This window comes from Streptomyces sp. NPDC007907, assembly GCF_042959365.1.
GTDB classification, from domain to species: Bacteria; Actinomycetota; Actinomycetes; order Streptomycetales; family Streptomycetaceae; genus Streptomyces; species Streptomyces indiaensis.
The window spans coordinates 57672-112909 of record NZ_JBIBKR010000001.1; the positions used below are offsets into that span (position 1 = coordinate 57672).

At 70.5% G+C, this 55238-nt stretch carries 59 protein-coding genes and 1 riboswitch (2 of these 60 cut by a window edge); of the genes, 16 read left to right on the plus strand and 43 right to left on the minus strand.

Going from position 1 to position 55238, the window contains the following annotated elements; genetic code table 11:
• The 5 genes in view from ACFZDI_RS00235 to ACFZDI_RS00255 are tightly spaced (at most 57 nt apart) and all read right to left on the minus strand, a layout consistent with a single transcriptional unit that may run on beyond the window.
• Positions 1-672, minus strand: partial view of an ABC transporter permease gene (locus ACFZDI_RS00235; RefSeq protein WP_234850796.1) — the 5' portion only. It extends 129 nt beyond the left edge of the window; the window shows 672 of its 801 coding nt (coding positions 1-672); the start codon lies at positions 670-672; its stop codon lies beyond the left edge, outside the window.
• Complete coding sequence (locus tag ACFZDI_RS00240) at positions 673-1602, minus strand: ABC transporter permease subunit (RefSeq protein WP_391246781.1); 930 nt, start codon at positions 1600-1602, stop codon at positions 673-675.
• Entirely contained in the window at positions 1602-2747 is a 1146-nt protein-coding gene (locus ACFZDI_RS00245; protein WP_234850802.1) for an ABC transporter ATP-binding protein, read from the minus strand. Before ACFZDI_RS00245 ends, ACFZDI_RS00240 begins: the two co-directional genes overlap by 1 nt.
• 5 nt (positions 2748-2752) lie before the next feature.
• Positions 2753-4000 carry a spermidine/putrescine ABC transporter substrate-binding protein gene (locus ACFZDI_RS00250; RefSeq protein WP_234850798.1) on the minus strand — a complete coding sequence of 416 codons (1248 nt, stop codon included), beginning with the start codon at positions 3998-4000 and terminating at the stop codon, positions 2753-2755.
• 57 nt (positions 4001-4057) lie between these two features.
• Positions 4058-5593: an aminobutyraldehyde dehydrogenase gene (locus ACFZDI_RS00255; RefSeq protein WP_391246783.1), complete on the minus strand. Its 1536-nt coding sequence runs from the start codon at positions 5591-5593 to the stop codon at positions 4058-4060.
• A gap of 199 nt (positions 5594-5792) precedes the next feature.
• On the opposite strand from ACFZDI_RS00255, the gene ACFZDI_RS00260 reads away from it, so the two are divergent.
• Positions 5793-6368, plus strand: coding sequence for an NADAR family protein (locus tag ACFZDI_RS00260; RefSeq protein WP_234850800.1), 576 nt, complete (start codon positions 5793-5795; stop codon positions 6366-6368).
• Positions 6369-6413: 45 nt separating this feature from the next.
• On the opposite strand, the gene ACFZDI_RS00265 is transcribed toward ACFZDI_RS00260, so the two are convergent.
• Together ACFZDI_RS00265 and ACFZDI_RS00270 are read right to left on the minus strand one after the other, a co-directional pair.
• The gene (locus tag ACFZDI_RS00265; RefSeq protein ID WP_344368832.1) at positions 6414-6878 is read right to left on the minus strand and encodes a DUF4190 domain-containing protein; all 465 of its coding nucleotides are present in this window, start codon (positions 6876-6878) and stop codon (positions 6414-6416) included.
• Positions 6879-6946: 68 nt separating this feature from the next.
• A complete protein-coding gene (locus ACFZDI_RS00270; protein ID WP_391246786.1) occupies positions 6947-7591 on the minus strand; it encodes a DUF4190 domain-containing protein in 645 nt (214 codons plus the stop codon).
• Positions 7592-7804: 213 nt separating this feature from the next.
• Between ACFZDI_RS00270 and ACFZDI_RS00275 the strand changes: the two genes are divergently transcribed.
• Together ACFZDI_RS00275 and ACFZDI_RS00280 are read left to right on the plus strand one after the other, a co-directional pair.
• Positions 7805-8866, plus strand: coding sequence for an adenosine deaminase (locus tag ACFZDI_RS00275; RefSeq protein WP_391246788.1), 1062 nt, complete (start codon positions 7805-7807; stop codon positions 8864-8866).
• Positions 8863-9588: a glycerophosphodiester phosphodiesterase gene (locus ACFZDI_RS00280; RefSeq protein WP_234849920.1), complete on the plus strand. Its 726-nt coding sequence runs from the start codon at positions 8863-8865 to the stop codon at positions 9586-9588. The genes ACFZDI_RS00275 and ACFZDI_RS00280 overlap by 4 nt, the downstream gene beginning before the upstream one ends.
• 155 nt (positions 9589-9743) lie before the next feature.
• Here ACFZDI_RS00280 and ACFZDI_RS00285 read toward each other — a convergent pair whose 3' ends face one another.
• Positions 9744-10268, minus strand: coding sequence for a hypothetical protein (locus ACFZDI_RS00285; protein ID WP_361121850.1), 525 nt, complete (start codon positions 10266-10268; stop codon positions 9744-9746).
• Between the two features lie 121 nt (positions 10269-10389).
• Positions 10390-11829, minus strand: a complete 1440-nt coding sequence (locus ACFZDI_RS00290) for a gamma-aminobutyraldehyde dehydrogenase (RefSeq protein ID WP_234849918.1) — start codon at positions 11827-11829, stop codon at positions 10390-10392.
• A gap of 163 nt (positions 11830-11992) precedes the next feature.
• Between ACFZDI_RS00290 and ACFZDI_RS00295 the strand changes: the two genes are divergently transcribed.
• The 7 genes from ACFZDI_RS00295 (at position 11993) to ACFZDI_RS00325 (ending at position 19019) form a co-directional block, all read left to right on the plus strand.
• Positions 11993-12532: an Lrp/AsnC family transcriptional regulator gene (locus ACFZDI_RS00295; protein WP_062929334.1), complete on the plus strand. Its 540-nt coding sequence runs from the start codon at positions 11993-11995 to the stop codon at positions 12530-12532.
• Positions 12533-12551: 19 nt separating this feature from the next.
• A complete protein-coding gene (locus ACFZDI_RS00300) occupies positions 12552-13913 on the plus strand; it encodes an aspartate aminotransferase family protein (RefSeq protein WP_308287541.1) in 1362 nt (453 codons plus the stop codon).
• Positions 13914-14117: 204 nt separating this feature from the next.
• On the plus strand, positions 14118-14867 hold the full coding sequence (locus ACFZDI_RS00305) for an ATP-binding cassette domain-containing protein (protein ID WP_391246792.1): 750 nt from the start codon (positions 14118-14120) through the stop codon (positions 14865-14867).
• Entirely contained in the window at positions 14849-16492 is a 1644-nt protein-coding gene (locus ACFZDI_RS00310; protein WP_391246794.1) for a hypothetical protein, read from the plus strand. Before ACFZDI_RS00305 ends, ACFZDI_RS00310 begins: the two co-directional genes overlap by 19 nt.
• 137 nt (positions 16493-16629) lie before the next feature.
• Positions 16630-17037, plus strand: coding sequence for a VOC family protein (locus ACFZDI_RS00315; protein ID WP_391246796.1), 408 nt, complete (start codon positions 16630-16632; stop codon positions 17035-17037).
• A gap of 24 nt (positions 17038-17061) precedes the next feature.
• Positions 17062-18183, plus strand: coding sequence for an LOG family protein (locus ACFZDI_RS00320; RefSeq protein ID WP_391246798.1), 1122 nt, complete (start codon positions 17062-17064; stop codon positions 18181-18183).
• Between the two features lie 146 nt (positions 18184-18329).
• A complete protein-coding gene (locus ACFZDI_RS00325) occupies positions 18330-19019 on the plus strand; it encodes an LAETG motif-containing sortase-dependent surface protein (RefSeq protein WP_391246800.1) in 690 nt (229 codons plus the stop codon).
• 80 nt (positions 19020-19099) lie between these two features.
• Here the strand turns inward: ACFZDI_RS00325 and ACFZDI_RS00330 are convergent, their stop codons facing one another.
• The 5 genes from ACFZDI_RS00330 to rlmN form a co-directional block, all read right to left on the minus strand.
• Positions 19100-19900 (minus strand): maleylpyruvate isomerase family mycothiol-dependent enzyme, encoded by an 801-nt coding sequence (locus tag ACFZDI_RS00330; protein ID WP_391246802.1) that lies wholly within the window; start codon positions 19898-19900, stop codon positions 19100-19102.
• Between the two features lie 24 nt (positions 19901-19924).
• Positions 19925-20944, minus strand: coding sequence for an ATP-binding cassette domain-containing protein (locus ACFZDI_RS00335; protein ID WP_391246804.1), 1020 nt, complete (start codon positions 20942-20944; stop codon positions 19925-19927).
• The gene (locus ACFZDI_RS00340) at positions 20945-22546 is read right to left on the minus strand and encodes an iron ABC transporter permease (protein ID WP_361121880.1); all 1602 of its coding nucleotides are present in this window, start codon (positions 22544-22546) and stop codon (positions 20945-20947) included. It lies immediately after the preceding gene.
• 38 nt (positions 22547-22584) lie between these two features.
• Positions 22585-23649, minus strand: coding sequence for a thiamine ABC transporter substrate-binding protein (locus ACFZDI_RS00345; RefSeq protein ID WP_391247991.1), 1065 nt, complete (start codon positions 23647-23649; stop codon positions 22585-22587).
• 94 nt (positions 23650-23743) lie between these two features.
• A riboswitch (TPP riboswitch) is annotated at positions 23744-23850 on the minus strand.
• A gap of 52 nt (positions 23851-23902) precedes the next feature.
• Positions 23903-25009 (minus strand): 23S rRNA (adenine(2503)-C(2))-methyltransferase RlmN, encoded by a 1107-nt coding sequence (gene rlmN / locus ACFZDI_RS00350; protein WP_391246806.1) that lies wholly within the window; start codon positions 25007-25009, stop codon positions 23903-23905.
• A 265-nt stretch (positions 25010-25274) separates the two neighbouring features.
• Between rlmN and ACFZDI_RS00355 the strand changes: the two genes are divergently transcribed.
• Together ACFZDI_RS00355 and ACFZDI_RS00360 are read left to right on the plus strand one after the other, a co-directional pair.
• Complete coding sequence (locus ACFZDI_RS00355; RefSeq protein ID WP_391246808.1) at positions 25275-25712, plus strand: hypothetical protein; 438 nt, start codon at positions 25275-25277, stop codon at positions 25710-25712.
• Between the two features lie 11 nt (positions 25713-25723).
• A complete protein-coding gene (locus ACFZDI_RS00360) occupies positions 25724-26137 on the plus strand; it encodes a TIR domain-containing protein (protein WP_391246811.1) in 414 nt (137 codons plus the stop codon).
• A gap of 100 nt (positions 26138-26237) precedes the next feature.
• On the opposite strand, the gene ACFZDI_RS00365 is transcribed toward ACFZDI_RS00360, so the two are convergent.
• A complete protein-coding gene (locus tag ACFZDI_RS00365; RefSeq protein ID WP_391246813.1) occupies positions 26238-26771 on the minus strand; it encodes a CbrC family protein in 534 nt (177 codons plus the stop codon).
• A 228-nt stretch (positions 26772-26999) separates the two neighbouring features.
• Between ACFZDI_RS00365 and ACFZDI_RS00370 the strand changes: the two genes are divergently transcribed.
• Both ACFZDI_RS00370 and ACFZDI_RS00375 read left to right on the plus strand, forming a co-directional pair.
• Entirely contained in the window at positions 27000-27188 is a 189-nt protein-coding gene (locus tag ACFZDI_RS00370) for a hypothetical protein (protein WP_391246815.1), read from the plus strand.
• A gap of 72 nt (positions 27189-27260) precedes the next feature.
• Positions 27261-27452 carry a hypothetical protein gene (locus tag ACFZDI_RS00375; RefSeq protein ID WP_391246817.1) on the plus strand — a complete coding sequence of 64 codons (192 nt, stop codon included), beginning with the start codon at positions 27261-27263 and terminating at the stop codon, positions 27450-27452.
• 26 nt (positions 27453-27478) lie between these two features.
• Here the strand turns inward: ACFZDI_RS00375 and ACFZDI_RS00380 are convergent, their stop codons facing one another.
• The 6 genes from ACFZDI_RS00380 to rpsB all read right to left on the minus strand — a co-directional run bounded on the left by ACFZDI_RS00380 (position 27479) and on the right by rpsB (position 32733).
• On the minus strand, positions 27479-27928 hold the full coding sequence (locus ACFZDI_RS00380; protein WP_234847491.1) for an SRPBCC family protein: 450 nt from the start codon (positions 27926-27928) through the stop codon (positions 27479-27481).
• A gap of 118 nt (positions 27929-28046) precedes the next feature.
• Positions 28047-29174 carry a phosphatidate cytidylyltransferase gene (locus ACFZDI_RS00385; protein ID WP_391246819.1) on the minus strand — a complete coding sequence of 376 codons (1128 nt, stop codon included), beginning with the start codon at positions 29172-29174 and terminating at the stop codon, positions 28047-28049.
• Complete coding sequence (gene frr, locus ACFZDI_RS00390; RefSeq protein WP_234847493.1) at positions 29174-29731, minus strand: ribosome recycling factor; 558 nt, start codon at positions 29729-29731, stop codon at positions 29174-29176. Before frr ends, ACFZDI_RS00385 begins: the two co-directional genes overlap by 1 nt.
• A gap of 161 nt (positions 29732-29892) precedes the next feature.
• On the minus strand, positions 29893-30651 hold the full coding sequence (gene pyrH, locus ACFZDI_RS00395) for a UMP kinase (RefSeq protein ID WP_234847494.1): 759 nt from the start codon (positions 30649-30651) through the stop codon (positions 29893-29895).
• A 184-nt stretch (positions 30652-30835) separates the two neighbouring features.
• Positions 30836-31672, minus strand: a complete 837-nt coding sequence (tsf, locus tag ACFZDI_RS00400) for a translation elongation factor Ts (protein WP_053668724.1) — start codon at positions 31670-31672, stop codon at positions 30836-30838.
• A 176-nt stretch (positions 31673-31848) separates the two neighbouring features.
• The gene (gene rpsB / locus ACFZDI_RS00405; protein ID WP_234847495.1) at positions 31849-32733 is read right to left on the minus strand and encodes a 30S ribosomal protein S2; all 885 of its coding nucleotides are present in this window, start codon (positions 32731-32733) and stop codon (positions 31849-31851) included.
• Between the two features lie 274 nt (positions 32734-33007).
• Here rpsB and ACFZDI_RS00410 point away from each other — a divergent pair, with 274 nt between their 5' ends.
• Entirely contained in the window at positions 33008-33577 is a 570-nt protein-coding gene (locus ACFZDI_RS00410) for a peptidoglycan DD-metalloendopeptidase family protein (RefSeq protein WP_391246823.1), read from the plus strand.
• A 208-nt stretch (positions 33578-33785) separates the two neighbouring features.
• Here ACFZDI_RS00410 and ACFZDI_RS00415 read toward each other — a convergent pair whose 3' ends face one another.
• The 18 genes from ACFZDI_RS00415 to proS all read right to left on the minus strand — a co-directional run bounded on the left by ACFZDI_RS00415 (position 33786) and on the right by proS (position 48411).
• Positions 33786-34343: a TetR/AcrR family transcriptional regulator gene (locus tag ACFZDI_RS00415; protein ID WP_234847532.1), complete on the minus strand. Its 558-nt coding sequence runs from the start codon at positions 34341-34343 to the stop codon at positions 33786-33788.
• A gap of 93 nt (positions 34344-34436) precedes the next feature.
• Entirely contained in the window at positions 34437-35279 is an 843-nt protein-coding gene (whiG, locus tag ACFZDI_RS00420) for an RNA polymerase sigma factor WhiG (protein WP_361118800.1), read from the minus strand.
• Positions 35280-35551: 272 nt separating this feature from the next.
• The gene (gene dprA, locus ACFZDI_RS00425; protein ID WP_391246825.1) at positions 35552-36712 is read right to left on the minus strand and encodes a DNA-processing protein DprA; all 1161 of its coding nucleotides are present in this window, start codon (positions 36710-36712) and stop codon (positions 35552-35554) included.
• Positions 36709-38334, minus strand: a complete 1626-nt coding sequence (locus ACFZDI_RS00430) for a YifB family Mg chelatase-like AAA ATPase (protein WP_391246827.1) — start codon at positions 38332-38334, stop codon at positions 36709-36711. The genes dprA and ACFZDI_RS00430 overlap by 4 nt, the downstream gene beginning before the upstream one ends.
• The gene (locus ACFZDI_RS00435; protein ID WP_234847500.1) at positions 38335-38736 is read right to left on the minus strand and encodes a YraN family protein; all 402 of its coding nucleotides are present in this window, start codon (positions 38734-38736) and stop codon (positions 38335-38337) included.
• A gap of 76 nt (positions 38737-38812) precedes the next feature.
• Positions 38813-39121, minus strand: coding sequence for a DUF2469 domain-containing protein (locus ACFZDI_RS00440; protein WP_003993268.1), 309 nt, complete (start codon positions 39119-39121; stop codon positions 38813-38815).
• Positions 39122-39177: 56 nt separating this feature from the next.
• Positions 39178-39702, minus strand: coding sequence for an NUDIX domain-containing protein (locus ACFZDI_RS00445; RefSeq protein ID WP_391246828.1), 525 nt, complete (start codon positions 39700-39702; stop codon positions 39178-39180).
• Positions 39692-40471, minus strand: coding sequence for a signal peptidase I (gene lepB / locus ACFZDI_RS00450; protein ID WP_234847502.1), 780 nt, complete (start codon positions 40469-40471; stop codon positions 39692-39694). Before lepB (ACFZDI_RS00450) ends, ACFZDI_RS00445 begins: the two co-directional genes overlap by 11 nt.
• Positions 40472-40522: 51 nt before the next feature.
• A complete protein-coding gene (gene lepB, locus ACFZDI_RS00455) occupies positions 40523-41485 on the minus strand; it encodes a signal peptidase I (RefSeq protein ID WP_234847503.1) in 963 nt (320 codons plus the stop codon).
• Positions 41373-42467, minus strand: coding sequence for a signal peptidase I (gene lepB, locus ACFZDI_RS00460; protein WP_234847504.1), 1095 nt, complete (start codon positions 42465-42467; stop codon positions 41373-41375). The genes lepB (ACFZDI_RS00455) and lepB (ACFZDI_RS00460) overlap by 113 nt, the downstream gene beginning before the upstream one ends.
• Positions 42460-43182: a signal peptidase I gene (gene lepB / locus ACFZDI_RS00465; RefSeq protein ID WP_391246831.1), complete on the minus strand. Its 723-nt coding sequence runs from the start codon at positions 43180-43182 to the stop codon at positions 42460-42462. Before lepB (ACFZDI_RS00465) ends, lepB (ACFZDI_RS00460) begins: the two co-directional genes overlap by 8 nt.
• Before the next feature lie 45 nt (positions 43183-43227).
• Positions 43228-43578: a 50S ribosomal protein L19 gene (gene rplS / locus ACFZDI_RS00470; RefSeq protein WP_234847506.1), complete on the minus strand. Its 351-nt coding sequence runs from the start codon at positions 43576-43578 to the stop codon at positions 43228-43230.
• A 135-nt stretch (positions 43579-43713) separates the two neighbouring features.
• Positions 43714-44547 carry a tRNA (guanosine(37)-N1)-methyltransferase TrmD gene (trmD, locus tag ACFZDI_RS00475; protein WP_391246833.1) on the minus strand — a complete coding sequence of 278 codons (834 nt, stop codon included), beginning with the start codon at positions 44545-44547 and terminating at the stop codon, positions 43714-43716.
• Positions 44547-45107 carry a ribosome maturation factor RimM gene (gene rimM / locus ACFZDI_RS00480; protein ID WP_234847508.1) on the minus strand — a complete coding sequence of 187 codons (561 nt, stop codon included), beginning with the start codon at positions 45105-45107 and terminating at the stop codon, positions 44547-44549. The genes trmD and rimM overlap by 1 nt, the downstream gene beginning before the upstream one ends.
• 84 nt (positions 45108-45191) lie before the next feature.
• Positions 45192-45431, minus strand: coding sequence for an RNA-binding protein (locus ACFZDI_RS00485; RefSeq protein ID WP_003973401.1), 240 nt, complete (start codon positions 45429-45431; stop codon positions 45192-45194).
• Between the two features lie 2 nt (positions 45432-45433).
• Positions 45434-45850 (minus strand): 30S ribosomal protein S16, encoded by a 417-nt coding sequence (rpsP, locus tag ACFZDI_RS00490; protein ID WP_234847509.1) that lies wholly within the window; start codon positions 45848-45850, stop codon positions 45434-45436.
• 292 nt (positions 45851-46142) lie between these two features.
• Positions 46143-46745 (minus strand): hypothetical protein, encoded by a 603-nt coding sequence (locus ACFZDI_RS00495; RefSeq protein WP_104781425.1) that lies wholly within the window; start codon positions 46743-46745, stop codon positions 46143-46145.
• A 250-nt stretch (positions 46746-46995) separates the two neighbouring features.
• Entirely contained in the window at positions 46996-48411 is a 1416-nt protein-coding gene (gene proS / locus ACFZDI_RS00500; protein ID WP_391246836.1) for a proline--tRNA ligase, read from the minus strand.
• Between the two features lie 199 nt (positions 48412-48610).
• On the opposite strand from proS, the gene ACFZDI_RS00505 reads away from it, so the two are divergent.
• Positions 48611-49465, plus strand: coding sequence for a methyltransferase domain-containing protein (locus tag ACFZDI_RS00505; RefSeq protein WP_234847511.1), 855 nt, complete (start codon positions 48611-48613; stop codon positions 49463-49465).
• Between the two features lie 81 nt (positions 49466-49546).
• Here ACFZDI_RS00505 and ffh read toward each other — a convergent pair whose 3' ends face one another.
• From ffh to ACFZDI_RS00525, 4 genes are all read right to left on the minus strand, one after another.
• Complete coding sequence (gene ffh / locus ACFZDI_RS00510; RefSeq protein ID WP_234847512.1) at positions 49547-51097, minus strand: signal recognition particle protein; 1551 nt, start codon at positions 51095-51097, stop codon at positions 49547-49549.
• A gap of 81 nt (positions 51098-51178) precedes the next feature.
• Positions 51179-53626: a [protein-PII] uridylyltransferase gene (locus tag ACFZDI_RS00515; protein WP_391246839.1), complete on the minus strand. Its 2448-nt coding sequence runs from the start codon at positions 53624-53626 to the stop codon at positions 51179-51181.
• A 23-nt stretch (positions 53627-53649) separates the two neighbouring features.
• On the minus strand, positions 53650-53988 hold the full coding sequence (locus ACFZDI_RS00520; RefSeq protein ID WP_121406203.1) for a P-II family nitrogen regulator: 339 nt from the start codon (positions 53986-53988) through the stop codon (positions 53650-53652).
• Positions 53985-55238: the 3' portion of an ammonium transporter gene (locus tag ACFZDI_RS00525; RefSeq protein WP_391246841.1), read on the minus strand. The gene runs 90 nt beyond the window's last position; 1254 of the gene's 1344 nt are visible here — the last part of the coding sequence; its start codon lies beyond the right edge, outside the window; it ends in the stop codon at positions 53985-53987. Before ACFZDI_RS00525 ends, ACFZDI_RS00520 begins: the two co-directional genes overlap by 4 nt.

Genomic DNA, 55238 nt, shown 5'->3' on the forward strand with positions numbered 1-55238 from the left:
CACGAACATCGGGAAGGTGACGGTCGAGCCGGCGTTGAAATTGGTGATGATGAAGTCGTCGAAGGAGAGCGCGAAGGCGAGCAGTGCGCCCGCCGCGATTCCGGGGGCCGCGATCGGCAGCGTGACCCGGACGAAGGTCTGGAACGGGCCCGCGTACAGGTCCCGCGCCGCCTCCTCCAATTTCGGGTCCATCGACATCACACGCGCCTTGACGGCCGTGACGACGAAACTCAGGCAGAACATGATGTGGGCGATGAGGATCGTCCAGAAGCCCAGCTGGGCGCCCATGTTGAGGAACAGGGTGAGCAGCGAGGCGGCCATGACGACCTCGGGCATCGCCATCGGCAGGAAGATCAGCGAGTTCACGGCGCCGCGGGCGCGGAACCGGTAGCGGACCAGCGCGAAGGCGATCAGGGTGCCGAGGAGGGTGGCGCCGAGGGTCGCCCAGACCGCGATCTGGAGGCTGAGGGACAGCGATCCGCACAGCCCGGAGACCCCGCACGGGTCCTTCCAGGCGTCCAGGGAGAACTGCTGCCATTCGTAGTTGAAGCGCCCCTTCGGTTTGTTGAAGGAGAACACCGTGACGACGACGTTCGGCAGGAGCAGATAGCCGAGGGTCAGCAGTCCCGCGATGACGACGAGATTTCTTTTCAGCCAGTTGACGAAGGGCATTTAGACCAGATCCTCCGTCCCGGACCTGCGGATGTAGACGGTGACCATGAGCAGGATGGCCGCCATGAGGATGAAGGAGAGTGCCGCGGCCGTCGGATAGTCGAGCACTCTGAGGAACTGTGTCTGGATCACGTTTCCGACCATGCGGGTGTCGGTGGAGCCGAGCAGATCGGCGTTCACGTAGTCACCGGCCGCCGGGATGAAGGTCAGCAAAGTTCCGGAGACGACACCCGGCATGGACAGCGGGAAGGTGACCTTGCGGAAGGTCGTCCAGGGCCGGGCGTACAGGTCGCCCGCCGCCTCGTGGAGCCGGCCGTCGATGCGCTCCAGCGAGGTGTAGAGCGGAAGGATCATGAACGGCAGGAAGTTGTACGTCAGGCCGCACACCACCGCGAGCGGGGTGGCCAGGACGCGGTCCCCGGCGGTCATGCCGAGCCAGTTGGTGACGTCCAGGACGTGCAGCGTGTTGAGGGCGCCGACGACCGGTCCGCCGTCCGCGAGGATCGTCTTCCAGGCCAGGGTGCGGATCAGGAAGCTGGTGAAGAACGGCGCGATCACCAGGATCATGATCAGGTTCTTCCAGCGGCCCGCGCGGAAGGCGATCAGATAGGCAAGCGGGTAGCCGAGCAGCAGGCACAGGATGGTCGCCGTGCCCGCGTAGAGCACCGAGCGGACGAACTGCGGCCAGTACGCGGACAGCGCCTCCCAGTACGTGGCGAAGTGCCAGGTGACCTTGTAGCCCTGCTCCAGGGAGCCCGTCTGCACGGACGTGGACGCCTGGTAGATCATCGGCAGCGCGAAGAAGACGACCAGCCACAGGATGCCGGGCAGCAGCAGCCAGTACGGCGTGAAGCGGCCCCGGCGCTTGGGGGGCTTGGATGCGGGCGCTTGCGGCGCGAGAGGCGGTGGTGCCTCGGTGAGTGTCGACATCAGGCCGCCTCTTCCACTCCCGCGTCGGCGTCCTGGGCGGCGTCCAGGCCGAAGGTGTGGGCCGGGTTCCAGTGCAGGACCACCTCGGCGCCGGGGACCAGGCGGGGGTCGCGGTCGATGTTCTGGGCGTAGACCTCGAAGTCGGAGCAGACCGGGCTGTCGACGACGTACTGCGTGGAGACGCCGATGAAGCTGGAGTCGGCGATCCGGCCGGTGATGCGGTTGCGGCCCTCGGCTATCTCACCGGCGTCGTCCGCGTGGGTGAGGGAGATCTTCTCCGGGCGCACACCGACGAGCACCTTTCCGCCGGCCGTCGCGGGCGCCGAACATCGCGCCCCGGGCAGGACGAGCTTGCCGCCGCCCGCCTTCAGCACGATCTCCTCGCCGCTCTTGGAGTCGACCTCGGCCTCGATGAAGTTGGAGGTGCCGAGGAAGTTCGCGACGAACGTGGTGCGCGGGTTCTCGTAGAGATCGGTCGGCGATCCGAGCTGCTCGACCCGGCCCGCGTTCATCACGGCGACCGTGTCGGCCATGGTCATGGCCTCCTCCTGGTCGTGCGTGACGTGGATGAAGGTGATGCCGACCTCGGTCTGGATGCGCTTGAGCTCCAGCTGCATCTGGCGGCGCAGCTTGAGGTCGAGGGCGCCGAGCGGCTCGTCGAGCAGGAGCACCTTGGGGTGGTTGATCAGGGCGCGGGCGACGGCGACGCGCTGCTGCTGGCCGCCGGAGAGCTGGTGCGGCTTCTTGCGCGCCTGCTCGCCGAGCTGGACGAGGTCGAGCATCTCGTCGACCTGCTTCTTCACCGACTTCAGGCCGCGTCGGCGCAGACCGAAGGCGACGTTCTCGAAGATGTCGAGGTGCGGGAAGAGGGCGTAGGACTGGAAGACGGTGTTCACCGGCCGCTTGTACGGCGGGAGGGCGGTCACGTCCTGGTCGCCCAGGTGCACGGTGCCGGCGGAGGGTTCCTCCAGGCCGGCGATCATGCGCAGGGTGGTGGTCTTGCCGCAGCCGGAGGCGCCGAGCAGGGCGAAGAAGGAGCCCTGCGGCACGGTCAGGTCGAGCGGGTGGACGGCGGTGAAGGCGCCGTAGGTCTTGGCTATGCCCGTGAGGCGGACGTCGCCGCCGGGGCCGGTCTGGTTCGTCATGGTGGTCACGCCCCCGTCAGCTTCGCGAACTTCGCTTCGAACTCGGTCTCTTCCTTCGAGCTCAGCGAGCGGAAGGCATGGGACTTGGCGGCCATGGCCTTGTCGGGAATGATCAGCGGGTTGTTCGCCGCGTCCTCGTCGATCTTCGCGAGCTCGGTCTTCACGCCGTCGACCGGGCACACGTAGTTGATGTATGCGGCGAGTTCGGCGGCGGCCTTCGGCTCGTAGTAATAGTCGATGAGCCGTTCGGCGTTGGTCTTGTGCCGGGCCTTGTTGGGGATCAGCAGGTTGTCGGTGGACGTCACGTAGCCGCTGTCCGGGATGAGGAAGTCGATGTCGGGGCTGTCCGCCTTGAGCTGGACGACGTCCCCGGCCCAGGCGACACAGGCCGCGAAGTCGCCGCTGGTCAGGTCCGAGGTGTAGTCGTTGCCGGTGAAGCGGCGGATCTGGCCCTTGTCGACGGCCTTCTGCAGGCGCGCGATGGCCGCGTCGTAGTCGTCGGCGGTGAAGTCGGCCGGGTCCTTGCCCATGTCGAGCAGCGTCATGCCGATGCTGTCACGCATCTCCGAGAGGAACCCGACCCGCCCCTTGAGCTTGGGGTTGTCGAGCAGGTCGGAGACCGACTTCACCTCGACGCCGTCGAGGGCCTTCTTGTTGTACGCGATGACGGTCGAGATGCCCTGCCAGACGTACGAGTAGGCGCGGCCCGGGTCCCAGTCGGGGCTGCGGAACTGGGCGGACAGGTTGGTGTAGGCGTGGGGCAGGTTGCTCGGGTCGAGCTTCTGCACCCAGCCGAGGCGGATGAGGCGGGCGGCCAGCCAGTCGGTGAGGACGATCAGGTCGCGGCCGGTGTCCTGGCCCGCTGCGAGCTGCGGCTTGATCTTGCCGAAGAACTCGTTGTTGTCGTTGATGTCCTCGCTGTACTTGACCTTGATGCCGGTCCGCTGCGCGAACCGGTCCAGGGTCGGGTGGTGCTTCCCGCTGTCGTCGACGTCCATGTACTCGGTCCAGTTGGAGAAGTTCACCGTCTTCTCCTTGACCGAGTGGTCCTCTGCCGAGACGCCGCCCTGCGTCTGTCCGGCGGCGGGGATGCCGCAGGCGCTCAATGTGCCGAGTCCGCCGGCCGCGAGCGCCCCACCCGCCGAGGCGCGCAGGAGGGACCGCCGGGTGAGGGAGGCCCTGCCGTTCTTGAAACTGCGCCTCATGGCGGCCCTTTGGACCGCGGACAGGCGGTCGGGCTCGTACTGCTCCATGCGCGTGGTGCCCTTTCGGAGGGTGGACGGCCGTTGGTCAGGCGGCCTGCGATTCGGCTATCGGTCCCCGAAGACGGTGCGGTGCCAGTCCTTGGCCGCGACCGCCGTGTTGTCGAACATGACGTGCTTGATCTGGGTGTACTCCTCGAAGGAGTACGCGGACATGTCCTTGCCGTAGCCGGAGGACTTGTAGCCGCCGTGCGGCATCTCGCTGATGATCGGGATGTGGTCGTTGATCCACACGCAGCCGGCCTTGATCTCGCGTGTGGCGCGGTTGGCCCGGTACACGTCGCGGCTCCAGGCGGAGGCGGCCAGACCGTACGGGGTGTCGTTGGCGAGCGCGAGACCCTCGTCGTCGGTGTCGAACGGCAGCACGACCAGGACCGGTCCGAAGATCTCCGACTGGACGACCTCGCTGTCCTGGGCCGCGCCGGCGATGAGCGTGGGCCGGTAGTAGGCGCCCTTGGCGAGCTCCCCCTCGGGGGCCTCGCCGCCGGTCACCACGCGCGCGTAGGCCCGCGCCCGGTCCACGAACCCGGCGACCCGGTCGCGCTGCACGTGCGAGATCAGCGGGCCGAGGTCGGTCCCGGCGGCGAAGGGGTCACCGAGCCGGACGCTCTCCATGAGCGCCGCGGTCCGCTCCACGAAGGCCTCGTACAGCGGCCGCTGCACGTACGCGCGGGTGGCGGCCGTGCAGTCCTGCCCGGTGTTGATGAGGGAGCCCGCGACCGCGCCGTGGGCGGCGGCCTCCAGGTCGGCGTCGTCGAAGACCACGAAGGGCGCCTTGCCGCCGAGCTCCAGGTGAAGGCGCTTGACGGTGGCGGTGGCGACCTCGGCGACGCGCTTGCCCACGGCGGTGGAGCCCGTGAAGGAGGTCATGGCCACGTCGGGGTGCCCGACGAGGTGCTCCCCGGCCTCCTTTCCGGTGCCGGTGACGATGTTGATCACACCGTCCGGGATCCCGGCGTCCGTGGCCGCCTGGGCGAAGAGCAGCGAGGTCAGCGGGGTGAGCTCGGCGGGCTTCAGGACGATGGTGTTGCCCGCGGCGATCGCCGGGAGGATCTTCCAGGCGGCCATCTGGAGGGGGTAGTTCCAGGGCGCGATCGAGCCGACGACACCGATGGGCTCGCGCCGGACGTACGAGGTGTGGTCCCCGGAGTACTCACCGGCCGACTGGCCCTGCAGATGCCGTGCCGCACCGGCGAAGAAGGCGGCGTTGTCGATGGTCCCGGGGACGTCGAACTCGCGGGTCAGCTTCAGCGGCTTGCCGCACTGGAGCGACTCGGCCCGGGCGAAGTCCTCGGCCCGGTCGGCGAGGACCGCGGCGAACCGGTGCAGGGCGTCGGACCGCTCGCCCGGGGTGGCTCCCGCCCAGCCGGGGAAGGCCGCGCGGGCCGCGGCGACGGCCCGGTCGACGTCGGCCGGGCCCGCCAGCTCGTAGGTGAGGACCTCCTCGCCCGTGGCAGGGTCGACGACCGCGTGCGTACGTCCGGAGGTGCCCCTGGTCAGACGGCCCGCGATGTACTGCGCGCCCTCAGCGAAGCGCTCCTCGGCCGGGAATCGGTCCGGGGTGGCAGTGCCCGGGATGTGCATGTCGCTCTCCTCCGTGTCCCCTGACGGGGCCGGCGTGGCTCAGGCTCGATTTGAGTGCCGATCCTGACAGAGGTATGGGACTCCAACAAGTGATTCCGTTGTTGATTTTTGGTTACGCGACGGAATCTGTCGACCAGGTGTCGAGTTCGCTGCGAAAAGGCAGGACGCTGTGTCCGTGGTGCGTGCCAGACTCGCGTGCATGGAGAAGATCACGGGGGCGGTCGGTTCGCAGGAGGCCCTGATCAGGGCGGTCCGTGCGGGGGCCAGGGTGAAGTATCTGCACTTCTGGGGGCACCGGCCGCGGCCGGACGGCCGGATCGGGGCGAGCTGTCTGAGCCAGTGGTGGCCGGCGCCGTTCACGGTCGACGGCGTCACCTATGCGACGGCCGAGCACTGGATGATGGCGGGCAAGGCGCGGCTCTTCGAGGACGCGGCGGCGGAGCGGGCCGTGCTGGCCGCGGAGCATCCCGCCGAGGCCAAGAAGGCGGGGCGGCTGGTGCGCGGCTTCGACGAGGCGGTCTGGGCGCGCGAGCGGTTCCGGATCGTCGTGGAGGGCAGCGTCCACAAGTTCGCCGCGCACCCCGAGCTGCAGGGGTACCTGCTGGGCACGGGCGAGCGGGTGCTGGTCGAGGCGAGCCCCGTGGACCGGGTGTGGGGCATCGGGCTGGCCGCGGACGACGAGGCGGCGGGCGATCCGCAGCGGTGGCGGGGGCCCAATCTGCTGGGGTTCGCGCTGATGGAGGCGCGGGAGCGGCTGCGTACGGCGGGAGCATGACGAAGGGGCCGGTCCTGGAGGACCGGCCCCGTCGCGCCGCTGCGTTCAGGAGGCTGCGCCGAGTCCGCCCATGATGCTGGCGAACAGCAGGAAGCCCAGCAGGGGGAGGATCACGGTGGCGATGATGCCGCAGACCAGTCCCGCGGTCGCCGCGCCCTTGTTGGTGGCCTCACCCCGGGTGGCCCTGCCGCGGCCGATGGCGCCGAAGATGATCGCGAGAATGCCCAGGATCACGCCGAAGAACCACATGATGAACGTCACGCTGCACACCACGCCGATGATGCCCAGCACCAGTCCCGTGGTGCCCATGCCGTTGCTCGGCTGCGCGGGCATCCCGTAGCCGGGCGCCTGCGGGTAGCCCACGGGCGGCGCGGCCGGGTAGCCGGGGCCGCCCTGGGGGTAGCCGTAGCCGGGGGCCGCGGGGGGCTGCTGCGGATAGCCGTAGCCGGGGGTGCCCGGGGGCTGGGCCGGCGGGCCGAAGCCACCGGGAGGCGGGTTGCTGTGGGACATGGACGTTCTCCCCTCCGTTGTCAGACCAGGGCATCGTAGTGGCCAAGTCGGCCCACAGAGCCTGTGTTTCAGCGGAGGGAGGGGGCGGTGGCCACCGGGCCGAGGGTGCCGTAGTACGGATCGTCGTCGGAGCTGTCGCTGTTGATCGCGGCCGTGATGCCGACGGCGATCAGGACGATCACCACGATGCCGAGGATGCTCCCGATGATGCCCATGATCAGACCGGCCTGGGCCTGCCCGTGGTTGGTGGCCACTCCGGCCTCGGCCCGCTTGCGGCCCTTGATGCCGAAGACGACGGCGAGGATGCCCGTGACCAGGGAGACCACGCCGTAGAGGCAGAAGAGGGTGCAGGAGACGATGCCGAGCACCATCGCGGCGATGCCCAGGCCGTTCTGTGGGGTCGCGGGCATGCCGGGCCAGCCGTAGCCGGACTGGGTGTATCCGGACTGCGGGTAGCCGGGGTAGCCGTAACCGCCGGTCGCTCCCGGGCCGGAGGGGGCCACGGGCGGGGGCGGGACAGCACCGGCACCGGCACCGGACGGGTCGTACTGCGGCGTGCCCGTCGGCGGCGTGAAGCCCGGCATGGAGGTGACCGTGGCCTGGTCGTGGACGGACGGCGGCTGCGGCGTCTGGTTCTTGTCGAGCGAGGGCTTGCTCTCCGGCGGCGCCCACGGGTCGTGGCTGCCTCCGTCGGGCTGCGTCGCGTCCGTCATCCTGCGGTCCCCCCTGGGTCGATCGTCCCGTCATGCTACGGGGCCGGTCGGTGCGTGCCACAGTGCGGGTGCACCGAAGCCCGGCCGGGCGGTTCCCCGCGCCCCGGAAGGGGCGTTGCCACCACCGCATACGATGAAACCGAGTCATCGATCAGCCGATCACCCGCGCCCGCCCGCCCTGTGCCGGCCGGAGCGCCGTTCCGGGGAGGACCCTTGACCCAGCACCTCGTCGACCCCCACGCCCCGCGCGACCTGAAGGCCTTCATCGCGGAACTGCCCAAGGCCGAACTGCACGTCCACCACGTGGGCTCCGCCTCTCCCCGGATCGTCTCCGAACTGGCCGCGCGGCACCCCGACTCGAAGGTGCCGACCGATCCCGAAGCCCTGGCCGACTACTTCACCTTCACCGACTTCGCGCACTTCATCGACGTGTACCTGTCGGTCGTGGACCTGATCCGCACCCCGGAGGACGTCCGGCTGCTGACGTACGAGGTGGCCCGGGAGCTGGCCCGGCAGCGGGTGCGGTACGCCGAGCTGACCATCACGCCCTTCTCGTCCACCCGGCGCGGCATCGACGAGATGGCCTTCATGGACGCGATCGAGGACGCCCGCAAGGCCGCCGAGTCCGACTTCGGGACCGTGCTGCGCTGGTGCTTCGACATCCCCGGCGAGGCGGGCCTGGAGGCCGCAGAGGAGACGACCCGGCTCGCCACCGACGACCGGCTGCGCCCGGAGGGCCTGGTCTCCTTCGGTCTCGGCGGACCCGAGGTCGGCGTGGAGCGGCCGCAGTTCAAGCCGTACTTCGACCGGGCGATCGCCGCCGGGCTGCACTCCGTACCGCACGCCGGCGAGACGACCGGACCGCAGACGGTGTGGGACGCGCTGACCCATCTGCAGGCCGAGCGCATCGGGCACGGCACCAGCTCCGTGCAGGACCCGAAGCTGCTCGCGCACCTCGCCGAGCACCGGATCCCGCTGGAGGTGTGCCCGACCTCGAACATCGCCACGCGCGCGGTCCGCACCCTCGACGAGCACCCGATCAAGGAGTTCGTGCAGGCCGGGGTCCTGGTGACCGTCAACTCCGACGACCCGCCGATGTTCGGCACCGACCTCGACAACGAGTACGCGGTCGCCGCCCGGCTCCTGGACCTCGACGTGCGGGGCCTGGCCGAGCTGGCGAAGAACGCCGTCGAGGCCTCCTTCCTCGACGCGCCGGGCAAGGCCCGCATCGCCGGCGAGATCGACGCGTACACCGCGCGGTGGCTCGCCCGGTGACGCCCTCCCCGGTCGCCGTCGCCCACCGCGGCGACCCCTACCGCGTCCGCGAGAACACCGTCGCCTCGCTGCGTTCCGCCCTGCGCCGGGGCGCGGACGCGGTGGAGATCGACGTCCGGCTCACCCGGGACGGCGTGCCGGTGCTGCTGCACGACCGGACGCTGAAGCGGCTGTGGGAGCACGAACGACCGCTGTCCGCCCTGTCCTTCGATGAGGTGCGCGGGCTGACCGGCGGCGGGGTGCCGGCCCTGGCCGAGGCACTGGAGACGACCGCGGGCCACCGGGTGATGGTGGACCTGCCCGGATCGCCCGACGTGCGGGCGGTGCGCCGGATCATGGGCGTGGTGCGGGAGGCCGGGGCGGCGGAGCGCGTGTACTACTGCGCGGGCGCCGACGCCATGCTCGCCGTGCGCGCGGCGGACCCGGACGCCGAGATCGCCCTGACGTGGACGACGCTGGCCCCGCCCCGGCCGGTGCTGCTGGAGGCCATCGGCCCGCGCTGGCTCAACTACCGCTTCTCCCTGGTGGACCGCCCCCTCGCCGACCGCGTGCACCGCGACGGCCACCTGCTGTCGGTCTGGACTCCCGACACCCGCCGCTCCATGCGGCGGCTGCTGGAGGCGGGCGTGGACTCGATCACGACGAACCGCGTCGACGTGCTGTGCGCCACCCGTGCGAGCGCCGCGGCACCGTCGCCGGTTCGGCCGGGCTCGCACGCGTGAGGTAGGGCGCCACCGGCGCGCCGTCCGTGCCGGTGGCGTAGCCGCCGGGCACGCCCGGCAGGGCGTCGTCCGCCCGCCGCGAGCCGCCGGGCGCCACGTGGAACAGCCTGCCCTCCGGGAGACGACGTGCGGGTTCTCGGGACCACGGTGTTTCCTCAGACGCCCGGCACGGGCACGGCCACCGGCGCGGTCAGCGCCTCCAGCCGCTTGATCCGCTGCCGTACGACGTACAGCGGGATCACCCCGAACACGCCGAAGGACATGTCGATCACCGACCACCAGAGGGGAATGCCGCGGATCGGCCCGCAGATCAGGGCGAGCGGGACGATGCCCGCGCAGGCGATCATCCCGAACTCGACGACCCAGATGTTGCGGACCGGGTCGCGGTAGGGCCCGTAGAAGGCGACCGCGATCACCAGGTGCGCGAAGGCCAGCCAGTCCGTGCCGTAGAGGAGGAAGGGGTGTTCGGCGTCGGCCTCGTCGAGACCGGCCCGCACCCGCCCGATCCAGTCCGTCAGCCCCGGCAGGTGGTCGCCGACGGACAGCGCCCGCAACAGGTCCTCGGTCCAGCGCAGTTCGTGGACGAGGGGGAAGGCGGTGGCGCCGCTGAGCACCAGACACACCACGAAGAAGACCAGCCACGCACGGATGCCCTTCAGCAGGGCGGCTCTGTCGCTCATGCGACGCACTCTACGCCTGTAATTGAACGCGTTCAAAAATGAGTGACGCTTCGCCTCCCGGCACGCGAACGGCCCCGGACGGAGAGGAACCGTCCGGGGCCGTTCAGCGGTGCGGGAAGGGCTACGCGTCCAGCGACGTCATCACGTGCTTGATCCGCGTGTAGTCCTCGAAGCCGTAGCCCGAGAGGTCCTTGCCGTAGCCGGACTTCTTGAAGCCGCCGTGGGGCATCTCGGCGACCAGCGGGATGTGCGTGTTGATCCACACACAGCCGAAGTCGAGCTTCTTCGACATCCGCATGGCGCGGCCGTGGTCCTTGGTCCACACGGAGGAGGCCAGCGCGTACTCGACGCCGTTGGCCCACTCCACGGCCTGCTCCTCGTCGGAGAAGGACTGGACGGTGATGACCGGGCCGAAGACCTCCTTCTGGACGATCTCGTCGGTCTGCTTCAGGCCCGAGACGACGGTCGGCGCGTAGAAGTAGCCCTTGTCGCCGACCCGCTTGCCGCCGGCCTCCACGCGCGCGTGCGCGGGCAGCCGGTCGATGAAGCCCTCGACCTGCTTGAGCTGGTTGGGGTTGTTGAGCGGGCCGAACAGCACGTCCTCGTCGTCCGGCTGCCCGGTCTTCGTCTCGGACGCGGCCTTCGCCAGCGCGGAGACGAACTCGTCGTGGATGGACTCGTGGACGAGCACGCGCGTGGCGGCGGTGCAGTCCTGACCGGCGTTGAAGTAGCCCGCGACCGAGATGTCCTCGACGGCCTTGGCGATGTCGGTGTCCTCGAAGACGAGGACCGGGGCCTTGCCGCCCAGTTCCAGGTGGACGCGCTTGACGTCCTTGGAGGCGGACTCGGCGACCTGGATGCCGGCCCGGACGGAACCGGTGATGGACGCCATCGCCGGCGTCTCGTGCTCGACCATCATGCGGCCGGTCTCACGGTCGCCGCAGATGACGTTGAAGACGCCCTTGGGGACGATCGAGCCGATGATCTCGGCGATGAGGACCGTCGAGGCCGGAGTGGTGTCGGACGGCTTCAGCACGACGGTGTTGCCCGCCGCGATCGCCGGGGCGAACTTCCACACCGCCATCATCATCGGGTAGTTCCACGGCGCGACCTGCGCGCAGACGCCGACCGGCTCCCGGCGCACGATGGAGGTCAGGCCCTCCATGTACTCACCGGCCGAGCGGCCCTCCAGCATCCGCGCCGCACCCGCGAAGAAGCGGATCTGGTCGACCATCGGCGGGATCTCCTCGGAGCGGGTCAGCCCGACCGGCTTGCCCGTGTTCTCCACCTCGGCCGCGATCAGCTCCTCGGCGCGCTCCTCGAAGGCGTCCGCGATCTTCAGCAGGGCCTTCTGGCGCTCGGCGGGCGTGGTGTCGCGCCAGCCGGGAAAGGCCTCGGCGGCCGCCGCCATCGCGGCGTCCACGTCGGCCTGCCCGGACAGCGGAGCGGTCGCGTACGCCTCGCCCGTCGCGGGATTGACCACCTCGGTGGTCCGTCCGTCGGCGGCGTCCCGGAACTCACCGCCGATGTAGTTGCGCAGACGACGCAGCTCGGTGCTCACTGCCGGCCCTCCAGTTCGGATGTCCATTACTTGAGACACCACCCTAGTCGGCGCACCCACGTTTTCAACACCCCCGCTCCCTTCGATCGTGCGGAATCCGCAGGCTCAGGGCGTTGAAACAACGAATTTCATCGATCGAGGCTTGCGGAAGTGTCGAGACCTCGTGCACAGTGACCTCGTGGCCAGTCGAAGCGCAGACCAGAAGGGCTCGCGGGAGCACCGCGAGCCCTCCCGCGAGTCCAGGAACGGCAGCTCGCCGCAGCTGGACGCCGTGTCCCTCGCCATCATCGAGCAGCTCCAGGAGGACGGCCGGCGGCCGTACGCCGCCATCGGCAAGGCCGTCGGCCTGTCGGAGGCGGCGGTGCGCCAGCGCGTCCAGAAGCTGCTCGACCAGGGCGTGATGCAGATCGTCGCCGTCACGGACCCGCTCACCGTGGGCTTCCGCAGACAGGCGATGGTCGGCGTCAACGTCGAGGGCGACGTGGAGGCGGTCGCGGACGCGCTGTCGGCCATGTCCGAGTGCGAGTACGTGGTGATGACCGCGGGCTCGTTCGACCTGATGGTGGAGATCGTCTGCGAGGACGACGACCACCTTCTGGACGTCATCAACAAACGCATCCGGGCCGTGCCCGGAGTGCGCTCCACCGAGAGCTTCGTCTACCTCAAGCTCAAGAAGCAGACCTACATGTGGGGAACCCGATAACCGTGAGGACCCGATAGCCGTGAGCAAGGACCTCTCCCAGTCCGCGTACGACCACCTGTGGATGCACTTCACGCGCATGTCGTCGTACGAGAAGGCCCCCGTCCCCACGATCGTCCGGGGCGAGGGCACGTACATCTACGACGACCAGGGCAAGCGCTACCTGGACGGCCTCGCCGGCCTCTTCGTGGTGCAGGCCGGACACGGCCGGGTGGAGCTCGCCGAGACCGCCTTCAAGCAGGCGCAGGAACTCGCGTTCTTCCCGGTGTGGTCCTACGCCCACCCCAAGGCCGTCGAGCTGGCCGAGCGCCTCGCCCACCACGCCCCGGGCGACCTCAACAAGGTCTTCTTCACCACCGGCGGCGGCGAGGCGGTGGAGACCGCCTGGAAGCTCGCCAAGCAGTACTTCAAGCTGGTCGGCAAGCCCACCAAGCACAAGGTCATATCCCGCGCGGTCGCCTACCACGGCACCCCGCAGGGCGCCCTGTCCATCACCGGCCTGCCGGGCCTGAAGGCCCCCTTCGAGCCGCTGGTGCCGGGCGCGCACAAGGTGCCCAACACCAACATCTACCGCGCCCCGATCTTCGGCGACGACCCGGAGGCCTTCGGCCGCTGGGCCGCCGACCAGATCGAGCAGCAGATCCTCTTCGAGGGCCCGGACACCGTCGCCGCGGTCTTCCTGGAGCCCGTGCAGAACGCCGGCGGCTGCTTCCCGCCCCCGCCCGGCTACTTCCGGCGCGTGCGCGAGATCTGCGACCAGTACGACGTGCTGCTCGTCTCGGACGAGGTCATCTGCGCCTTCGGCCGCCTGGGCACGTACTTCGCCTGCGACAAGTTCGACTACGTGCCGGACATGATCACCTGCGCCAAGGGCATGACCTCGGGCTACTCCCCGATCGGCGCCTGCATCATCTCCGACCGCCTGGCCGAGCCCTTCTACAAGGGCGACAACACCTTCCTGCACGGCTACACCTTCGGCGGTCACCCGGTCTCCGCGGCCGTGGGCCTGGCCAACCTCGACCTGTTCGAGCGCGAGAACCTCAACCAGCACGTCCTGGACAACGAGGGCAACTTCCGCTCCACCCTGGAGAAGCTGCACGACCTGCCGATCGTCGGAGACGTGCGCGGCAACGGCTTCTTCTACGGCATCGAGCTCGTCAAGGACAAGGCCACCAAGGAGTCCTTCGACGCCGACGAGACCGAGCGCGTGCTGTACGGCTTCCTCTCCAAGAAGCTGTACGAGAACGGCCTGTACTGCCGGGCCGACGACCGCGGCGACCCGGTCGTGCAGCTCGCGCCGCCGCTGATCTCGGACCAGTCGACGTTCGACGAGATCGAGCAGATCCTGCGGGCCACGCTCTCGGAGGCCTGGACCAAGCTCTGATCCGTCGCTCCGATCGTCTGCCTGGATGATCAACACCGTCCCCGGTGCCGCCCGTTCGAGTGAGAAACGGCGGCCCGGGGCCGCGTGCTGTCCGGCGCCGAGCCCCCCTCTGCCTAGCGTGCCCAGTGACCGATCGGCCCTGCCTTCGTTCCCCCGCACGGGGGATGACACGGGAACTACGGATCTGAACCGAGGTGTACGCGCATGGAGGCCCCGCCGGACAACGACGTGCTCTGGGCACGCGCCCTGCACTTCCAGCACGACGACGGCTCACCCGCGCTCTGCGGCGTCTCGCTCGGCGTCCGCGAGGGCGAGATCCTCGCCATCGGCGGCCCGCGCGGCAGCGGCAAGACGACCCTGCTGCGGTGTCTGTCCGGTCTGGTGCCCGTACGGCGGGGCGAGGTCTGGTTCAACAGCGTGCCCGTGCACACCATGAGCCCCCTCACCCGCGAACGGCTGCGCCGCGACCGCTTCGGCTGGATCGACCCGGCCCCCTCCCTGGTCCCGGAGCTCAACGCCTGGGAGAACACCGCCCTGCCGCTGATGCTGCGCGGCACCAGCCGGCGCCGCGCCAAGACCGCGGCCCTGGAGTGGCTGGAGCGTCTCGACATCGGTGACAGCGCCCGCAAACGGCCCCACCAGCTGGTCCAGGCCGAGCGCCAGCGGGTCTGCATCGCCCGCGCGCTGGCCCCCGCGCCCTCGGTGCTGTTCGCCGACGAGCCCACGGCGCCCCTGCACCGCGCCGACCGCGCCCATGTGCTGCGCACCCTCACCACGGCGGCCCGCTCCCACCACATCACCGTCGTCCTGGCCACCCACGACGCGGAGACCGCGGCCCTCGCCGACCGCACGGTGTCCCTGCTCGACGGACGGCGCGTACAGACGGTGCACCTCCCGCCGGTCGCCGAGACCAGCGAGCCGGAAGGCCGGGCCGCGTGCTCGCTCTCCGTCTGACCCGCGGCGCCCACCCGGCCGTCCAGCTGCGCCGCCTCCTGGTCGCGGCCGCCTCGGCGGGCACGGGCTTCCTGCTGCTCTGCGCCCTCGGCTACGCGCTGGGCCACCCGGGCTCCCCCGGTCCCGCCGCGCTGCGACTGGCCTGGTGCGCGGCCCCGCTGGCCGCCACGGTGTACTTCGCGGTCGCGGTCGCCCGTACCGACCCCGGCACCAAGCCCCGCGCCGCGCTCTCGGCCATCGGTATCGGCCCGGTGCGCATGATGGCCGTCTCGGCCACCACGACGGCCCTGTCCTGCACGCTCGGTTCGATGCTGGCCCTGCTCGTCTTCCTGCACCTGCGGGGCGACCTGACCGGTATGCCCTTCGACGGCGCCGCCGCCGAGTCCCTCGCCGCGGGCCGGCCCCTGCCGCTGCCTGGCGCGCTGACCCTGCTGGCGCTCGTGCCCGTCGGCGCGTCGGTGGCGGTGGCCCTGGACCTGCGGCCGCACGAGACGGGGCCGGGCGGGGCCCGGGCGGCCCGGATGTACGGCCGCTTCGGCGCGTACCGGCGCACCAGCACCCCCGAGACGTTCGGGGCGTACGGCAGGTTCGGCCGGCAGGTTGTACGGCCCACGGGCGGCGCCGCCACCGAGCCCGCCGCGAAGAGCGGCCCCCCTGCGGCCCGGACCAGCGCGCCGGCCTCGGCGGCGGTCGCCGCCCCTGGCGGGACGGTGAGCGCGGTCGCGGACCCCACCCGACCCCGGACGGTGCACCCGGGCACCACGGACCCGGCCTCATCGCAGGCCGCTGCCGCGAGTGCCGCCCCGGCGCACCCGGACACCACCCACCCGGCCTCGCGGGAAGCCGCCGCGAGTGCCGCCCCGGCCGGCGATCGGGCCCAGTGGCTCAGCCCGCGCGCAGCGGAGCCGGACGCGGCCGGCGCCATCAGCCCCGCCGGGGCCCTGGCGAGGCACTCGGACCCGCACACCGCGGCCGCCGACGGCCCCGACGGTTCCACCGCCCCCGAAGCCGCCCTGCCGGACACCGTCGCCGCCCCCTCCGGTCTGCCCTGGGGCATCACCGTGCTGGCCGCCGGCCTGGCCGTGGAGAGCTACACGAGCCGTACCTCCCCCACACCCCCCGACCTCTCCTTCTCCGGCGCCTCCCCCGGGGTGATGGCGGGCTGGGCACTGGCCGTCGTCGGCCTGGCCCTGGCCGGTCCGGGCCTGACCCACCTGTGCGGACGGCTGCTCCAGTCGGCCCGCCCCGGCGCCCTGCGGCTCCTGGCCGGCCGCATCCTCATGGCGGAGTCCGTCCGCATCGGACGTCCCCTGGGCGTCGTCTGCGCGGTGCTGTCCGCCGCGTGGGCCATGGCGCTGCTGCACGCCCCGGACGGACTCGCGCTCGGACCGCTCACCACCCTCGGCGTGGTCCTCGTGACCGGCTGCACCACGGCGACGCTCCTCACGGCCGCCGTCGAGGCCCGTCAGGCCCGCGCCGGTACCACCGGCGCGCTGCTGCGCCTCGGCGCCCCCGCCACCATGCTGCGCGGTGCCGCCGCCCTGCGCGCGGCCGCGCTGCTCGCCCTGTTCGGCCCGCTGACCCTGACGGTCGCCGAACTGGCGGCGCTGCCCCTGGCCCGCTGATCCGCGGCACCCACCGCGGCACTCGTACGGGACCTCGCGCCGGAACTGGTGAGGAAGAAATCTCCGGACGGCGATGAGTTCCGGACCGGCCCCCGGTCTATCCCGCGTAGCGACACGGACCTGATGGGAGACCTCGCATGTACCAGCAGATGATCTTCGTGAACCTGTGCACCGGCGACCTGGGTGCCTCGAAGAAGTTCTTCACGGAGCTGGGCTTCACGATCAACGAGCAGTTCAGCGACGACACGACCGCCTCGGTGGTGATCAGCGGCACCATCGTGGTGATGGTGCACACCAAGGAGAAGTACCTCCAGTTCACCAAGAAGGACGTCGCGGACTCGACGAAGACCAGCGAGGTGCTGATCGCCCTGAGCGCCGAGAGCCGGAAGAAGGTCGACAAACTGGTCGAGAAGGCAGTCGCGGCGGGCGGTTCCGTCTCGGGCGAGACCCAGGACCACGGCTTCATGTACGGCCGCGCCTTCGACGATTTGGACGGCCACACCTTCGAGGTCGTGTGGATGGACCCCGCGGCCGTCCAGGGCTGAGGTGCGCTGTGCCAGCATGGGCGGGTGCAGACGATGCCCGCCCATGCGGCCCACCATGACGACCGCGAGATAGAGACCCTCGAGGAGTTCGACGCGACCGTCTCGGCGCGCGGCACCCTCGCCGGATACCGCGTCCAGGCCGTCGACCTGACGGACCGTACGCGCGAACTGCTCACCACGGACACCGCGGGCGCGGTCTTCCTCGGCTGTGCGATGCGCGAGGACGCGGACGCGAAGGTACGGGCCGACGGCGCCCTGGTCTTCCCGCCGGCCCCGGGCCTGCCGTTCGACCCCTACCGGGGCCTGCTCTACGCACCGGACGAACTCTTCGCGTCGCTGGCCGACGGCTACGAGGCCACGCCCGACGCCCTCGCCTACGCCTGGTTCCAGCGCACCAAGGCGGACCGCGACATCTACGCGTCCATGCTGCGCTCGGTCCACGACGACTCCGTCTCGGACGCGCTCGACGAACTGCTCGCCGGCGCCCGGGTCGTGGGCGTCATGGGCGGCCACGCCATGGCCCGGGGCACCGAGGAGTACGCGGGCGCCGCACGGCTCGGCAGGGAGCTGGCCCGCGCCGGTTTCACGATCGCCACCGGCGGCGGCCCGGGCGCCATGGAGGCGGCGAACCTCGGCGCGTACGCCGCCCCCTTCGACGACGAGATGCTCACCGAGTCGCTCGAACTCCTCGCCAAGGCACCGCACTTCACGCCGTCGATCACCCAGTGGGCGTCGGCCGCCTTCGAGATACGCACCCGCTGGCCCCGGGGCGGCCGTTCGGTGGGCATCCCGACCTGGTTCTACGGCCACGAACCGCCGAACGCCTTCGCGTCCCACATCGCCAAGTACTTCGCCAACGCCACCCGCGAGGACGGCCTGCTGGCCCGGTCCAACGCGGGTGTGGTGTTCCTGCCCGGCGCCGCGGGGACGCTGCAGGAGATCTTCGACAACGCGACGCCCAACTACTACGAGTCGCGCGGCGAGCCGACGCCGATGGTGCTGGTGAACCGTACGCACTGGACGGAGAAGCTGCCTGCGTGGCCGCTGCTCCGGTCGCTGGCCGCGGGGCGCTCGATGGAGGGGCGGATCGCGCTCGTGGAGCGGATCGAGGAGGCGCCGGAGGCGTTGAAACGTCTCGGCGGTTAATAAGAAGGCAAAGCAACTGCTTGCAGTCTGCATATGCGTTGACACTACTTATGCAGCGCTTATAGACCTGTGAGTCTCACGGTAGTGCTGATGTCCCGTCAGCACGGCCTCAGCCCCCCGCTTCAGCAATCCCGCAAAGGACAAACGTGGCAGTTCTGTCCGTATCCCGCCGCGCACGTGCCGTGCGCGTCCTCGGTGTCGTCTCCGCCTCGGCCGCGCTCGCGCTCGGCACCGCCGGCGAGGCACTCGCCTGCGACATCAGCGACTTCTCCGCCGAGGCGAAGTGTGACGGCGACAAGGGCGTCATCACCGTCACCGACGTCGACCCCGCCGGCATCCCGGCCACGGTCACCGTGTACCTGCAGAACAACGGCGCCGACGCGAAGAAGGTCGGCACGCAGGTGGTCAAGGGCTCGCGCGAAGGCACCACCATCACCTTCACCGACGACTGGAAGCCGAACTCCGAGTACCGCATCCACGTCAAGGCCGCCCGCTACGTGGACGAGGACATCAAGCCGAACCTCGTCACCCCGGCCACCGCCTGCAAGAAGGAGGAGGAGCCCCCGGCTTCGACTCCCCCGGCGACTCCGACCCCGTCGGCGTCCCCGTCGAAGCCGGCCGAGGAGAGCGAGAGCCCCGCTCCGGAGCCGTCGCAGAGCCAGAGCTCCTCGCCGGCGGGCAACGTGCCCGCCCCGGCCGGTGACTCCAACCTCGCCGAGACCGGTGCCAATTCCAACACCGGCCTCATCGCCGGCATCGCGGCGGCCCTGGTCGCCGTCGGTGGCGGCGCGGTGTTCTTCGGCATGCGCCGCCGCGGAACGAACAGCGACAACTGACGCCCGCGCACCCCGTGAACGTGGCCCGTCCCCCCACCCGGGGGCGGGCCACGTCCCGTGTCAGGGAGACGCGGCCCGTCTCACCCGAACGTCGCCCGCTCCAGCCAGAACTCCAACAGCTGCCGCTCCCCCAGCACCTCCAATTCCGGTGCGTCCAGCGGCAGTCGGCGGTAGAACGCCAGCAGGACGGAGGTGAGCGGCCCGCGCAGCGCCACGGTCGCCTTGCGATGACCCCGGCGCCAGGTGACACCGTCCTCGGTGAGTTCGACGAGCCACTCGGCGTTCAGCTCGGGCCCCGTGTCGGTGGCGTGGAGGTGGATGCTGCGGCCGGGGCCGCGCAGCTCCCGCGCCGCGTCGTGCGGCACCGTCCGCTGCACGAACTCCACGATCTGCAGCCACTCGTCGATCGCGTCGGCGGCCACCTCCGGCGCGACCTCGTAGGGCAGTCCGGCGGCGAGCGTGGCGTCCGCGCGGTGCACGGTGATCTCGTGCGTCATCCGGCGGGCCCAGAACCCGACGTTGCGGATCCCGGCCCAGCTCCACACCTCCGTGTCCGGCCCGGCCTCCCGCAGGGCGGCGATCACCTGCTCGCCGCTCTCCGCCAGCCAGGCGTCCAGGACGGCGGCGTCCCCCCGGGCCTCGGGCCCGGCGAGACCCGGCACCCGCTCCCCGGGCAGCTCCTCCTCGGCCCGGGTCCGCACGATGAACTCCACCCAGCGCAGGGCCCCGCCCATGTGCCGTACGAGGTCCTCCAGCGACCAGTCCGGGCAGGTCGGCACCGTGCCGGACAGGTCGGCACCGGAGGTCACCACGGACCTCAACAGGCCTACTTGGCAGGCGATTTCGTCGCAGTAGCGATCGTATGCGAGTAACGGCGTCATGCCTCGAACCCTAGGCGCGCGTGATCAGCCGAGCACCACGATTTCCGCCGGGTCGAACTCCACGCCGACCTCGTCCCCGACCTCGGGTGCCGTCCGCAGCGCGCACGCCGCCTCCAGTCGCTGGGCGTCCTCAAACTGCAGGTGGACGGCGACGTGGGTGCCCTTGAAGGTGCGTGCGGTCACCGTGCAGGGCAGGCCCGAGTCGGCGGACACCAGCCGCACCCCGGCGGGCCGCACCAGCAGCGTGCGGGTGCCCTGCGGAGCGCCCTCCGGCACCGGCACCTTGCCCCAGGGCGTGTCCGCCGCCTCCGCCCCGACGGTCGCCTCGACCACGTTCTCGAAGCCGAGGAACCGCGCGACGAAGGCGTCGGCGGGCCGCTGCCACACCTCAAGAGGCGTGCCGGACTGAGCGATCCGCCCGTCCCGCATCACCACGACCCGGTCGGCCAGCGCGAACGCCTCCCCCTGGTCGTGCGTCACGGCGAGCACGGTCGTGCCCAACCGGCCGAACAGTTCCCTCAGTTCGACGACCAGCCGCTCCCGCAACGACCGGTCGAGCTGCCCCAGCGGCTCGTCCAGCATCAGCAGCCGCGGGCTCGGCGCGAGGGCCCGGGCCAGCGCCACCCGCTGCTGCTCCCCGCCGGACAGCGCGGCGACGGCCCGTCGGCCCGCGCCCGGCAGCCCCACGAGGTCCAGCAACTCCTGGACGCGTGCGGCCCGTTGCGGTTTCGGCTCGGCGCGCATCCGCAGTCCGAACGCCACGTTGCCGGCCACGTCCCGCTGCGGGAACAGCTGGTGGTCCTGGAACATCAGCCCGACGCCCCGCCGGTGCGCGGGCACGCCCGCCTGGTCACGCCCGTCGAGCACCACCCGGCCGGCGTCGAGCGGCTGCAGCCCGGCCACCGCCCGCAGCAGCGTCGACTTGCCGCTGCCGCTCGGCCCGAGCACACACACGATCTCGTGCTCGGCGACCCCAAGATCGACGGCGTCCAGCACGGCACGCCCACCGAAGCGGACCGTCGCACCCTCCAGGCTCAGCAGCATCTAGAACTCCCCGGTCCGGTCCGTCCGCAGCCTCTCCAGCACCAGCAGGGCCACCGCGCACACCACCATCAGCATCGTCGAAAGGGCCATCGCCTGGCCGTAGTTCAGGTCGCCGGGCCGGCCCAGCAGCCGGGCCACGGCCACCGGCAGCGTCGGCCGGTCGGGCCGTGCGATGAACACCGTCGCGCCGAACTCCCCGAGGGACACGGCGAAGGCGAAACCGGCCGCGATCAGCAGCGCCCGCCGCACCATCGGCAGGTCCACCTCCCGCCACACCCGCCAGGGCGAGGCCCCGAGCACCGAGGCCGCCTCCCGCAGCCGCACGTCCACCGCCCGCAGCACGGGCAGCATGGTCCGCACCACGAACGGCACCCCGACCAGCGCCTGCGCGAGCGGCACCAGGATCCAGGAGGACCTGAGGTCCAGCGGCGGCTCGTCGAGGGAGATCAGGAACCCGAAGCCGACGGTCACCGCGGACACCCCGAGCGGCAGCATCAGCAGCGCGTCGAAACCGCGCACGAACCGCCCGGCGTCCCGGCGCGTGAGCGCGACCGCGGCGAGCCCGCCGATCAGCACGGCGATGAGCGTGGCGGCGACGGCGTACGACAGGGAGTTGCCGATCGCCTCGATCGGCGGGACCAGGAACACTCCCCCGTCCTGCCTGGTCAGTGCCCGGTAGTAGCCGAAGCCCGGGGCGTCCAGGGACCGCTGCACCAGCACGGCCAGGGGCAGCACGAGCAGCAGGACCACGGAGACGAGCACCCCGCCGAGCAGCGCCCACTGCCCCGCGCCGCGCGGCCTGCGCGCGGTCACGGACGCGTCCACCAGCCGCAGCGCGGTCTCCCGCCGCCGCACGGTCCAGGCGTGCACGGCGAGGATCGCGCCCACCGCGACGAACTGGATCAGAGTCAGCACGGCCGCCGTGGAGAGGTCGAAGATCTCCGACGTCTGCCGGTAGATCTCCACCTCCAGGGTGGAGAAGGTGGGCCCGCCGAGGATCTGGACGACACCGAAGGAGGTGAAGGTGAACAGGAAGACCATGAGCGCGGCGGCGGCCACGGCCGGGGCGAGGGCGGGCAGCGTGACCCGTCGCCAGGCCCGCAGCGGGGACGCCCCGAGCATCCGCGCGGCCTCCTCCTGCCGCGGGTCGAGCTGCGCCCATAGCCCGCCGACGGTGCGCACGACGACCGCGTAGTTGAAGAAGACGTGCGCGAGCAGGATCGCCCACACGGTGGTGTCCAGCCGTACGCCCCACAGCTCGTCGAGCAGCCCGCCCCGCCCGACGAGCGCCAGGAACGCCGTACCGACGACGACCGTCGGCAGCACGAACGGGACGGTCACGACCGCCCGCAGGACCTGTTTGCCGGGGAAGTCGAACCGCGCGAAGACGTACGCGCCGGGGAGCGCGACGACCAGCGTGAGCGCGGTGGAGACCAGCGCCTGCCAGGTGGTGAACCACAGGACGTGCCGGACGTCGGACTGGGCGAGCACCTCCCCGATCCGCCCGAGGTGCCAGACCCCGTCGGCCTTCAGACCCCGCGCGACGATCGCGGCGACGGGGTAGGCGAAGAAGACGGCGAAGAACGCGACGGGCACGGCCAGCAGTCCGAGCCGCGCCGCGCTCCCGCGCCTGGTGCGGGCTACTTCAGTACGAGTGACGTCCACGACTTGACCCACTGGTCGCGGTGGTCGGCGATCTTCGCCGGGTCCATGGTCTCCGGGTCCTTCGCCTGCGGCCCGTACTTCACGAACTCCGGCGGCACCTGGGCGCCCTCGGTCACCGGGTACACGAACATGTTGAGCGGCATGTCCTCCTGGAACTTCCTGCTGACCAGGAAGTCGAGGAAGGCCTTGCCGCCCTTGGCGTTCTTGGCGTGGGCGAGCAGCCCCGCGTACTCGACCTGCCGGAAGCAGGTGCCCTCGGCGACACCGGTCGGGGCCGTGCTCGGCTTCGGGTCGGCGTAGGCGACCTCGGCGGGCGGCGAGGAGGCGTACGACACGACGAGCGGCCGGTCACCCTTGGCCTTCCTGCCGCTGGAGGAGCCGGAGAACTCCTGGTTGTAGGCCTGCTCCCAGCCATCGACGACCTTCACGCCGTTGGCCTCGAGCTTCTTCCAGTAGCCCTCCCAGCCCGTGTCGCCGTACGCGGCGGCGGTGCCGAGCAGGAAGCCGAGCCCGGGCGAGGAGGCGGAGGCGTTCTCGGTGACGAGCAGGTTCTTGTACTGCGGCTTGACCAGGTCGTCGAAGGTGCGCGGCGGCTGGAGCTTGTGGTCGGCGAAGTACTTCTTGTCGTAGTTGACGCAGATGTCGCCGGTGTCGACGGGTGTGACGCGGTGCTGCTTCTGATCGACCCGGTACTCGGCCTTGATCCGGTCGGACCCCTTGGCCTCGTACGACTGGAACAGGTCGTTGTCGAGGGCGCGGGACAGCAGGGTGTTGTCGACGCCGAAGAAGACGTCGCCCTGCGGGTTGTCCTTGGTCAGGATGGCCTTGTTCACGGCCTGGCCGGCGTCGCCGTCCCTCAGGACGTTCACCTTGTAGCCGGACTGCTTCTCGAAGGCCGCGATGACGTCCTCGGACGCGGCCCACGAGTCGTGGCTGACGAGGGTCACGGTCCTGGGGTCGCCGGACCCCTGGCCGCCGTCGGACGAACCGCAGGCGGCGAGCGTGCCGACCAGGCCGAGCCCGACGACCGCCGCCGTCATCCGCTTCTTGTTGGTGCTCACTGGATTCCTCCTGGAGGACCAGGAGAAGACGCGGCCCTGCCCGGGACTCCGGGTCCCGGGCAGGGCGCAACAGCTCGAGTGGTGACCGATCTCCCTACCCAGAATGACCTGGGCCAGGTTCGGAGGGTCTGCGGCCGTGTGCCGCACTCTCAGCGCTGTGGCGCTCCCCTGTCGGAATATGCAGGTGTGGATGTGCAGGTGCCTCTATGAAGCTGTACTGACGACGGTCAGACTACCGTTCGGTGGCGGCGAGCTGACCACACGCCCCGTCGATCTCCTGACCACGGGTGTCCCGGATCGTCACCGGCACACCATGGGCGGCGATGGCCTCCACGAACGCCTTCTCGTCCTCGGGCCGCGAGGCGGTCCACTTCGACCCGGGCGTCGGGTTCAGCGGGATCAGGTTGACGTGCACGGGCTTGCCCTTGAGCAGCCGCCCGAGCCGGTCACCGCGCCAGGCCTGGTCGTTGATGTCCCGGATCAGCGCGTACTCGATGGACAGCCGGCGGCCGGACTTGGCGCTGTACTCGAACCCGGCGTCGAGCACCTCACGCACCTTCCACCGGGTGTTCACCGGGACGAGGGTGTCGCGCAGCTCGTCGTCCGGGGCGTGCAGGGAGATCGCCAGCCGGCACTTGAAGCCCTCGTCGGCGAACCGGTGGATGGCCGGGACGAGTCCGACCGTCGAGACGGTGATGCCCCGCTGGGACAGGCCGAGGCCGTCGGGCTCGGGGTCGGTGAGCCGCCGGATGGACCCGATGACCCGGTTGTAGTTCGCGAGGGGCTCGCCCATGCCCATGAAGACGATGTTGCTGAGCCGGGCCGGTCCGCCGGGGACCTCCCCGTCCCGCAGGGCCCGCATGCCGTCGACGATCTGGTGCACGATCTCGGCGGTGGACAGATTGCGGTCCAGCCCGGCCTGCCCGGTCGCGCAGAACGGGCAGTTCATCCCGCAGCCGGCCTGCGAGCTGATGCACATGGTCACCCGGTCCGGGTAGCGCATCAGCACGGACTCGACGAGCGTCCCGTCGAACAGCCGCCACAGGGTCTTTCGGGTGGTGCCCTGGTCGGTCGACAGATGCCGCACCACGGTCATCAGCTCGGGCAGCAGCGCTTCCTGCAGCCGCCCCCGGGCACCGGCCGGGATATCGGTCCACTGCTCCGGATCGTGCGCGTACCGCGCGAAGTAGTGCTGCGAGAGCTGCTTGGCACGAAACGGCTTCTCCCCGATGGCCGCGACGGCCTCCTTGCGCTCGGCAGCAGTGAGATCGGCAAGATGCCGCGGCGGCTTCTTGGCTCCGCGGGGGGCGACGAAAGTGAGTTCTCCGGGCTTAGGCATGGCGGTACCAGTGTCGCAGATCAACAGCGGCGGCCCGGGCGCGAGTGGGGTGGGGCCGATCACCAGCACCTGCCACCTGCCGACACCGAGCGGCCTTGGACGGCCCGTCGCTCCAGATGTCGTGAGACCGCTCTGAACCGCCGCTTTGGCGAGGCCGTCACCGGATGGCGGGTTGAGGGCTTTTCAAGACACTGTGTGCCCTCTTGTGCTGGGATATCCGCTGGCCGCAGTGCCGCCTCAGATGCGCCGACGGAATGGGTGAGACGTGACCGGACCTACTGCCGATGACCTCGACAAGGACCAACTCGACCAGCTTCACGCGGCAACGGTCAAGGCTTCGGAAGCCTGCCTCGAGTTGAAGAAACTCTGCGCTCTGATCCTTGTCCCCGTGGGGACCATTATCGCCTCGTTCGGCGACAAAAAACCAGGAGCCCCGTTATTTGTGGCCGGACTGTTGGTGATCATCGGCTTCTGGGTGGCCGACAGCTTCAGCTACTACTACCAAAGGAAACTCCGCGGAGCCATGATCCCCATATGGCAACGTCGAGCGAATCGCTGTTCCCCATATCCACATGTCCCGACCTCGGGCGCTGTTACACCTTGGCGTTCCGCTTTCAATGCTTCAATGGCGTACTATCTGATCCTTGCCCTGCTGTTCGTTCTGGCAGCGTGGGCCTACGTGGTCGGCTGGCTGGACGGATAAGGTGTCACCTGATGCACTACTTCGTGAGTTACGCGAGGCGCGATAACGGCCCGGAGCGGTTGCGCATCATCCGTGAACACCTTGCCCGCGATGGACGCTACGTATACATCGACGACTTGGAGCCCCATCGGGTAGGCGCCGACAGAGTGCAGGCCGTCATCAACGCGCTCGCCATCGCGGATACATTCATAGCCGTCGAATCAAGCGACTACCTCAAAACGGAGTGGACGCGCTGGGAATTCGAGACGGCGCTGCGCATGAAAATCAAGATGACGGCGCTACTCCCTGATTTCACTTGCACGGGGGACAGTGAACATACGTGGCCGTGGCCGGACTATTCACCGATCGGCACCACGTTGCTTCCTCCCGGCGAAGCGACGGAGCGGCGGTCGACTGAAGCCGATTTGAACACTGCGCTACATTGAGATCGCCCGCCGAAGCGGCCGACAGTTGCAAAGCTACCGTCTGACTCGACAACCGGCTTGTCTGCTACCGCAGGCTAGGAGCCACCGGCACCGACGGCGTTCAGGACGCATCGGGGTAGGCGAGGTGGACCCCGCAATTGTTGCAGCGGAAGAGCATGGCGGTTGCCTCTTCGCCCAGGCTTGTCAGGAAGTGTTCCAGTCGACTTTCGTCGTGCCAGCCGTCAAGCCGCATGTCGGTCCGCAACTGGTCGAGTGCCTCGGGATGCGCCGCCAGCTCGGCGTATCCGACTTCCCCCACGAAAGCGGCCGCGTCCTGACAGTGGACGAGCCAGCGTGGATCCTGCCAGGCGTGGAACCCAGGGGTGCGGCGGGTGACCTCGTGCAAGACGTCCCCGCTAACACCGTCGAGCCCGTAGGAGTCGGTGAAGTCGCCGACAAAGCGCTCAGCCGCGCTCCCATCTGCGATGCACCACGGACAGAACCCTCCGCTGACGTCCCGAGCGGTGTAGAAGGTGGCCGTGTAGACCCATCCCCTACTGAGCTCGCAGCAGACGCACGTCTCGGCGGACTCGCGGATGGACCCGCTTGCGAGGGGATCCGGGTGATAACGGAAGAAGGGCAGGTCGGCACTCATCGGCAAGCTCCGATGCGGAGCCTGGTGACCCTGCCCACTGATCTCATGATGAGCAGTCTGTCTGCGTGCAGGCCCTTGATCAAGCGCGGGGGCGCGTGACTGCTGGGACGCGACCCTGAGCCAGTCCGCCGGACTGGCTCCGTGGGTCACACCGTTCCCCCGGAGAGCGGCTGAAGGTGGGGTCCGCCTGGCAGGATAAGCGAACCATCACAAAAGCGGGGGGCGAGCATGGGCGTGCTCATACTGGCGGTTGTCGTGTTGCTGCTCATCGGTGGCTGTGTCTGCGTGTACTGGGCCGCACGGGGCGACGCCCCGCGGTGGGCTCGGGGTGTGGCCAAGGTGACGCTGCTCGGCAGTGAGATCACCCGCAGTGCGAGCCGGGGCTCCCGCTCGCAACAGAGCAGCGGGGACGACTAGCAGTCGCACCAGGGCCGGGCCCCGGCCTGCGGAACCGCGTTTTCCCCCCGGGGAGCAGGGCACGCGCGGGCCATGACCTCCTTCTACGCGGCCCACGCGGCCCACGCGGCCTACGCGGCCCGTTCGGCCCCAATGCAGCTCGCAGAGAAGTGGCAAGGCCCCCCGTGGTTCAAGTGGGCCTTCCTCGGGGTGTGGGCCTTCTGCGGGGTGTTCGTCCTGTTCAAGCTGCGGCAGAACGGCTGGAAGTTCCCCCGGCGGCGCTGAGCCGAGCCACTGGGGGACCCAAGCCCCTACCCGGCCGTGTGCTCCAAGCGGTCCTTGAGGAGCTGCTCGTTGCGTGGGAGTTCCTTGCGGACCTGGGGGCGTACGACCAGCGGGACCAGGACCTTCCCCATGCCGTGGCCCTCGAAGTCGATGTCGATCGTGACGTGCGAGCGGCGCCCCTCGTCGTAGGGCTCGACCTCGCCGTGCACCTGCGCCCGGACCGGGCCGTCGACACCGCGCATGCCCCAACTGTGCGGCGGGTCGTACTCGGTGACCTCCATGGTCATCGGCATGACCCGGCGGCCGACGTGCCGGGTCACCCTGACCTTGCTGCCGATGCCGACGGGCCCCTCGTCCAGGCGCTCCGCGGACACCGCGCTCAGCTGCCACTCCGGCATGTGGCCGGCGTCCATGACGTACTGGTAGACCTCCTCGGGACGGCGATCGACGTCGATGCTCTCTCGGATGATGGCCATGATGGCCTCCTTTAGGAGGTACATCTGCATCGTCCCACTTTGGTCCCCCATGGTCTCCTCGAGACGGCAGAGAGCCCCCGCCCGGTCGGGCAGGGGCTCTCCGGCGAAGCCGGTCGTCTCAGCCGGAGCCGACGAACAGCACGAGCAGCAGCCACACCACCGGAGCCGTGGGCAGCAGCGAGTCGAGCCGGTCCATGATGCCGCCGTGTCCCGGCAGCAGCGTGCCCATGTCCTTGATGCCGAGGTCCCGCTTGATCATGGACTCGCCGAGATCGCCGAGCGTGGCGGTGACGGCGACCGCGAGACCCAGCACCAGCCCCTGCCACCAGGCACCGTCGTCGATGAGGAACTGCATGCACAGCGCCCCCGCGACCATGGCGAAGGACACCGCGCCGAGCAGACCCTCCCGGGTCTTGCCGGGGCTGATGCGCGGGGCGAGCTTGTGCCGGCCGAACCGCCAGCCGACGGCGTACGCCCCGGTGTCGCTGACAACCGTCAGCAGCAGGAAGGTGAGCACCCGCTGCGGCCCGTCGTCCGCGGTCAGCATCATCGCGACGAAGGTCGCCAGGAACGGCACGTAGAACGCCGCGAAGACGCCGGCCGTGACGTCCCTGAGGTAGTCCTCGGGCGGTTCGGTCATGCGCCAGACGAGCACGGCCAGTGCCGTGAGCGCCATCGCCACCCACGCACCCTCGGCGCCCCGGACGTACCCGGTGACGACCATCGCGGCACCGCCGAGCGCGAGCGGTACGAGCGGCGCCCGGATGCCCTTGCGTTCCTCCAGCCGCTTCGTCAGCTCCCACAGGCCCACCACCACGGCCACCGCGACGACGCCGACGAACACGGCCTTGACGACGAACAGCGACGCGACGATCACCGCACCGAGCCCGACACCGACCCCTATCGCGGCGCTCAGGTCGCGGCCCGCGCTCTTCTTCGGCGGCTTGGGTGCCGGCTGCGAGGCGTCGGGCATGGGCTCCGGGTTCGTGTCGTTTCGGACCGGGGTGCCACTCAGCCGAGCAGCCCCCCGGTCGTCATCCTGGTTTCCGCCGAATTCGGTCACGTCGGGCACGATGGGCATGGGGCGAGTCTGAGGCGCTTCATACGCATCGTATGCGGGACCCGCCGGAGCGGCCCCCTGGACGTGCCCCTGGCCCGTGCCCTGGACGTGCCCGTGACCATGCCCTTGGTCGCTGGGCCCCCAGTACCCGGCCTGTGGCGGCGCCCCCCAGGAAGAGTCGTTCATCAGACCTCGAGCAGCTCCGCTTCCTTGTGCTTCAGGAGCTCGTCCACCTGCGCGACGTACTTCGACGTGGTGTCGTCGAGCTCCTTCTCCGCACGGCGGCCCTCGTCCTCGCCGACCTCGCCGTCCTTGATCAGCTTGTCGATGGCTTCCTTGGCCTTGCGGCGCACGGAGCGGATCGAGATCTTCGCGTCCTCGCCCTTGCCCTTGGCCACCTTGATGTACTCGCGGCGGCGCTCCTCGGTCAGCTCGGGGAACACCACCCGGATGATGTTGCCGTCGTTGCTCGGGTTGACGCCCAGGTCGGAGTCACGGATCGCCTGCTCGATGTTGCGCAGCGCGCTCTTGTCGAACGGGGTCACCACGGCCATGCGCGGCTCGGGCACGGAGAACGAGGCCAGCTGGTTGATCGGCGTCGGCGCGCCGTAGTACTCGGCCACGATCTTGTTGAACATCGCCGGGTGCGCACGGCCGGTGCGGATCGCGGCGAAGTCCTCCTTGGCGACCACGACGGCCTTCTCCATCTTCTCCTCGGCCTCGAGGAGGGTCTCTTCGATCACCACTTGCTCCTGCGTGTGAGTAGGCCCGGCTGCGGTTCCATGTGGGCGGCGGCCGGCTGCGTCGCGTCTTCTTCCTGCACGGTTCCCGACCGGCGGGACATTGTCCATCCCCCGGCCCGGCTCCGTCCCGTCCGTCCCCCGGACGGGGTTGTTCTGGGGTCTCAGTCCCGACTGCCGGGGTCCCCCACCAGCGTGCCGATCTTCTCACCCTTGACGGCGCGCCCGATGTTGCCCTCCGCCAGCAGCTCGAAGACCACGATCGGGAGCTTGTTGTCGCGGCACAGGGTCACGGCCGTGGCGTCGGCGACCTTCAGGTCGCGCGTGATCACCTCGCCGTAGCCGAGGTGGTCGAACTTCACGGCGTCCGGGTTGGTCTTGGGGTCGGAGTCGTACACCCCGTCCACGCCGTTCTTGCCCATCAGCAGCGCCTCGGCGTCGATCTCCAGGGCGCGCTGCGCGGCGGTGGTGTCGGTGGAGAAGTACGGCATGCCCATGCCGGCGCCGAAGATGACCACGCGGCCCTTCTCCAGGTGCCGTACGGCGCGCAGCGGGATGTACGGCTCGGCGACCTGGCCCATGGTGATGGCGGTCTGCACGCGGCAGTCCACCCCCACCTTCTCCAGGAAGTCCTGGAGGGCGAGGCAGTTCATGACCGTGCCGAGCATGCCCATGTAGTCGGAGCGGGCCCGGTCCATGCCGCGCTGCTGGAGTTCGGCACCGCGGAAGAAGTTGCCGCCGCCGATGACGACCGCGATCTGGGCACCGTCGCGCACGACGGCCGCGATCTCGCGAGCGATCTTGTGCACCACGTCGGGGTCGACGCCCAGGCCGCCGCCACCGGAGAAGGCCTCTCCGGACAGCTTCAGCAGAAACCGGCCGCTCACTTTGCCGTCGTCGCTCTTCTGGGCCTTGGTGGTCATGGGGGATCCCGCCTCTTTCACGTGTTGCACATACCAAGAAGGCCATTGCCGGTGGGGCGTGTTTCGCATCCCATACGGCAATGGCCTCCTCGTCAGATCTGCTGTCGTCCGCCACTGGTGTGACGGCGTACGCGGACGACTGCTGTCGACCCTATAGGGGTCGGGCGTCGAGCGCGGTACGGACTCAGATGCCGACCTTGATGCGCGTGAAGCGCTTCAGGGTGACACCGGCCTCGTCCAGGATCTTCTGGACGGACTTCTTGTTGTCGAGCGCGTACGGCTGGCCGAGCAGCGTGGCGTCCTTGAAGAAGCCGTTGAGGCGACCCTCGACGATCTTCGGCAGGGCGGCCTCGGGCTTGCCCTCGGCGCGGGTGGTCTCCTCGGCGACGCGGCGCTCGGACTCGACGACCTCGGCCGGCACGTCCTCCTTGGAGAGGTACTTCGGCGCGAAGGCGGCGATGTGCTGGGCGACACCCTTGGCGATCTCCGCGTTCGGCTTGTCCAGCTCGACGAGGACACCGATCTGCGGGGGCAGGTCGGGCATCGTGCGGTGCATGTACGCCGTCACGTAGCCGTCGGCGAACTGCGCGAAGCGGTCCAGGACGATCTTCTCGCCCAGGTTGGCGTTGGCCTCGTCGACGAACGCCTGGACGGTCTTGCCGGCCTCGATCTCGGAGGCGAGCAGGGCGTCGAGGTCGGCCGGGGAGGTCTTGGCGACGTGCTGCGCGATCTGGTTGGCGACGGCCTGGAACTTCTCGCCCTTGGCGACGAAGTCCGTCTCGCACTTCAGCTCGACGATGACGCCGGAGGAGTTGTCGTCGGCGATGATCGAGACCACGGCGCCGTTCTCGGCGGAGCGGCCCTCGCGCTTGGCGACGCCCTTCTGGCCCTTGATGCGGAGCGCCTCGACGGCCTTCTCGACGTTGCCCTCGGCCTCGTCCAGCGCCTTCTTGCAGTCCATCATGCCGGCGCCCGTGAGCTCACGGAGCTTCTTGACGTCGGCGGCGGTGTAGTTCGCCATGAGTCTGTGAATCTCTCTCGAAGTCTGGAAGATCGAAGATCTGCGGATGCGCTCCATGGAGCAGGAGCGCGCTGTCCCTCCGCTGACCTACGGGTGAACGGCGGGAGCGGACTTCACCGCGCCGAGGGCGCTGGTGCAAGCAGTACCGCTCCCGCCGTCACCACGGGACTGACGGGTCAGGCCTGCTCGGCCTCGGCCGGCTTGTCGCCCTCGGCCGGCTTCTCGGCCTCGGCGGCGGGGGCCTCGGCCGGAGCGGCCTCGGCGGCGGGCGCGGCCTCGTCGGCCTTCTTCTCGCCCTCGAGCAGGTCGCGCTCCCACTCGGCCAGCGGCTCGCCCGCGGCCTTCTCGCCCTTGCCCTCGGTGGCGACACCGCTGCGGGCGATGAGGCCCTCGGCGACGGCGTCGGCGATGACGCGGGTGAGCAGGGTGACGGAGCGGATCGCGTCGTCGTTGCCCGGGATCTTGTAGTCGACCTCGTCGGGGTCGCAGTTGGTGTCGAGGATCGCGACGACCGGGATGTTCAGCTTCCGGGCCTCACCAACGGCGATGTGCTCCTTCTTGGTGTCCACGATCCAGACGGCGCTGGGCACCTTCTGCATCTCGCGGATACCGCCGAGGGTCTTCTCCAGCTTGGCCTTCTCGCGCGAGAGCACGAGAAGCTCCTTCTTGGTCAGACCGGACGCGGCGACGTCCTCGAAGTCGATCTGCTCGAGCTCCTTGAGGCGCTGCAGACGCTTGTAGACGGTCGAGAAGTTGGTGAGCATGCCGCCCAGCCAGCGCTGGTTGACGTAGGGCATGCCGACGCGGGTGGCCTGCTCGGCGATGGCCTCCTGCGCCTGCTTCTTCGTGCCGACGAACATGACCGTGCCACCGTGGGCGACGGTCTCCTTGACGAACTCGTAGGCGCGGTCGATGTACGACAGCGACTGGAGCAGGTCGATGATGTAGATGCCGTTGCGCTCCGTGAAGATGAAGCGCTTCATCTTCGGGTTCCAACGACGGGTCTGGTGACCGAAGTGGACGCCGCTCTCCAGCAGCTCCCGCATCGTGACGACGGCCATGGCCGTATCTCCTTGAATTTCTCGGTTGTGCCGCGGATGCCGGACGGCTTCCGCGCCTGACGCCCACTGCGCGCCGTTCCACGAGGGACCGAGGGGCGCTGACACGGGCCCGTTGCCGGGGTTCGTGTCGGGGCGTGCGAAGTCGACCCGACGGCTCGGGTCGCCACCAGAAGTGTACGGGACCCGCGGGGTGCCGGGTGACGCCGTTGTCCACAACCGGCGGATGATCCACAACCGGCGACTCCGTGGGGTCACATTCCGGGACGCTTTCCCCATGCGAGAGAACCGATGTGTCCGCGTCTGTAGGCGTCTGATCGTGCTGCTGCTCCTCACCGCATGGGCCCTCCTGGCTCCGCCCCCGCGGCTGCTCGCGGCGGGTGCCCCGCTCGCGGACGACACCGTGCCGGCGCTCGGCCGCGCGTGGCCCGTCGGCCTGCGTCCCCCGGTCCTGCGCGGCTGGGAGCCCCCGGCGACGGTCTACGGCCGGGGCCACCGGGGCGTGGACCTGGCGGCGGCTCCGGGAACGCCGGTGCGGGCGGTGGCGGCCGGCACGGTGTCGTTCGCGGGCCGGGTGGCCGGAAAGGGCGTGCTCGCGGTGGACCTCACCGGCACCGGCGACCCACCCCTGCGCACGACCTACGAGCCGGTGACGGCGTCGGTGGAGAAGGGCGACGAAGTGGCACCGGGCGAGGTGATCGGCACGGTGGACGCGACCGGCTCGCACTGCACGGCTGCGTGCGTGCACTGGGGTCTGCGCCGTGGGGAGACCTACCTGAACCCACTGTCACTTCTGCCCCCGTGGCTGCTCAGCCGGGGCCCGTCCCGACTGCTGCCGGTGTACTGACCGACCACGGGCCGTCGTCCCGTCCCGACTGCTGCCGGTGTACTGACCGACTGCGGGCCGTCGTCCCGCCCCGGCTTCGGGCAGTCGTGCTGCCTGGGGCGACGGTGGCCCCCCTGCTCGAACGACGTCGGGAGCCAGGGGGAGGGTGGGCGCAGCGGCACCCCGCACCGCCGGGCTGCGGACCCGTCCCCGCGGGGCACCCGCGCCCTCAGCCCCGCACACCCCGCAGCGCCATCCCCACAGCCGCCTCCGCGACAACCGCCGGTTCCTCCGCCGCCCCCAGCTCGATCCTCCGCACGGCCGCGTCCACGACGCCCTGCAGCAGCATCGCCGCCAGCCGGGGCTGCTCGTGCCCCAGCTCGCCCAGCGCCTCGACGATCATCGCGACCAGCCCGCCGTGCGCCGCCCGGATCTTCTCCCGGGCCCCGGCGTCCAGCTCGCTCGCGGAGATCGCGACCACGGCCCGGTGGCGCCGGTCCCCGACCAGCTCCAACTGCTGCCGCACATACGCCTCGACCTTGGCCTCGGCCGTCTCCGCCCGCTCCATCGCCGCCGACACGTCCGCCGCCCAGACCGGGAAGTCGACCTCGCACAGCTCCTCGACCACGGCCGCCCGTGACCGGAAGTACTCGTAGACGGACGAACGCGCGAGGCCCGTCCGCTCGGCGAGGGCCGGGAAGGTCAGCGCCTCCGTACCGCCCTCGGACAACAAGGAACGAGCCGCGTCCAGCAGGGCGGCTCGCTGCATCGACCGGTGCTCGGCCACGGAGGCCGCTCGAATCCTTGGCACGTCAACACTGTACGGACGCGTCCCGCCGGACGGGAGTGGTTGCCGCCGACCCGGGGGCATCCGGCCAGGTCAGCGGCCGAAGCTCGCCAGTTTCGCTCTCAGCTGCAGCACGGACTTGGTGTGGATCTGGCTGACCCGGCTCTCGGTGACCCCCAGCACGTTCCCGATCTCGGCCAGGGTGAGGCCCTCGTAGTAGTACAGCGTGACTACGGTCTTCTCCCGGTCGGGCAGGGTGTTGATCGCCCGCGCCAGGAACCTCCGCAGTTCCCGGTCCTCGGCGACCTCCACCGGGTTGTCGGCGGCGGTGTCCTCCAGCGTGTCCATGACGCTGAGCCCGTCACCGCCGTCACCGCTCCCGTGCAGCAGCTCCTCCAGGGCCACCACGTTGGCCAGCGACAACTGGCTGAACACCCCGTGGAGTTCCTCGACGGCGATGCCCATCTCGGAGGCCACCTCGCCCTCCGTCGGCGTCCGCCGCAGCCGCGCCTCCAGCGTGGCGTACGCCCGCTCCACGTTGCGCGCCTTCTGCCGCACCGAGCGGGGGATCCAGTCCAGGGCCCGCAGCTCGTCGATCATCGCGCCGCGGATCCGGGTGATCGCGTAGGTCTCGAACTTGATCTCCCGGTCGAGGTCGAACTTTTCGATCGCGTCGATGAGCCCGAACACCCCGGACGAGACGAAGTCCGCCTGCTCCACGTTGGGCGGCAGGCCCACGCTGACCCGTCCCGCCACGTACTTCACGAGCGGCGAGTAGTGCAGGATCAGTTGCTCCCGCAGCCGTTCGTCCCCCGTCGCCTTGTACGACCGCCACAGCTCGTCGAGCGTGGAGGGAGCGGGCGGTCGCACGCTGCCACCGTCACGGGCGGCTGGGGGGATCGCCGCCCGGTCGGACCCGGAGGTGTGCTGGGGCATTCGTCGCCTTGTGCCGTTCTGCTGCGGAGTGGTGCTGCCAGGGTGAGCTGTCTGTGTGATGTCGAGTTGCCTGTCCGTGTCGGGATCGTCGTGAGCGTAGCGTGACTGTGGTGTCGCGGTGCGCGAAGGGCGGAGGCCGGGGCGGGCGCAGATACGTTCCTCACGACGTCCCGTCGGGGAGGCCCGGTCGCTCGCTGTGATCGCCGGAGGGCCTCAACTGGGCGCATTTCCAAGGGATGTCGGGGTTCCCCCGGACGGCCGAACACACACCGTCAGCACGGTCCGCGGGCGTCGCGGACCGACATCACCGCCTGGCGTGTCAACTTCCAGCCGTCGCCGTGTCGTTCGACGTAACCGAGTGCTCGGAGTTCGTACAGTCTCGCGAGCGCGTCGTCCGGTGCGGTCTGTGCGGCGCGCGCGATCTCGCCGGGCCCGGCGGTGCCGCGTCCCGGCAGGGCGTCGAGGACCTGGCGGGCGACCGGTTCCAGCAGGTCCCGGGGCAGGACGGGGCCTCGGCGGTCAGGGCCCAGCTCGCCGATGTCACCGACCAGTTCCACCACATCCGCGACGTCCGAGACCAGGACGGCCTCGCCGCGCAGCAGATCGTGCACTCCGGCGGAGAGGGCGCTGGTGGCCGGGCCCGGTACGCCCATGGTGTGCCGGCCGAGGCGCTGTGCAGCCCGCGCGGTGACCAGGGAGCCGCTGCGGTGGGCCGCCTCCACGACCACCGTGCCGCGGGTGAGCGCGGCGATCACTCTGTTCCGCAGGATGAACCGGTTCGGTGTGGGGTGCTCGCCAGGTGGCAACTCCCCGATCACCAAGCCCTGTTCGGCGATCCGGCCGATCAGCTGGGTGTGGCCGCGGGGGTAGGGACGGTCGACGCCGCAGGCGAGGACGGCGACGGTGGCGCCGCCGGCTCCGAGGGCTCCGCGGTGGGCGGCACCGTCGACTCCGTAGGCGCCGCCCGAGACCACGACCCAGCCCTGCTCGGCCAGCCCGGCGGCGAGGGTGGCGGCCATGTGGGCTCCGTACTCGGTGCAGGCCCGGGCGCCGACGACGGCGACCGACTTCAGCGCCCACATCCGCAGACTGGGCCGTCCGCGCACCCACAGGCCCAGGGGCCGGGCGTCCCCGAGGTCGTCGAGCTGCGCCGGCCACTCTGCCTCCCCCGGAGCCACGAACCGCACGCCGGCGTCCCGGGCTGCGGCGAGGTCCTGCCGGGGCCGGGCAGCCTCGGCCCTGGCCACCAGCCCGGCCCACCGCTTCCCGCTCACCCCCGGCAGAGCGGCCCCGCCCTCCTGCAACCGCCGCACCACTCCCCCGACCCCGAACTCCCGCACCCACCGCCCACCGACCTCGTCCCCGGGCTCGATGACGCGGGTGAGCAGGATGCGGGCGAGCAGTTTCTCGTCGGGTTCGTCAAGGAGGTTCATGTCAGCGCCCCGATGGCCATCGGTACGCCGCGCGGCACGCCGGTGCGCAGCTGCAGGGCGAGGGCGACGTCTGTGGCGTCGGGCCGGTCGTGGCCGACGAGGTCAGCGACGGTCCAGGCCACCCGCAGGACGCGGTCGAGGCCGCGGGCGGTGAGGACGCCCCGCTCCAGGTTCCGCTCGGCCTCGTCCATCGCACCGGGCACGGCGTACCAGCGGCTGCGCAATTCCCGGCCGGGCACCTCGCTGTTGGTGCACCAGGGGGTTCCCGCGAGACGCTCCGCGGTCCTTTCGCGGGCCGCTCTCACCCGGTCGGCGACCGTCGCGGTCGACTCGCCCCTGGCGTCGGAGGCGGTCAGCTCGGAGCGGGTGACCCGATCCACCTCGACGCGCAGGTCGACCCGGTCGAGCAGCGGGCCGGACAGCCTGGCCTGGTAGCGGCGGATGGCCGAGGGCGGGCATTCGCACAGGTCGTCCCGCAGCGAGAACCGGCCGCACGGGCAGGGGTTGGCCGCGAGCACCATGAGGAACTTGGCCGGGAAGCGCACGACCCCCGCACTGCGCGCGATCACCACATGCCCTGCCTCCAGCGGCTGGCGCAGTGCGTCCAGGGCCTGGCTGTTGAATTCCGGCGTCTCATCCAGGAACAGCACTCCGCGATGGGACAGCGAGACGGCCCCGGGCCGTGCGATGCCCGGGCCGCCGCCGACGAGTGCCTGCATCGTGGCCGAGTGGTGGGGTGCGCAGTAGGGCGCCACGTCGATCAGTGGCTTGCCCGGAGGCAGCAGGCCCGCGATCGAATGGACCGCGGTGACCTCCAGCGACTCCTGTCGGCCGAGCCGGGGCAGGATGGCCGGCAACCGCTCGGCGAGCATGGTCTTGCCCGCGCCGGGCGGCCCTTCGAGGAAGAGGTGATGCCCACCCGCTGCGGCCACCTCCACGGCCGTGCGCGCCGAGGTCTGCCCGACGACGTCCGCCAGGTCGTGACCGTGGTCGTGCTGGGCCGCTCCGGCGCTGTGCATGCCTGTGGCCGCGCCGGTGCCCGGCATCCGGAGCCCGGCGAGGAGCGGGTCCGGGCGGCCCAGCTCGTCCTGTTCCTCGTCGGGCACGGGTTCGTCGGCCAGGACGGCGATCAGCTGCCGCAGGCTGCGCACGCCCAGCACCGAGACCCCGGGTACGAGGGACGCCTCGGCGGCGGCGCATTCCGGCACCACCACCTGCTCATACCCCGCATCCGCCGCCGCCAGCACCGCCGGCAGCACCCCCCGCACGGGTCGCACGCGTCCGTCCAGTCCCAGTTCGCCGATCATCACGATGTCGGCCAGGACCCTCGGATCGATGCGTTCCGCCGCGCCGAGGACCGCCGCCGCGACGGCCAGGTCGAAGCCGCTGCCCGACTTCGGCACCGAGGCCGGGCTCAGGCCGACCGTGAGTTTCTTCTGGGGCCATGCCGCGCCCGAGTTGACGACAGCGGCGCGCACCCGGTCCCGGCTCTCCGTGAGGCTCTTGTCGGGCAGCCCCACCAGCGTGAACGCGGCGACGCCGGGTTCTAGATCGGCCTGGACCTCGACGACCACGCCTTCGACGCCCACCAGCGCCACCGAACACGCACGGGCGAATGCCATTCAGGCCACCCCCCGCACATGCTCGACCAAGGCGGCGCCGCGCGCGGGCAGCAGGACGCCGATCAGGTCGATGCGGACGCCGCCGGGCGGTGCGCCGCCGTGTGTCTGGATCCAGCGCTCGGCCAGGCCCCGCAGCCGCTCCGCCTTCTGCGGGGTCACGGCCGCCATCGGATGCTGGAAGGGACCTTCCCTGCGGGTTTTCACCTCGCAGACCACCAGGACGTCACCGTCCCGGGCCACGATGTCGATCTCGCCGGTCCGGCCGGAGCGCCAGTTGCGCTCCAGGACCGTCAGACCGGCCTCCACCAGCCGCCGTGCGGCCAGACTCTCCCCGTACTTGCCCATGGCACTGCGTGCCAGATGTGCGGTCATGTCGGCACCACCTCCGGCGCCAACGATCACGCAGCCGCCACCACGAAGTGGATCTTGGTGGACGGCTCAGGGACTGTGGACAACTCCGTCACCCACACGAGGAACCTCAGCCGCTCGGCAGCTCCAGGTCGCTCTTGTTCAGCTCCTCGATGTTCACGTCCTTGAACGTGAGGACGCGCACCTGCTTCACGAACCGCGCCGGCCGGTACATGTCCCAGACCCAGGCGTCGGCCATGGACACCTCGAAGAACACCTCACCCTGGACCGAGTGCACCTGCATCTCGTAGTCATTGGTCAGGTAGAAACGCCGCTCGGTCTCGATCACGTATTTGAACAGACCGACGACATCGCGGTACTCCCGGTAGAGCTTCAGCTCCATCTCGGTCTCGTACTTCTCGAGGTCCTCGGCGCTCATGGCATGTTCCCCTTCAGCCGTGCGATCCCCCCATTGTGCGCCAGTCCCGTGAGCCCCTAGACGATTTCCGGGTCAAGGATCACAGGCCTGGCCGGGGGACCCTCGTCGAGCAGCGTGCGCAGCAGCCCGGCGAGTCTGGTCGGATACACCGTCTCATGTGCCCGGCTCAGTTCCGGACACGTCCACCAGCGCGCTCCGGCGACGCTGCGCCGTTCCAGTTCCGTCAGTGCGGTGGCGGCCACCGCCGTGCGGTCGGTGCGGGCCAGGTAGTACCACTCGTCCTGGTCCCAGCGGCGGCCCGCGAACGGGAAGGAGCACCTGCGCCGCCACAGCACCGGGCCGAGTTCGACGTCGGTGATGCCCGTCTCCTCGGCGAGTTCCCGCAGGGCGGCCTGTTCACGGGTCTCCTCGCCCTCCACCCCGCCTCCGGGGGTGAACCACCAGTCGTCGGCCGGGTCGTCCGGCTCGTGCCCGTGCAGCAGAAGGATGCGGTCCCGTGGGTCAAGCAGCACCACCCGGGCGACCCTGCGCAAGCCGCCCGCGTAGGTGTCCTGGCCCGCTCCCACGGCCTCAGCGGGCACCTGCGGGCTCCGCGTTCTCCCGTCGGGCCCGGGAGGCGCCAGCACGCTTGGCGATGGGCCCGTAGGCGCCTCCGCCCAGGACGAGCACGGCGCCGGCGATCACGAGGACGACGATCGTCCGCAGCGGTCCGGGCGAGGACAGGGTGTTGAGCGGCTCGAAGCCGGTGGGGCGCTCCAGCATGCCCTTCATGGGCCACACGACGGAGTCGACGCGGGCGTCCACGGCGGAGCGCGCCACCGTGCCGCTGGCGGCGTCGGTGAGGTGGGCCGTGGAGTCAACCGAGTTGCCCCGCTCGTCGCCGAGCAGGAAGAGACGGCCCTTGGGGACGGTCACGGTCGGGAAATTGCTCATCTCGGCCGGTGTTCCCTTGGGCAGGTACGTTTCGTCGATCTCCTTGCCGTTGACCTTCAGCTTGCCGTCCTGGCAGCAGGAGACCGTGTCGCCGCCGACGGCGACCACGCGCTTGACCATCGGCGCGTTGGCCCAGGTCGCGTCCTTGAAGACGACGACGTCACCGCGGCGCACCTCGGCGCCGTCGACGCGCTGCGCCAGGATCCGGTCGCCCGCGTCGATCGTCGGTGTCATCGAACTGGTGGGCACGGTGTACGGCCGGTAGACCACCGCTCCCCAGGCGAAACCGCCGAGAAACAGCACGAGGCCCAGTGCGACGGCCAGCCCGGACAGTCGCTGTCCGGTCCGGCTGCCCACCGGGCCCGTGCCCGGGCCGCCGCTGCGCGGGGCCGTGTGCGTCATGCTCTCGCCACCCATGGGTCCGCACCCTACCCGGGGGTACCGGCCGGGGTCAGCCCATGGCCGGGATCACGGCTTCCGGCGACGCCAGAGCACCACCGGCACGACCCCGAGGAGCGCGAGCCCCTGCGGCGCGACCGTCAGACCGGCTGCGGCCGGCTGGGCGTTCAGCCCGGGCTGGTCGAAGGTGTCCGGGACCGGCAGGGTCGCCCAGCGGTTGACCGGCCACGCGACGACGACGGCGCGTCCGACGACGTCCTTCACCGGGACCATGCCGTGGTTCTTGTCGGACTGGTTGTAGCGGGAGTCCCGCGAGTTCTGCCGGTGGTCGCCCATGACCCAGACGTAGCCCTCGGGGACCTTCACCTTGAACTGGCCGCCCTGGTCGTCGACGCTGCACGGGGTGTTGCCGGCGTAGACGTAGTCCTGCTCGTTGAGCGCCTTGCCGTTGACCGTGAGCGGGCCGGTGTTCTTGCACTCGATCGTGTCGCCGCCGACGCCGATGACCCGCTTGATGAGGTCCTTCTCCTCCGCGGACGGCATGAGGCCGATCCAGCTGAGGAAGGTCTGCAGGGCGTTCGGGTCCGTGGTCGGCTCGCCCGCCAGCCAGTTGTCCGGGTCGTGGAAGACGATGACCTCGCCGCGCTCGGGCTCGGAACCGAACCAGGGCGTGAGTTTGTCGACCAGGACGCGGTCACCCTGCTGGAGGGTGTTCTGCATCGAGTCGGAGGGGATCGAGAACGCCTGCACCAGGAACGTCTTGATCAGCAGCGCCAGCACCAGCGCGATACCGATCAGGATGGGCAGTTCCTTCCAGAAGGAGCGCGGTTTCTTCGGTGTCCTTGCCGTACCGCCCGGTCCCTGGCCCTCGGCCGTGGTCTGCTCGCCCGTCACCCTGCCATCCTCGGCTGTCCCGGAGTCACTCCCGGAGGTCACGGCGCTGTCCGCGGCCGGGACGGTGGATTCCGCGGGGCGTCCGCGGTGCTCCTCGCCGTCGTGTCCGGACCGTGCGCCAACCGCCACATCCTCCACGCCAACTCCTCACTCTGTGCCGCCGCCTGCCCCATACGCGGCGCAGGCCCACCACTCCCATAACGAGCGGGAGTTCCGCAGGAGTCGGGAGTTGGATCGTTCCGTTCGAATCGTAGGAGGCAACCCTATGCGACAGTTCGGAAGCGGCGGTCGACCCGGCGGCCGAGTCGGACACGGAGGCGTAGGTATTCGGCTCCTCCAGCATGTTCCAGTGACCGAAGGGCCAGGCGATGACCATGGCGCGGCCCACCACCTCGTCCTCGGAGACCGTGCCCCCGTAGTCGGTGTCCTGGTGGGCGCGGGAGTCCGCGGAGTTGTTGCGGTGGTCGCCCATCACCCACAGCCGCCCCTGGGGGACCGTGATGTCGAACGGCGTGTCGGACGGGGCGGCGCCGGGGTAGAGGTAGTCCTCGACGAGCGGGACGCCGTTGACGGTCACCCGCCCCTGCGTGTCGCAGCACTTGACGCGGTCGCCGCCGACGCCGACGACCCGCTTGATGAGGTCCTTCTCGTTCTCGGAGGGCAGCAGGCCGATGAAGGTGAGCCCTTCCTTGACCTGCTTGACGACGACGGGGTCGGACTTCCGCGTGGCGGGCTGCTCGTCCTTGAGCCAGCCGCCGGGGTCCTTGAAGACGACGACGTCACCGCGCTGCGGCTTCGAGCCGAACCACGGGGTGAGCTTGTCGACCAGGACGCGGTCGCCGATCTGGATCGTCTGCTCCATGGAGCCGGACGGGATGACGAACGCCTGGACGAGGAACGTCTTCAGCACGAGCGCTATCAGGACGGCCACGCCCACGAGGAGTGGTATCTCCTTGACGGCACCGCGCCTGCGCCGCCGTTTGACCTTGCGCTGGAGCTTGCGGCGCTCGGCACGCGTACGGCCGCCGCCGGACGGGCCGGCGGCGCGCCGGACCCCGGTGGGCAGCAGGTTCTCCGCGGGGCCCGCAGGGACGCCGCGCGGTTTGCCGCGGTTACCCATGGGCGCCCGCCTTGCGGACGCCGGGCACGCGCGCGTAGGCGTCGGGCCGGTGCAGCCGGGTGGCGTGAGCGAAGGGCCAGACGATCCCGTCGGCGCGGCCGATCACGTCGCCGACGGGGATCATGCCGCCGCCCGGCGAGCCGAGGTGGTCGCGGGAGTCGCTGGAGTCGCTGCGGTGGTCGCCGAGGACGAACAGGGCGCCGTCGGGCACGACGACGTCGAAGGGCACCTCGGACGGGCTGTCGCCGGGATGCAGGAAGCCCGATTCGTCGACCGGCCGGCCGTTCACCTGGATGCTCCCCTCCCTGTCGCAGCAGACCACGCGGTCTCCCCCCACACCGACAACGCGCTTGATGTAGTCCGCGTGCCCGAAGTACCCGGTTCCGTCGAACACGACGATGTCTCCCCGCTGCGGCACGGCACCGAAACGGTACGCCAACTTATTTACGAGAACCCGGTCCCCGATCCTCAATCCGGGTTCCATGGATCCGCTGGGGATCTGGAAGGGCCGCAGGACGAAGGTGCTGAGCGACAGCAGGAACACCAGGCAGAGCAGCAGGGTGAGGGTGATCCGGCCGCCCGGGACCAGGGAGCCGACCCGCGCCACGAACGCGACACGCGACCGGTCCTCCGGCCCTGCGGGATCCGAGGTCGTCTCGGAGCCGGTAGGGCGGGAGGAACGGTCGCGTGTCGTCGGCTGCGCTTCGGTGTCCATCGGAGCCAGATGCTATCCGGCCCCGACATGAACCCCTCGGAGCACTCAGCTCTCGCGCTTCTCCTTGATCTTCGCGGCCTTGCCGCGGAGCTCGCGCAGGTAGTACAGCTTGGCGCGGCGGACGTCACCCCTGGTGACGAGCTCGATCTTCTCCACGATCGGGGTGTGCACCGGGAAGGTGCGCTCGACGCCGACGGAGAAGGAGACCTTGCGGACCGTGAAGGTCTCGCGCACGCCGGCACCCTGGCGGCGGATCACGACGCCCTTGAACTGCTGCACACGGGAGCGGTTGCCCTCGATGACGCGGACGTGCACGTTGACCGTGTCGCCCGGGCGGAAGGCGGGGACGTCGCTGCGCAGCGACGCGGAGTCGACGGTGTCGAGCAGGTGAGACATTTCGTCTGCTTTCCTCGCTGATGCCACAGGTCATCAACGGAAACTAGGTGTTTCGGATCAGGTGTGTGCGGGTCGGGGCGGACGTCGTCTCCCCCTGTGGCAGGGGCGCACGCCGGACGGACGCACAACAGCTGGCTATTCTTCCACGCCGTCGGTCCTGCGCCAAAATCGGCCGTACGGCTCCCCCGCCGGGTCCGGTTCCCAGCCCAGGATGGAGAGCATCTCGCGGTCCTTCTTGTCGAAGGCCTTGGGGTCGCACCGCTCGATGAGGTCGGGCCGGTGGGCGGTGGTGCGCTTGAGGGCCTCGTCGCGGCGCCAGCGGGCGATCTTGCCGTGGTGGCCGCTGAGCAGCACGTCGGGGATGTCCCGGCCGCGCCACTCGGGAGGCTTGGTGTAGACGGGCCCTTCGAGCAGGTTCGCCATGGCGCCCGGCGCGAAGGAGTCGTCCCGGTGCGACTCGGCGTTGCCCAGGACGCCGGGCAGCAGCCGCGCCACGGCCTCCGTGACGACGAGGACGGCCGCCTCGCCGCCGGCCAGGACGTAGTCGCCGATGGACACCTCGTACACCGGCATCCGTGTCGCGTACTCGTCGACCACGCGGCGGTCGATGCCCTCGTAGCGGGCCGGCGTGAAGATCAGCCAGGGGCGCTCGGAGAGGTGGACGGCGAGTTCCTGGGTGAAGGGCCGGCCGCTGGGCGTGGGCACGATGAGGGCGGGCGCCCGGGAGCCCGTCTCGTAGCCGTCGGCCAGGACGGAGTCCAGGGCGTCCCCCCACGGCTCGGTCTTCATGACCATGCCGGGGCCGCCGCCGTAGGGGGTGTCGTCGACGGTGTTGTGACGGTCGTAGGTCCAGGAACGCAGGTCGTGGACGTGCACGTTCAGCTGTCCGCGCGCGCGTGCCTTGCCGACGAGGGAGACGTTCAGCGGTTCCAGGTACTCGGGGAAGATCGTGACGACGTCGAGGCGCATTACGACTCTTCCCGGCCGGAGGCGTCGTCCCGGCTGGAGGCGATCTCGGCGCGGTCGTCGATCAGGCCCGGGGGCGGGGTGATGACGGCCTTCTGCTCCTCCAGGTCGATCTCGGTGACGATCTCCTCGACGAAGGGGATCATCACCTCGCTGCCGTCGGGCCGCTCCACGATGAAGAGGTCCTGGGTGGGCAGGTGCGAGATCTCCGTGATGCGGCCGACCTCGGTGCCGTCCGCGGTGACCACGTCGAGGTCGATGAGCTGGTGGTCGTAGTACTCGTCCTCGCCCTCGGGCAGTTCCTCCGGATCGATCTCGGCGATCAGGAGGGTGTTGCGCAGGGCCTCGGCGCCGGTGCGGTCGCTGACGCCTTCGAAGCGCAGCAGGAGACGGCCGCTGTGGACGCGGCCCGTCTCGATGGTGAGCGGTCCCGCGGAAGCGGGATCGGTGGTGAGTACGGCACCGGGGCCGAGCCTCAGCTCCGGCTCGTCGGTCCGCACCTCGACGGTGACCTCACCCTTGATGCCATGGGCACGGCCGATCCGTGCGACTACCAGCTGCACGTGTCCATTCTCCTGTCATACGACTGCGGGCCGGGGACGGCCCAGTGGCCCTCCCCGGCCCGAGCCGGTGCTGCTGCGAAAGCGTCAGCGGACGTGGTCCACGTCGACGAGGTCGACGCGGACGCCGCGACCGCCGATGGCGCCCACGACGGTACGCAGGGCGCGTGCGGTGCGGCCGTTGCGGCCGATCACCTTGCCGAGGTCGTCCGGGTGGACCCGGACCTCGAGCACGCGGCCGCGGCGCAGGTTGCGCGAGGCGACCTGCACATCGTCGGGGTTGTCGACGATGCCCTTCACGAGGTGCTCGAGAGCCTCCTCGAGCATGCTCAGGCCTCGGTCGAAGCGGACTCGGCGGCCTCGTCCTTCTTCTCAGCCTTCTTCTTCTGGGTGATCGCCTCACCCTTGCCCTCGTCGTCGCCGCCGATGGCCTCGAACGACGGGCGCGCGGCCTTCTCGGGCTGCGTCAGCAGCGGAGCCGGGGCGGGCTCGCCCTTGAACTTCTGCCAGTCGCCGGTCTTCTTGAGGATGGCGAGCACGGGCTCGGTCGGCTGCGCGCCGACACCCAGCCAGTACGCGACGCGGTCCGCGTCGACCTCGATGACCGACGGGTTGTACGTCGGGTGGTACTTGCCGATCTCCTCGATCGCACGACCGTCACGACGGGTACGGGAGTCGGCGACGACGATGCGGTAGTGAGGCGAACGGATCTTGCCCAGACGCTTCAGCTTGATCTTGACTGCCACGGGAGTGGATTCTCCTGGATTTGACGTGGTTGGGCACGGCGAGAATGCCGCGTGGGGTTGCGGTACCCGAGTGCCCGATGGACGCGTCAGCCGGAGGAGAGAGGGGTCCTGTGCGACTGTCGAGTACAGCTAGCCATTGTGCCACACCCGGCGGGTCGCTCCGGGCCGGGGGCCGGATCCGCCGTGCGGGCACGCCGACGGCGCACCCGGCGTGAGAGGTGAGCACGTCGGGTGCGCCATCGGCCGGAGCCCCGCACCGAGACCGGCAGCCACGAGATGCCGGTGCCGGGCGTCAGCTCGCTACCGCTCCCACGATGTCCGGGATCCGGAACGGCTTGCCGCAGCCGCCGCAGACGATCGGCGCCTGGGCGAGTACGGACGGGACGACCCGGACGTTGCGGCCGCAGTCGCAGACCGCCTTGACGCGGACACCGCCACCCGAGGAGCCGTGCCGGGCGGCCGGTCCCCGGAAGGTGCGGGACGTGTCGGAGGAGGTCGCGGCCGTGTGGGCCTTCAGAGCGCGCTGGAGACGCTCCATCGTCGGGCGGTAGCGCCGCTTCGCCTCGGGGGTGAGCGTGACCAGGGAGAAACCGCTGCTGGGATGCGGTTCCTCGGGGTGGTCCAGGCCCAGCTCCTCGGCGATCGCGAGGAATCTGCGGTTGTGGTAGCGGCCGGCACGGGAAGTGTCGCGGACGCCGCGTGAAGCGGCGATGCCATGGACTGCCTCATGGAGCAGTCGCTCGAAGGAGAGCTCGTGACCGCACGCGGACGACGACTCCCCGATCAGGGACTCTGGCGCGGCAAGGTCGGGCAACTCGGGGTGGTACCGCTGAATATCGGCCCACGCCTGTGCCAGCTCTGCGGCGAGAACAGGTGGTGTCTGTGTCGTGCTCACGTAATGACAACGAGCCGGGGTGCCCCAGTGTTCCTATTCCGGGCCATCCCAAATAATTTGCACGTACCCGTCAGTTGCCTCTGATGCGTCCCGACGAGGGCGGGTGCGCTGATCTGTGGAGAAGCCTCACAGCTCACCACAAGGTGGTGCGTAGTCCCGCGTACGCCCCGGCACGTATGCACACCACGCGCGCCGGGGTAGCAGAGGTCCACGGGTGCGCAAGAGACGTTTCGGTCGCCTTGCGCTTCACTCAGTAAGCGCGCGCGACGACCGCGACGTTACCGGGCGCGTCACCGTCGTCCGGAACGGACCCGTCCTCGGTGACCAGACACCGTACGGTCACCGCGTGGTCGGCCAGCTTGGCCTCGCCCTCCTCGCCGAGCGCGGCCCAGGGGATGCGCGCCCAGCCGCCGGTGGTGGCGGCCTCGACGGCCTCCTCGAAGGTGGACACCTCGGTCGTGCGTGACTCACGGCGCTCGCGGGACTGCCTGAGCAGCAGGGCCTGGTCCTCCTCCAGGATCTCGGGCAGCAGCGGCACCAGGGCGTCCAGGGACACCGGCTCCTTGCCCCCGGGGATGCGACGGACCAGCATCGCCGCGCCGTTCTCCAGGTCGCGCGGCCCGATCTCGATCCGGACCGGCACGCCCTTGAGCTCCCAGTCGACCGCGCGGCGGCCGAAGGGGGTGTCGGTGCGGTCGTCGACGTGGACGCGGACCCCGGCCGCCTTCAGCCGGTCGCCGAGCTCGCGGACCTTGGCCAGAACCGGCTCGTCGCCCTTGATCGCGAGCACGACGGCCTGGATCTGCGCCAGCCGCGGCGGGACGCGCAGGCCGTTGTCGTCGCCGTGCATCATGACCAGGGCGCCGATCATGCGGGTGGTGGAGCCCCAGGAGGTCTGCCAGACCAGTTCCTGCCGGCCGTCCTTGGAGAGGTAGCCGGTGTGGAAGGCCTTGGCGAAGTTCTGGCCGAGTTCGTGGCTGGTGGCCATCTGCAGGGCCTTGCCGTCGCCCATCATGCCTTCGAGCGTGAGGGTGTTGATCGCGCCGGCGAACCGCTCCTTGACGGTCTTGCGGCCGGGGACGACGTCCATCGCGAGGACGTTCAGCATGAAGTCCTCGTAGACCTGCCGGTGGATGTGCGCGGCGAAGTCGCGAGCCTCCTCGTACGTGGCGTGCGCGGTGTGGCCCTCCTGCCAGAGGAACTCGGAGGTGCGCAGGAACAGCCGGGGCCGGAGTTCCCAGCGCACGACGTTCGCCCACTGGTTGATGAGCAGCGGCAGATCGCGGTAGCTCTGCACCCACTTCGAGAAGTACTCGTTGATGATCATCTCGGAGGTGGGACGGACCACGGCCGGCTCTTCGAGTTCCTTGCCGCCCCCGTGGGTGACGACGGCCAGCTCGGGCGCGAAGCCCTCGACGTGGTCGGCCTCCCGGGCGAGGTACGACTCGGGGATGAGCAGCGGGAAGTAGGCGTTCTGGGTGCCTGTCTCCTTGATGCGGGCGTCCATCTCCGCCTGCATCCGCTCCCACAGCCCGTACCCGTACGGTCGGATGACCATGGTGCCGCGCACCGGACCGTTGTCGGCGAGTTCCGCCTTGGTGATCAAGTCCTGGTACCAGCGCGGGAAATCGTCCGCGCGGGGAGTAAGCACAGGTGCCTTCGCCATGGCGAGATGGTACGGGCCCACGTTGCCGGAATGTGAAATCTCGCCATAGGCACATGACAACTCATAAGCCCTGCCGCATTCCACTGGACGACGGGTCGAGGGGGGAGTTTCCTGGCATACGGGGGTAGTGCGAGCGCACTGTCACGGGGGCCATGGAATCGGGCAAGAGGCAACTCTCGGCGGATTGGGGCGCTTACTTATGACACCTACGCTCGTGCGGCAGCACCTGCCTCACGCGGGGGCCGCACCCCGCGTGGACCTGCGTGCACGCGCGCGTGACTGGTCCGAGATCCAGGAGCGGATGCTCGTACCGCTCTACGAGGCCGTCTACGAGCGACTGGAAGTGGGTCCCGCCACGCGGCTGCTCGGTCTCGGCTGCGGTTCCGGGCTCTCCCTGCTGATGGCCGCCGCCCGGGGAGCGGCGGTCACCGGTGTCGACGCTTCCCCGGAGAGAATGGCCCTGGCGCGGGAGCGGCTGCTCCCGGAGGCGTCGGGGACGCGGGCGCGTCCGGACACCCGGCTGGTCGACGGCTCGCCGCGGGACGCCGCGCAGCCGGGCGCTCCCGGCTACACCCTGGTGACCGCGTTCGAGCCGATCGGGTGCCTCGCGGGCGACTCGGAGGGGCTGAGCGGACTGCTCGCGGAGGCGACGCCGCTCGCCCGGCGCGGTGCGGCCGTGGTGCTCGCGGGCTGGGGTCCGCCGGAGCGCTGCGCCACGGCGTCCGTGATGCGGGTGGCGACGAAGCTGGCGGAGCCGCTGCGCACCTCGGGCGCCTGGCGTCCCGCCTGCCGCGACGACCTGGAGGACGTCGCCCAGCGGGCCGGGCTCAGGCCGGACGGGTCGGGGCGGGTGGCGTGCCCCTTCGGGTACGCCGACGTGGACAGCGCGGTACGCGGCCTGAAATCGACGGGCCTGTTCGACGCGGCGATGACGGCGACGGACCAGGTGCAGGTCGACAAGGAGCTGGCCGAGGCCCTGCACCCGCACCAGCGCCAGGACGGCACGGTGTGGATGCCGAACGTGTTCCGCTACCTGATCGCCCGGACGCCCTGAGGCGCGGGCGCCCGACCGGAACGCCGAGAGGGCGCCCCTTCGGGTGAAGGGGCGCCCTCGGCGTCGTGACGGGACGGGCCGTCAGCCCATGAACTTCTTGAACTCGTCGGGCAGCTCGAAGTCCTTGCCGCCCTGCTGCGGCAGCCCGAAGGCGCTGCCGCCCTCGGCTGCGGCGGCCCGGCGGGCGGCCTCCTCCTGCTCCTGCTGCTTGCGCTTCATCGGGTTGCCGGAGCGCTGCTTGCCCTTGGCCTGCTTCTGCTTCTTCTTCGTCCGGCCGGGACCGCCGCCCATGCCCGGCATCCCGGGCATCCCCGGCATGCCGCCGCCCTGGGCCATGCGGGACATCATCTTGCGGGCCTCGAAGAACCGCTCGACCAGGTTCTTGACCGCGCTGACCTCGACGCCGGAACCCTTGGCGATACGGGCGCGGCGCGAGCCGTTGATGATCGTCGGCTCCTGGCGCTCGGCCGGGGTCATCGACTTGATGATGGCGGCCGTGCGGTCGACGTCCCGCTCGTCCAGGTTGTTGATCTGGTCCTTCATCTGGCCCATGCCCGGCAGCATGCCGAGCAGCTTGGAGATGGAGCCCATCTTGCGGACCTGCTCCATCTGGGCCAGGAAGTCGTCCAGGGTGAAGTCCTGGCCCTTCTTGGACGCCAGCTTGGAGGCCATCTTCTCGGCCTCTTCCTGGCTGAACGTCTTCTCCGCCTGCTCGATCAGGGTGAGCAGGTCACCCATGTCGAGGATGCGGGAGGCCATCCGGTCGGGGTGGAAGGCGTCGAAGTCGTCGAGCTTCTCGCCGTTGGAGGCGAACATGATCGGCTTGCCGGTGATCTGCCGGATCGACAGGGCCGCACCACCGCGCGCGTCACCGTCGAGCTTGGAGAGCACCACGCCGTCGAAGCCGACGCCGTCGCGGAAGGCCTCGGCGGTGTTGACGGCGTCCTGGCCGATCATCGCGTCGACGACGAACAGGATCTCGTCCGGGGAGACGGCGTCGCGGATGTCCGCGGCCTGCTGCATCATCTCCTGGTCGATGCCGAGACGGCCGGCGGTGTCCACGATCACGATGTCGTGGACCTTGGACTTGGCGTGCTCGATGGAGTCCTTGGCGACCTTGACCGGGTCACCGACGCCGTTGCCCGGCTCCGGCGCGTAGACGCTGACGCCGGCGCGCTCGGCGACGACGCTGAGCTGGTTCACGGCGTTCGGGCGCTGGAGGTCACAGGCGACCAGCAGCGGCGAGTGGCCCTGCTCCTTCAGCCAGCGGCCGAGCTTGCCCGCGAGGGTGGTCTTACCGGCACCCTGCAGACCCGCCAGCATGATCACGGTGGGCGGCTGCTTGGCGAAGCGCAGGCGCCGGGTCTCGCCGCCGAGGATGGTGACGAGCTCGTCGTTGACGATCTTGAGGACCTGCTGGGCGGGGTTCAGCGCCTTGCTGACCTCGGCGCCGAGGGCGCGCTCCTTGACGTTCTTGATGAACGTCCGGACGACGGGAAGCGCCACGTCCGCCTCGAGGAGCGCGATCCGGATCTCGCGCGCCGTGGCGTCGATGTCCGCCTCGGAGAGCCGTCCCTTGCCGCGCAGGTTCTTGAAGGTCGCTGAGAGGCGATCGGAAAGAGTATCGAACACGGCGCTCGCGGTCCTCGGGGTCGGTGGCTACAGGGAATCGCCCTCCAGGGTATCCCGGCGTGACCGGTCGCCGGGTCGGCCTCACCCTCGCAGTGTCTCCTCCAGCTTCCGCGCCACCGCCGCCGCCTCGTCCCCGGGCAGGGGCGCGCCTTCCGGGCCGGTCACGTAGAAGGCGTCGACGGCGTTGGCCCCGAGGGTCGACACGTGGGCGCTGCGCACCCGCACGCTCGCGTCCTCCAGGGCGCGGCCGATGCGGAACAGCAGGCCCGGGGCGTCCTGGGAGCGGACCTCGATGACCGTGGCCAGCCGGGAGGCGGCAGGGTGGACCGACACCCGGGCCGCGGGGGCGACGACGCCCCGGCGGCGCGGATAGGCCGCGTCCCGTTCGGCGAGACGGCCGGCGATGTCCAGGGAGCCGTCCAGAGCCCGGACCAGGTCCGAGCGCAGCCGGGCGGCCTGCGGCAGGGAGCCGTACTCGGCGGCGACCCGCCAGTCCAGCAGCAGGACGGAGCCGTCCACGCCGTCCGGGAGGTGCAGGGAGCGCAGCTCGGCGGTGCGCACGGTCAGCCGGTGCATGGCGAGGACGCCGGACACCGCGGGCAACACCCCGGGCTGGTCGGGCACGGCGATGAGCAGCTCCACACCGAGCGGCTCGGGGTCGCCGGACGGCTCCTGCCCGGCGGGCGGCTCGGTCTGGGCGCGCAGGGAGAGTACCGGGCCGCCCGTCGCGACCGCCTCCAGGGCGAGCCGCTCCTGCTCGGCGGTCGGCGCCGCCTCCTCGGGGTCGGCCGGGGCGTCCCCGGCGAGCACCGCCGAGACCCGTTTGACCAGGTCGGCGACGAGCGAGCCGCGCCAGGACGACCAGGCGGCCGGGCCGGTCGCCAGGGCGTCGGCCTCGGTGAGCGCGTGCAGCAGCTCCAGGGTGCTCTCGGATCCGACGGCCTCGGCGACGGACCGCACGGTGGCCGGGTCCTCCAGGTCACGCCGGGTGGCGGTGTCGATGAGCAGCAGGTGGTGCCGTACGAGGGTGGCGATGACGGACACGTCGTGGCGGTCGAAGCCGATGCGGGTGGCCACGTCCTTGGCGATGATCTCGCCCGCCACGGAGTGGTCGCCCGGCCAGCCCTTGCCGATGTCGTGCAGCAGCGCGGCGACCAGAAGCAGGTCGGGGCGGCTGACCCGGCGGGTGAAATCGGAGGCGCGCACCGCGGTCTCGATGAGGTGCCGATCGACGGTCCACAAGTGCACGGCGTTGCGCTGCGGGCGGCAGCGGACCCGCTCCCAGTCGGGCAGCAGCCGGGTGATCAGCCCTTCTGCCTCCAGCGCCTCCCAGACGTCGATGGTGGGGCGGCCGGAGCCGAGCAGGGTGACGAGCTGTTCGCGGGCCTCGGCGGGCCAGGGGGCGGGCAGCGGGCGCACGGTGGCCGCCAGGCGCCGTACGGCGTGCAGCGAGAGCGGGAGGTCTGCCTGCGCGGCGGCGGCCGCGGCGCGCAGCGGCAGCACGGGGTCGCGTTCGGGACGTGCGGCGCGGGCGAGGACCACCTCGCCCTCCTGCTCCACCACGCCCTCGGCCAGCGGGGACCGCTCGGCGGTCGGCTTTCCGCCGCCGAGCATGGCGCGCAACCGGGGCCGCACGGCGCGCGACCGCAGGACGCGTCCCACCTCGCGCCAGGTGACGTCGCTGGCGTAGGAGACGAGCCGGGCCGCCTCGTATACCTGGCGCAGCAGGGTGTCCGCGTCGAGCAGCCCGAGTTCGGCGGCGACCTGGTCCTGCTCCTGGAGGGCGAGCCGGTCGGTGGCGCGCCCGGTGGCCAGGTGCAGGGCGTCCCGGACGTCGAGGAGCCGGCGCCGGGCGTCGGCGAGGCCCTCGCGGGGTGCGTCGGCGAGCCAGGAGGCGGCGACGGCCCGCAGCGCGGTGGCGTCCCGCAGCCCACCGCGGGCCTCCTTCAGGTCGGGTTCCAGCAGGTACTGCAGCTCGCCCTGGCGCTCGGCGCGTTCGGCGCACAGTTCCTGGAGCTCGGGCAGGCGCTTGGGGGCCTGGTTGCGCCAGTCGGCCAGGACGGCGGTGCGCAGGGAGGCGGTGAGGCCGAGGTCGCCGGCGATGTGCCGGGCGTCCAGCAGGCCGAGCTGCACCTTGAGGTCCTCACCGGCCGTCTTGCGGGCCTCGGCGGGGGTGCGGACGGAGTGGTCCAGGTCAAGGCCCAGGTCCCAGACGGGGTACCAGAGCCGGTCGGCGAGGGCGGCGACGGCCTTGGGGTCACCGCCGTCGTGCAGCAGGAGCAGGTCGAGGTCGCTGCGCGGGGACAGCTCGCCGCGTCCGTAGCCGCCGACGGCGACGAGGGAAGCGCCGCGCAGTCCCTCCGCGCCCGCGGCGAACAGGCCGGTGAGCCAGTCGTCCGTGAGGTCGGCCAGGGCCGCACGGCGCGGCGGCCCGGACCGCGTCTCCTCGGTGAGGAGACGCAGCCGGGCCGCCGCGTAGCCGCTGGGTCCCGAGTCCTCTGCTTCCTTCTGCACGTACGTACCCGTCACCCGGCGACTCCTGTCTTTCCGTGTCAGAGCGCGTCCGGACCGCGCTCGCCGGTCCGGACCCGTACGGCGGTGTCGACCGGGAGGGACCAGACCTTGCCGTCACCGATCTTGCCGGTGCGGGCGGCCTTGACCACGACGTCGATCAGCTGCTCGGCGTCGTCGTCCTCGACCAGGACCTCGATGCGGATCTTGGGGACGAGGTCGACGGTGTACTCGGCACCCCGGTAGACCTCGGTGTGGCCCCGCTGACGACCGTAGCCGCTGGCCTCGGTGACCGTCAGGCCGTGTACGCCGAAGGCCTGCAGGGCCTCCTTGATCTCGTCGAGCCGGTGCGGCTTCACGACGGCGGTGATGAGCTTCATGCGTCCACCTTCTTGCTCGCGGTTGCGGCGACCGGGGCCGTGGCGGCCGTCTTGGCGGCGGCGCCGCCGCCGGCGCCGCTGAAGTCGTATGCGGTCTCGGCGTGCTCGGCCTGGTCGATGCCGGCGACCTCGTCGTCCTCGGGGACCCGCATGCCCATGGTCTTGTCGAGGATGAAGGCGAGGACCGCGGAGACGACCAGGGAGTAGCCGAGCACCGCGAAGACACCGGCGCACTGCTTCCAGAACTGGGTCAGGCCGCCGCCGTAGAAGAGGCCCTCGACGGTGGACTGGCCCTTGCCGCTGGCGAAGAGGCCGATCAGCAGGGAGCCGACGGCACCGCCGACCAGGTGGACGCCGACGACGTCGAGGGAGTCGTCGTAGCCGAACCGGTACTTCAGGCCGACGGCCATGGCGCACAGCACACCGGCGATGGCGCCGACCGCGATCGCGCCGAGCGGGGTGACCGCGCCGCCGGCCGGGGTGATGGCGACCAGGCCCGCGACGGCGCCGGAGGCGGCACCGAGCGTGGTGAACGCGCCGTGGCGGATCTTCTCGTAGATGAGCCAGGCCAGCATGGCGGCGGCGGTGGCGACCTGCGTGTTGACGAACATCAGCGCGCCGACGCCGTCGTCGTTGCCGAGCCAGGAGCCGGCGTTGAAGCCGAACCAGCCGAACCACAGCAGACCGGCGCCGAGCATGACCAGCGGCAGGCTGTGCGGGCGCATCGGGTCCTTCTTGAAGCCGACGCGCTTGCCGATGACGAGGATCACGCCGAGGGCCGCCGCACCCGCGTTGATGTGGACCGCCGTACCGCCGGCGAAGTCGATGACGCCCAGCTCGAAGGCCCAGCCGCCGGTGCCCCAGACCCAGTGCGCGACCGGGAAGTAGACGACCGTGGCCCACAGGGCGATGAACAGCGCCCACGCGCTGAACTTCACCCGGTCCGCGAGGGCACCGCTGATCAGGGCGGGCGTGATGATCGCGAACATCAGCTGGAAGACCAGGAACACGAAGACCGGGATGGTGTAGCCGGGCCAGAGTTCCGTGAGGCCGATGTTGCCGAGGCCGACCCAGTCCGAGTTCCAGCCGATGAGGCTGCCGGAGTCGGTGCCGAACGCCATGGAGAACCCGTACAGCACCCACAGGATGGTGACGATCCCGAGGCTGATGAAGCTCATCATCAGCATGTTCAGGGTGCTCTTGACGCGGACCATGCCTCCGTAGAAGAAGGCCAGGCCCGGTGTCATGAG

Excerpts from the sequence above, each read along its gene's own strand:
- dprA (WP_391246825.1), bottom strand. The coding sequence starts at position 36,712 with ATGAACCTCCTTGACGAACCCGACGAGAAACTGCTCGCCCGCATCCTG.
- ACFZDI_RS00345 (WP_391247991.1), bottom strand. The coding sequence starts at position 23,649 with ATGACGGCGGCGGTCGTCGGGCTCGGCCTGGTCGGCACGCTCGCCGCC.
- ACFZDI_RS00520 (WP_121406203.1), bottom strand. The coding sequence starts at position 53,988 with ATGAAGCTCATCACCGCCGTCGTGAAGCCGCACCGGCTCGACGAGATC.
- lepB (WP_391246831.1), bottom strand. The coding sequence starts at position 43,182 with ATGGACACCGAAGCGCAGCCGACGACACGCGACCGTTCCTCCCGCCCT.
- ACFZDI_RS00370 (WP_391246815.1), top strand. The coding sequence starts at position 27,000 with ATGGGCGTGCTCATACTGGCGGTTGTCGTGTTGCTGCTCATCGGTGGC.
- ACFZDI_RS00505 (WP_234847511.1), top strand. The coding sequence starts at position 48,611 with ATGACACCTACGCTCGTGCGGCAGCACCTGCCTCACGCGGGGGCCGCA.
- ACFZDI_RS00250 (WP_234850798.1), bottom strand. The coding sequence starts at position 4,000 with ATGGAGCAGTACGAGCCCGACCGCCTGTCCGCGGTCCAAAGGGCCGCC.
- trmD (WP_391246833.1), bottom strand. The coding sequence starts at position 44,547 with ATGCGCCTCGACGTCGTCACGATCTTCCCCGAGTACCTGGAACCGCTG.
- ACFZDI_RS00365 (WP_391246813.1), bottom strand. The coding sequence starts at position 26,771 with ATGAGTGCCGACCTGCCCTTCTTCCGTTATCACCCGGATCCCCTCGCA.
- ACFZDI_RS00285 (WP_361121850.1), bottom strand. The coding sequence starts at position 10,268 with ATGAGCGACAGAGCCGCCCTGCTGAAGGGCATCCGTGCGTGGCTGGTC.
- proS (WP_391246836.1), bottom strand. The coding sequence starts at position 48,411 with ATGGCGAAGGCACCTGTGCTTACTCCCCGCGCGGACGATTTCCCGCGC.
- ACFZDI_RS00485 (WP_003973401.1), bottom strand. The coding sequence starts at position 45,431 with ATGCTCGAGGAGGCTCTCGAGCACCTCGTGAAGGGCATCGTCGACAAC.
- ACFZDI_RS00335 (WP_391246804.1), bottom strand. The coding sequence starts at position 20,944 with ATGCTGCTGAGCCTGGAGGGTGCGACGGTCCGCTTCGGTGGGCGTGCC.
- ACFZDI_RS00255 (WP_391246783.1), bottom strand. The coding sequence starts at position 5,593 with ATGCACATCCCGGGCACTGCCACCCCGGACCGATTCCCGGCCGAGGAG.
- ACFZDI_RS00430 (WP_391246827.1), bottom strand. The coding sequence starts at position 38,334 with ATGGCATTCGCCCGTGCGTGTTCGGTGGCGCTGGTGGGCGTCGAAGGC.
- lepB (WP_234847502.1), bottom strand. The coding sequence starts at position 40,471 with ATGGGTGGCGAGAGCATGACGCACACGGCCCCGCGCAGCGGCGGCCCG.
- pyrH (WP_234847494.1), bottom strand. The coding sequence starts at position 30,651 with ATGACCACCAAGGCCCAGAAGAGCGACGACGGCAAAGTGAGCGGCCGG.
- rpsB (WP_234847495.1), bottom strand. The coding sequence starts at position 32,733 with ATGGCCGTCGTCACGATGCGGGAGCTGCTGGAGAGCGGCGTCCACTTC.
- ACFZDI_RS00385 (WP_391246819.1), bottom strand. The coding sequence starts at position 29,174 with ATGAACGACTCTTCCTGGGGGGCGCCGCCACAGGCCGGGTACTGGGGG.
- tsf (WP_053668724.1), bottom strand. The coding sequence starts at position 31,672 with ATGGCGAACTACACCGCCGCCGACGTCAAGAAGCTCCGTGAGCTCACG.
- lepB (WP_234847504.1), bottom strand. The coding sequence starts at position 42,467 with ATGGGTAACCGCGGCAAACCGCGCGGCGTCCCTGCGGGCCCCGCGGAG.
- ACFZDI_RS00440 (WP_003993268.1), bottom strand. The coding sequence starts at position 39,121 with ATGAGCGCCGAGGACCTCGAGAAGTACGAGACCGAGATGGAGCTGAAG.
- ACFZDI_RS00375 (WP_391246817.1), top strand. The coding sequence starts at position 27,261 with ATGACCTCCTTCTACGCGGCCCACGCGGCCCACGCGGCCTACGCGGCC.
- rlmN (WP_391246806.1), bottom strand. The coding sequence starts at position 25,009 with ATGCCTAAGCCCGGAGAACTCACTTTCGTCGCCCCCCGCGGAGCCAAG.
- ACFZDI_RS00245 (WP_234850802.1), bottom strand. The coding sequence starts at position 2,747 with ATGACGAACCAGACCGGCCCCGGCGGCGACGTCCGCCTCACGGGCATA.
- ACFZDI_RS00315 (WP_391246796.1), top strand. The coding sequence starts at position 16,630 with ATGTACCAGCAGATGATCTTCGTGAACCTGTGCACCGGCGACCTGGGT.
- ACFZDI_RS00265 (WP_344368832.1), bottom strand. The coding sequence starts at position 6,878 with ATGTCCCACAGCAACCCGCCTCCCGGTGGCTTCGGCCCGCCGGCCCAG.
- rplS (WP_234847506.1), bottom strand. The coding sequence starts at position 43,578 with ATGTCTCACCTGCTCGACACCGTCGACTCCGCGTCGCTGCGCAGCGAC.
- whiG (WP_361118800.1), bottom strand. The coding sequence starts at position 35,279 with ATGCCCCAGCACACCTCCGGGTCCGACCGGGCGGCGATCCCCCCAGCC.
- ACFZDI_RS00270 (WP_391246786.1), bottom strand. The coding sequence starts at position 7,591 with ATGACGGACGCGACGCAGCCCGACGGAGGCAGCCACGACCCGTGGGCG.
- ACFZDI_RS00410 (WP_391246823.1), top strand. The coding sequence starts at position 33,008 with ATGCGAGAGAACCGATGTGTCCGCGTCTGTAGGCGTCTGATCGTGCTG.
- ACFZDI_RS00260 (WP_234850800.1), top strand. The coding sequence starts at position 5,793 with ATGGAGAAGATCACGGGGGCGGTCGGTTCGCAGGAGGCCCTGATCAGG.
- ACFZDI_RS00380 (WP_234847491.1), bottom strand. The coding sequence starts at position 27,928 with ATGGCCATCATCCGAGAGAGCATCGACGTCGATCGCCGTCCCGAGGAG.
- ACFZDI_RS00305 (WP_391246792.1), top strand. The coding sequence starts at position 14,118 with ATGGAGGCCCCGCCGGACAACGACGTGCTCTGGGCACGCGCCCTGCAC.
- ACFZDI_RS00360 (WP_391246811.1), top strand. The coding sequence starts at position 25,724 with ATGCACTACTTCGTGAGTTACGCGAGGCGCGATAACGGCCCGGAGCGG.
- ACFZDI_RS00330 (WP_391246802.1), bottom strand. The coding sequence starts at position 19,900 with ATGACGCCGTTACTCGCATACGATCGCTACTGCGACGAAATCGCCTGC.
- ACFZDI_RS00240 (WP_391246781.1), bottom strand. The coding sequence starts at position 1,602 with ATGTCGACACTCACCGAGGCACCACCGCCTCTCGCGCCGCAAGCGCCC.